This window comes from Nonomuraea sp. NPDC004702 (assembly GCF_053601695.1).
Genome location: NZ_JBSGCE010000065.1, coordinates 1 through 44,663, shown reverse-complemented (window position 1 = coordinate 44,663; position 44,663 = coordinate 1). Strand labels below are relative to the sequence as shown.

Annotated in this window: 39 protein-coding genes and 5 tRNA genes; 21 read left to right on the top strand and 23 right to left on the bottom strand. The window is 69.4% G+C overall.

Features of this window, described 5'->3' with window-relative positions; translation table 11 throughout:
* Positions 1-122 precede the first annotated feature (122 nt).
* Positions 123-2,201 (bottom strand): serine/threonine-protein kinase, encoded by a 2,079-nt coding sequence (locus ACWEJ6_RS44435; protein ID WP_452431474.1) that lies wholly within the window; start codon positions 2,199-2,201, stop codon positions 123-125.
* Between the two features lie 508 nt (positions 2,202-2,709).
* The gene (locus ACWEJ6_RS44430) at positions 2,710-3,693 is read right to left on the bottom strand and encodes a DUF5937 family protein (RefSeq protein ID WP_452431473.1); all 984 of its coding nucleotides are present in this window, start codon (positions 3,691-3,693) and stop codon (positions 2,710-2,712) included.
* Between the two features lie 135 nt (positions 3,694-3,828).
* Here ACWEJ6_RS44430 and ACWEJ6_RS44425 point away from each other — a divergent pair, with 135 nt between their 5' ends.
* The 3 genes from ACWEJ6_RS44425 (at position 3,829) to ACWEJ6_RS44415 (ending at position 6,671) form a co-directional block, all read left to right on the top strand.
* Complete coding sequence (locus tag ACWEJ6_RS44425) at positions 3,829-4,683, top strand: isocitrate lyase/PEP mutase family protein (protein ID WP_452431472.1); 855 nt, start codon at positions 3,829-3,831, stop codon at positions 4,681-4,683.
* Between the two features lie 219 nt (positions 4,684-4,902).
* On the top strand, positions 4,903-5,955 hold the full coding sequence (locus tag ACWEJ6_RS44420; protein ID WP_452431471.1) for a hypothetical protein: 1,053 nt from the start codon (positions 4,903-4,905) through the stop codon (positions 5,953-5,955).
* Between the two features lie 341 nt (positions 5,956-6,296).
* Entirely contained in the window at positions 6,297-6,671 is a 375-nt protein-coding gene (locus ACWEJ6_RS44415; protein ID WP_452431470.1) for a hypothetical protein, read from the top strand.
* 273 nt (positions 6,672-6,944) lie between these two features.
* Here ACWEJ6_RS44415 and ACWEJ6_RS44410 read toward each other — a convergent pair whose 3' ends face one another.
* Together ACWEJ6_RS44410 and ACWEJ6_RS44405 are read right to left on the bottom strand one after the other, a co-directional pair.
* Positions 6,945-7,268 carry a hypothetical protein gene (locus ACWEJ6_RS44410; RefSeq protein ID WP_452431469.1) on the bottom strand — a complete coding sequence of 108 codons (324 nt, stop codon included), beginning with the start codon at positions 7,266-7,268 and terminating at the stop codon, positions 6,945-6,947.
* Between the two features lie 166 nt (positions 7,269-7,434).
* Positions 7,435-7,508, bottom strand: a tRNA-Phe gene (locus ACWEJ6_RS44405).
* A 124-nt stretch (positions 7,509-7,632) separates the two neighbouring features.
* Between ACWEJ6_RS44405 and ACWEJ6_RS44400 the strand changes: the two genes are divergently transcribed.
* Complete coding sequence (locus tag ACWEJ6_RS44400) at positions 7,633-7,968, top strand: hypothetical protein (RefSeq protein ID WP_452431468.1); 336 nt, start codon at positions 7,633-7,635, stop codon at positions 7,966-7,968.
* A 488-nt stretch (positions 7,969-8,456) separates the two neighbouring features.
* On the opposite strand, the gene ACWEJ6_RS44395 is transcribed toward ACWEJ6_RS44400, so the two are convergent.
* Both ACWEJ6_RS44395 and ACWEJ6_RS44390 read right to left on the bottom strand, forming a co-directional pair.
* A complete protein-coding gene (locus ACWEJ6_RS44395; RefSeq protein WP_452431467.1) occupies positions 8,457-9,938 on the bottom strand; it encodes an AAA family ATPase in 1,482 nt (493 codons plus the stop codon).
* 309 nt (positions 9,939-10,247) lie between these two features.
* Positions 10,248-10,682 (bottom strand): hypothetical protein, encoded by a 435-nt coding sequence (locus ACWEJ6_RS44390; protein ID WP_452431466.1) that lies wholly within the window; start codon positions 10,680-10,682, stop codon positions 10,248-10,250.
* Positions 10,683-11,235: 553 nt separating this feature from the next.
* On the opposite strand from ACWEJ6_RS44390, the gene ACWEJ6_RS44385 reads away from it, so the two are divergent.
* Positions 11,236-11,565, top strand: coding sequence for a tyrosine-type recombinase/integrase (locus ACWEJ6_RS44385; protein WP_452431465.1), 330 nt, complete (start codon positions 11,236-11,238; stop codon positions 11,563-11,565).
* Between the two features lie 1,035 nt (positions 11,566-12,600).
* On the opposite strand, the gene ACWEJ6_RS44380 is transcribed toward ACWEJ6_RS44385, so the two are convergent.
* The 4 genes from ACWEJ6_RS44380 to ACWEJ6_RS44365 form a co-directional block, all read right to left on the bottom strand.
* A tRNA-Phe gene (locus tag ACWEJ6_RS44380) sits at positions 12,601-12,677 on the bottom strand.
* 5 nt (positions 12,678-12,682) lie between these two features.
* Positions 12,683-12,757, bottom strand: a tRNA-Asp gene (locus ACWEJ6_RS44375).
* A 100-nt stretch (positions 12,758-12,857) separates the two neighbouring features.
* Positions 12,858-12,930 (bottom strand) — tRNA-Glu (locus tag ACWEJ6_RS44370).
* A complete protein-coding gene (locus tag ACWEJ6_RS44365) occupies positions 12,931-14,436 on the bottom strand; it encodes a metallophosphoesterase family protein (RefSeq protein WP_387681576.1) in 1,506 nt (501 codons plus the stop codon). It lies immediately after the preceding tRNA gene.
* 87 nt (positions 14,437-14,523) lie between these two features.
* Here ACWEJ6_RS44365 and ACWEJ6_RS44360 point away from each other — a divergent pair, with 87 nt between their 5' ends.
* Positions 14,524-14,874, top strand: coding sequence for a metallopeptidase family protein (locus ACWEJ6_RS44360; protein WP_387681579.1), 351 nt, complete (start codon positions 14,524-14,526; stop codon positions 14,872-14,874).
* Between the two features lie 109 nt (positions 14,875-14,983).
* Positions 14,984-16,270 (top strand): MFS transporter, encoded by a 1,287-nt coding sequence (locus ACWEJ6_RS44355; RefSeq protein WP_358296775.1) that lies wholly within the window; start codon positions 14,984-14,986, stop codon positions 16,268-16,270.
* Here ACWEJ6_RS44355 and ACWEJ6_RS44350 read toward each other — a convergent pair whose 3' ends face one another.
* The gene (locus ACWEJ6_RS44350) at positions 16,271-16,567 is read right to left on the bottom strand and encodes a PspC domain-containing protein (RefSeq protein ID WP_352360963.1); all 297 of its coding nucleotides are present in this window, start codon (positions 16,565-16,567) and stop codon (positions 16,271-16,273) included.
* A 91-nt stretch (positions 16,568-16,658) separates the two neighbouring features.
* Here ACWEJ6_RS44350 and ACWEJ6_RS44345 point away from each other — a divergent pair, with 91 nt between their 5' ends.
* Both ACWEJ6_RS44345 and ACWEJ6_RS44340 read left to right on the top strand, forming a co-directional pair.
* Entirely contained in the window at positions 16,659-17,813 is a 1,155-nt protein-coding gene (locus tag ACWEJ6_RS44345) for an acyl-CoA dehydrogenase family protein (RefSeq protein WP_352360961.1), read from the top strand.
* Positions 17,814-17,862: 49 nt separating this feature from the next.
* Positions 17,863-17,938: transfer RNA gene (locus ACWEJ6_RS44340), tRNA-Lys, on the top strand.
* 74 nt (positions 17,939-18,012) lie between these two features.
* On the opposite strand, the gene ACWEJ6_RS44335 is transcribed toward ACWEJ6_RS44340, so the two are convergent.
* Entirely contained in the window at positions 18,013-18,876 is an 864-nt protein-coding gene (locus ACWEJ6_RS44335; protein ID WP_452431464.1) for a hypothetical protein, read from the bottom strand.
* Between the two features lie 267 nt (positions 18,877-19,143).
* Entirely contained in the window at positions 19,144-19,296 is a 153-nt protein-coding gene (locus tag ACWEJ6_RS44330; protein ID WP_352360905.1) for a hypothetical protein, read from the bottom strand.
* 437 nt (positions 19,297-19,733) lie between these two features.
* Between ACWEJ6_RS44330 and ACWEJ6_RS44325 the strand changes: the two genes are divergently transcribed.
* The 4 genes from ACWEJ6_RS44325 to ACWEJ6_RS44310 all read left to right on the top strand — a co-directional run bounded on the left by ACWEJ6_RS44325 (position 19,734) and on the right by ACWEJ6_RS44310 (position 26,737).
* Complete coding sequence (locus ACWEJ6_RS44325; RefSeq protein WP_452431463.1) at positions 19,734-20,117, top strand: YbaB/EbfC family nucleoid-associated protein; 384 nt, start codon at positions 19,734-19,736, stop codon at positions 20,115-20,117.
* Entirely contained in the window at positions 20,114-20,416 is a 303-nt protein-coding gene (locus tag ACWEJ6_RS44320; RefSeq protein ID WP_452431462.1) for a hypothetical protein, read from the top strand. Before ACWEJ6_RS44325 ends, ACWEJ6_RS44320 begins: the two co-directional genes overlap by 4 nt.
* Positions 20,417-20,422: 6 nt before the next feature.
* Positions 20,423-26,149, top strand: coding sequence for a WXG100-like domain-containing protein (locus ACWEJ6_RS44315; protein ID WP_452431461.1), 5,727 nt, complete (start codon positions 20,423-20,425; stop codon positions 26,147-26,149).
* 108 nt (positions 26,150-26,257) lie between these two features.
* Positions 26,258-26,737: a hypothetical protein gene (locus ACWEJ6_RS44310; protein WP_387681596.1), complete on the top strand. Its 480-nt coding sequence runs from the start codon at positions 26,258-26,260 to the stop codon at positions 26,735-26,737.
* An 8-nt stretch (positions 26,738-26,745) separates the two neighbouring features.
* Here the strand turns inward: ACWEJ6_RS44310 and ACWEJ6_RS44305 are convergent, their stop codons facing one another.
* A complete protein-coding gene (locus tag ACWEJ6_RS44305; RefSeq protein ID WP_352360897.1) occupies positions 26,746-27,657 on the bottom strand; it encodes a LysR family transcriptional regulator in 912 nt (303 codons plus the stop codon).
* Positions 27,658-27,903: 246 nt separating this feature from the next.
* On the opposite strand from ACWEJ6_RS44305, the gene ACWEJ6_RS44300 reads away from it, so the two are divergent.
* Together ACWEJ6_RS44300 and ACWEJ6_RS44295 are read left to right on the top strand one after the other, a co-directional pair.
* On the top strand, positions 27,904-29,664 hold the full coding sequence (locus ACWEJ6_RS44300) for an adenine deaminase C-terminal domain-containing protein (RefSeq protein ID WP_452431460.1): 1,761 nt from the start codon (positions 27,904-27,906) through the stop codon (positions 29,662-29,664).
* Positions 29,665-29,739: 75 nt separating this feature from the next.
* Positions 29,740-30,408, top strand: a complete 669-nt coding sequence (locus tag ACWEJ6_RS44295) for a YczE/YyaS/YitT family protein (RefSeq protein ID WP_387681603.1) — start codon at positions 29,740-29,742, stop codon at positions 30,406-30,408.
* Between the two features lie 12 nt (positions 30,409-30,420).
* Here ACWEJ6_RS44295 and ACWEJ6_RS44290 read toward each other — a convergent pair whose 3' ends face one another.
* Complete coding sequence (locus ACWEJ6_RS44290; RefSeq protein WP_452431459.1) at positions 30,421-30,996, bottom strand: hypothetical protein; 576 nt, start codon at positions 30,994-30,996, stop codon at positions 30,421-30,423.
* A gap of 130 nt (positions 30,997-31,126) precedes the next feature.
* Between ACWEJ6_RS44290 and ACWEJ6_RS44285 the strand changes: the two genes are divergently transcribed.
* Together ACWEJ6_RS44285 and ACWEJ6_RS44280 are read left to right on the top strand one after the other, a co-directional pair.
* Positions 31,127-31,687 carry an RNA polymerase sigma factor gene (locus ACWEJ6_RS44285; protein WP_387681609.1) on the top strand — a complete coding sequence of 187 codons (561 nt, stop codon included), beginning with the start codon at positions 31,127-31,129 and terminating at the stop codon, positions 31,685-31,687.
* On the top strand, positions 31,684-32,364 hold the full coding sequence (locus ACWEJ6_RS44280; protein WP_452431458.1) for a hypothetical protein: 681 nt from the start codon (positions 31,684-31,686) through the stop codon (positions 32,362-32,364). The genes ACWEJ6_RS44285 and ACWEJ6_RS44280 overlap by 4 nt, the downstream gene beginning before the upstream one ends.
* Positions 32,365-32,418: 54 nt before the next feature.
* Here the strand turns inward: ACWEJ6_RS44280 and ACWEJ6_RS44275 are convergent, their stop codons facing one another.
* From ACWEJ6_RS44275 to ACWEJ6_RS44265, 3 genes are all read right to left on the bottom strand, one after another.
* The gene (locus tag ACWEJ6_RS44275; RefSeq protein ID WP_452431457.1) at positions 32,419-33,621 is read right to left on the bottom strand and encodes a sensor histidine kinase; all 1,203 of its coding nucleotides are present in this window, start codon (positions 33,619-33,621) and stop codon (positions 32,419-32,421) included.
* An 83-nt stretch (positions 33,622-33,704) separates the two neighbouring features.
* Positions 33,705-35,216: a glycerol kinase GlpK gene (gene glpK, locus ACWEJ6_RS44270; RefSeq protein WP_452431456.1), complete on the bottom strand. Its 1,512-nt coding sequence runs from the start codon at positions 35,214-35,216 to the stop codon at positions 33,705-33,707.
* Between the two features lie 21 nt (positions 35,217-35,237).
* Positions 35,238-36,044, bottom strand: coding sequence for an MIP/aquaporin family protein (locus ACWEJ6_RS44265; protein WP_452431455.1), 807 nt, complete (start codon positions 36,042-36,044; stop codon positions 35,238-35,240).
* A 104-nt stretch (positions 36,045-36,148) separates the two neighbouring features.
* On the opposite strand from ACWEJ6_RS44265, the gene glpD reads away from it, so the two are divergent.
* Positions 36,149-37,837 carry a glycerol-3-phosphate dehydrogenase gene (gene glpD, locus ACWEJ6_RS44260; RefSeq protein WP_452431454.1) on the top strand — a complete coding sequence of 563 codons (1,689 nt, stop codon included), beginning with the start codon at positions 36,149-36,151 and terminating at the stop codon, positions 37,835-37,837.
* A gap of 43 nt (positions 37,838-37,880) precedes the next feature.
* Here the strand turns inward: glpD and ACWEJ6_RS44255 are convergent, their stop codons facing one another.
* From ACWEJ6_RS44255 to ACWEJ6_RS44245, 3 genes are all read right to left on the bottom strand, one after another.
* Positions 37,881-38,867: a S66 family peptidase gene (locus ACWEJ6_RS44255; RefSeq protein ID WP_452431453.1), complete on the bottom strand. Its 987-nt coding sequence runs from the start codon at positions 38,865-38,867 to the stop codon at positions 37,881-37,883.
* Positions 38,868-40,034 carry a HesA/MoeB/ThiF family protein gene (locus ACWEJ6_RS44250; protein WP_452431452.1) on the bottom strand — a complete coding sequence of 389 codons (1,167 nt, stop codon included), beginning with the start codon at positions 40,032-40,034 and terminating at the stop codon, positions 38,868-38,870.
* 147 nt (positions 40,035-40,181) lie between these two features.
* Positions 40,182-41,390 carry an MFS transporter gene (locus ACWEJ6_RS44245; RefSeq protein WP_452431451.1) on the bottom strand — a complete coding sequence of 403 codons (1,209 nt, stop codon included), beginning with the start codon at positions 41,388-41,390 and terminating at the stop codon, positions 40,182-40,184.
* A gap of 176 nt (positions 41,391-41,566) precedes the next feature.
* Between ACWEJ6_RS44245 and ACWEJ6_RS44240 the strand changes: the two genes are divergently transcribed.
* The 3 genes from ACWEJ6_RS44240 to ACWEJ6_RS44230 all read left to right on the top strand — a co-directional run bounded on the left by ACWEJ6_RS44240 (position 41,567) and on the right by ACWEJ6_RS44230 (position 43,527).
* Positions 41,567-42,013, top strand: a complete 447-nt coding sequence (locus ACWEJ6_RS44240) for a hypothetical protein (RefSeq protein ID WP_452431450.1) — start codon at positions 41,567-41,569, stop codon at positions 42,011-42,013.
* A gap of 67 nt (positions 42,014-42,080) precedes the next feature.
* A complete protein-coding gene (locus ACWEJ6_RS44235; RefSeq protein WP_452431449.1) occupies positions 42,081-42,593 on the top strand; it encodes a hypothetical protein in 513 nt (170 codons plus the stop codon).
* Between the two features lie 25 nt (positions 42,594-42,618).
* Entirely contained in the window at positions 42,619-43,527 is a 909-nt protein-coding gene (locus tag ACWEJ6_RS44230; RefSeq protein WP_452431448.1) for a cation diffusion facilitator family transporter, read from the top strand.
* Between the two features lie 47 nt (positions 43,528-43,574).
* Here the strand turns inward: ACWEJ6_RS44230 and ACWEJ6_RS44225 are convergent, their stop codons facing one another.
* Both ACWEJ6_RS44225 and ACWEJ6_RS44220 read right to left on the bottom strand, forming a co-directional pair.
* Positions 43,575-44,498 carry an ABC transporter ATP-binding protein gene (locus ACWEJ6_RS44225; protein ID WP_352360871.1) on the bottom strand — a complete coding sequence of 308 codons (924 nt, stop codon included), beginning with the start codon at positions 44,496-44,498 and terminating at the stop codon, positions 43,575-43,577.
* Positions 44,498-44,653, bottom strand: a complete 156-nt coding sequence (locus ACWEJ6_RS44220) for an oligopeptide/dipeptide ABC transporter ATP-binding protein (protein ID WP_452431478.1) — start codon at positions 44,651-44,653, stop codon at positions 44,498-44,500. The genes ACWEJ6_RS44225 and ACWEJ6_RS44220 overlap by 1 nt, the downstream gene beginning before the upstream one ends.
* Positions 44,654-44,663: the final 10 nt, after the last annotated feature.

Genomic DNA, 44,663 nt, shown 5'->3' with positions numbered 1-44,663 from the left:
ATCCAGGAGCTCTCCGCGCCCTCCGGCCTGCTTGTCACCACAACATCCAGGAGCTCTCCGCGCCCTCCGGCCTGCTTGTCACCACAACATCCAGGAGCTCTCCGCGCCCTCCGGCCTGCTTGTCACCACAACATCCAGGGGCTCTCCGCGCCGCCGCCGAACGCCGCCGTCCCCGTCCGACGCCAGCGCTGCCGCACGTCGTGCTTGGCCTGGATGGCCGGCGCGGTGGTGGTGAACGGCCCGCAGGTGGCGACCTCGCCGTCGTTCCGCGGGGACACCCCGGAGCAGGTGAAGGGCTGGGAGACGTTACGGTCCGCGTCGGTGTTGTAGAGCTGGACGTGCACGTCCGAGCGGACCGAGCTCGCCCCTCGGATGCGTCCCATCAGGTAGAAGACGTCACCAACCATGGCCATGCAGGGCGACATCTCCACGCCCGAACGGTCGCCCGCGGTGATCCACGAGCGGCATTTCCAGTCCGGCTGGGAGTCGCGCGGCGGGGCCCCGTCACCGTCGCTCCCGGGGTCCACGGTGTGCGGGGCCTCCGTCTTCCGGCCGGCCGACGTCCGGCGGGGGTCGGCGGTACCCGTGGGGTCCGTCGTCGCGCCCGGCGTCCGTTTCGGGACGGCCGTGCCCGGCGTGCGGACCGGCTCCTTCGGCGTCTTCTTCGCCGACGACTTGAGCGGTTCGTCCGCGATGCCGGACGTCTCCTCGTCCGCCTCCGACGGGACGGGGCTCTCCTTCGCCGTCCCGGACTCGACGGGCGTCGGTGGGCCGGCCACGTCGGCCGACCTGGACGCCGAGAGCCCGGACGCGTCGTTCACGGCCCCCGCACCCGGCGTCCGCCATGGGGCCATGACGGCCACGGCCGCCGCGGTCAGCGCCACCGCCGTCGTGGTGCTCGCGATGACGACCAGCCGCCGGCGGGACCGTCCGGGCGGCCGCGCAGCCGCCGTGCCCGCCTGGGCGGCGGCGGCCCGCCCGGCGGAAGCAACCATGCTGGACTGGGCGGCACCCCGCCCGGCGGAAGGAACCGTGCCGTCCCCACCGCCGACACCCGAGGCCACCCCGCCCCCTGCGACATCCCCAGAGGCCGCCCGCGGACCAGGACCCCGCACGGGCTCACCGGACGGCCCAGCGGCGGCGGCCGACGAGGAACCGGGCGGCGACCCCGGCACCGACCCCGAAAGCAACCCCGGCGGCGGCCCCGGGAGCGGCCCCGGCACCGACCCCGAAGGCGGCCCCGGCGGCGACCCAGGCACCGACCCCGGGAGCGGCGCAGGCACCGACCCCGGGAGCGGCCCAGACGGCGGTCCCGGAATCGGCTCTGACGTCGCGGACGGGGCGTCGGCCCTGCCCACCCGCGGCAAGGCGGCCAGCCCCGCCACCACCGGCGCCGCCTCCCGCAGCGCCACCGCCACCTGCCCGGCCGCCGGACGCGTCGCCGGATCCTTCGCCGTGCAGGCCGCGATCACCGACCACAGGACGTCGGGCATCCCGGGCAACCGCCGCGGCATGGCCATCGCATGCTGCCGGAGCAGGGCCATCGGATGCTCGCCCACGAACGGCGGACGCCCGGCCAGCAGCTCGTAGAGGATCAGCCCGGCCGCGTAGACGTCCACCGCCGGCGTGGGGGTGCCGCCGTCGGCCACCTCGGGCGACAGGTACGTGGGCGTGCCGATGATCGAGGTGGTCTGCGTCAGCCCCGGCCCGAGAACGATCCGGGCGACCCCGAAGTCCGTCAGCCGCGCCTGCCCCGTGGGCCCGTCGATCAGGACGTTCCCCGGCTTGACGTCCCGGTGGACGACGCCCGTCGCGTGCGCCGCCGCCAGCGCCTCGGCGACCTGGGCCATGAGCTCGGCGGCCATGGCCGGCGGCAGCGTGCCGTGCTGCTGGAGCAGGCCGCGCAGATCCCCGCCCTCGACGAGGTCCATCACCAGCGCGAGCCGTTCCCCCTCGATGACGAAGTCGCGCATCGTGACGATGTGGGGATGGCGAAGGGTCCGCAGCACATTGCGTTCCTGCACGAACCGCAGCACCAGGTCCTGGTCGCCGGCGAGGTTGCTGCGCAACAGCTTGACCGCAACGATCTCGCCGGTCTCCCGGTGCCGCGCCCGCCAGACGGTCCCCATCGCCCCGGCGCCGATCTCGTCGAGCAGCACGTACCGGCTGCCCAGGAACGCCTCGGCCCCACCCTCGTCCATCGCCCGCCTTCCCCCCGAACAGTGGGGATCACAATAGTCAGGATGATCGAGACAAAAAAGATCAGCGCCGCCGCGGCCGCACCGCACACCCCCGGCTGACCAGGCCCGGCCCGGCCCGCACCCAGCCCCGCCCGGCCCCGCCCGGTCCGGCCCCGCAGCACCGCACCCGCCAGCGCACCCAGCACCGCAGCACCGCACCCGGCCACGCACCCAGCACCGCAGCGCCGCACCCGGCCGCGCACCCAGCACCGCAGCGCCGCACCCAGCACCGCACCCAGCCGCGCGAACGCGTTCGACCAGCCGCAGCCGCACAGGGCCAGAACGCCCCCACAGCCCAGCAGCGAGCATACGACCCGAACACGCCCCCGTCCGGCCTGTCACCCAAACCACCCGCCGATCAGCCGCAACCCCGCCAATGCAGCGAACAGCCGCCAAGGCAGGGAACAGCCGCCGATGCGGCGACCAGCCGCCCCAACCCCACCAGAGCCCCCCTCATAAGGCCCGCGATTCACACCTGAGCCGTGAGCAGGGCGTCCGCGAGGCCCGTGCGGGCGTAGAACACCGTGCGGCCCGCCCGATGCGTGCTGGTCAGCCCGGCGGCCCGCAGCGCGGTGAGATGCTGCGACACCCCCGCCGCGGACATCCCCGACCGCTCGGCGAGCTCGGTGGTCGAGGCCGGCGAGTCGAGCTCGGCCAGGATCAACGCCCGGGAACGGCCGATCACGGCGGCGAGCGCGTCCATGGGCGCATGCCTGCGCGACTCCCACAACGCGCCGATGCCACGCGCCGGGTAGGCGAGCTGAGGCGGCTCGGACGCGACGGACCGCGTCAGCACCCGCGGCCACGCGAAGACCGACGGCACGAGAAGCAGCCCCGCACCGGTCTCGATCCTGGTGATCGCACAGTGCCGCTGCGCCAGCTGGAGGCCGCCGCTGTCCCAGCGCACGGTGTGGTGGAGCTGGTCGAGCGTGCGCGCCGTGCCGTGCTCGGCCACCTGGCGACCCCGGTGGAAGACGTCCGCGTCCAGCACCGACCGGATGCGCGCCCAGTAGGGCGCGATCGCGAGCTCCCAGTAGGTCTCGATCTCCGCGACGACCTTGGGCAGGCACGCCCGGGGGTTGCGGTGCAGGTTCCGCAACCGGGGCGGCAGCCGGCCGTCCCGCTCGGCGGACAAGAGGTCGAGGTCGCGCCGTACCTGCTCGGGGTCGGTGGCCTCGATGGCCGCCAGCTCGTCGGGCAACTCGTGGGACGCGGTCGTCGGATTGAGGAAGTCGGGGAAATGGCCGACGGACGCCACCATGTCGGCCAGCCAGCCACGATCGAGCCCCGCCGCCGCGAGCCGGGGACGCACCTGCCCGGCCCACCCACGATGAGGATCGGGCACCGTGGCCCCGGCCAGCGCCCGGCAACTCGTGACGACCTCCCACATGGCCGAGACGGCGAACCGGGTCTCGGCCAGATCGTTCACCGAAAAGGCCAGCCGCGCCTTCATGCCGCCTCCCACGGGTCCACGATTCGGTCAGAGCTTAATCAATGGACGCCTACCTCGCGGCCCGGCAACATCCCGGACCAGGCGCCCACCGAGCCATGGTGCCGGATTCCGAACACCCCGAAGGCGGTCACCCACATGTCTGTGGACAACTTCCCCTCCACCGATGCGGCGACGACGAAAAAGGCTGATCTGTTCAGAAAGCTCCACGCCGACTCCGTACTGATCCTCCCCAACGCCTGGGACGCCGCCAGCGCCGCCGTGATCGCCGCAGCCGGCGCCACAGCCATCGCCACGACCAGCGGCGGCGTCTCCTGGTCCCTCGGCCGCGGCGACGGCCAGCACCTCACCCGCGACGAGACGCTGCACGCCGCCCGGCGCATCGTGCACACCGTGGACCTCCCCGTGACGGTCGACATCGAGGGCGGCTATGGCCCCGCCCCCGAGGACGTCGCGCACACCGTCCGAGCCGTGGCCGGAGCGGGCGCGGTGGGCGTCAACCTGGAGGACTCCCAGGCCGTCGGCGGCCCGCTGTTCGACCTCGCCGACCAGACCGCCAGACTGCACGCCGCCCGGGAGGCGGCGGCCGCAGCGGGTCTCCCCGAACTCTTCGTCAACGCCCGCACCGACGTCTTCCTCTTCGCCATCGGCCCCTCCGCCGGCCGCCTGGACGAAGTGCTCAAGCGCACGGCGGCGTACGCCGAGGCCGGCGCCGACGGCATCTTCGTCCCCGGCCTCCTCGACCTCGACGCGCTGGCCAGCCTCTGCGCCGAGTCCCCGCTCCCGGTCAACGCGATGGCCGTCGCCGGCGGCCCCACAGTCGCCGAACTCACCCAGGCCGGCGTACGCCGAATCAGCCTCGGCACCGCCCTCGCCCAGACCGCCTACACCGCCGCCCGCAAAGCCGCCGCCGAACTCCTCACCACCGGCACCTTCGAAGCCCTGACCGGCTCCCTGGACTTCACCGAACTCAACACCCTCTTCCAGCCCTGATCCCCCGGCGAAGCCCCTCCACGAACACCCACCACCACGCATCTGCCAGACGGTCGCCGAAGCCACCTCGCCGCAGCACGCCAGGAAGCCGGACAAGCACCTGACGACCATCGCGACAGCGCGATCGACAAATGCCGGATGGCACCATGCTCGCGCGCGACCTGATCATCTGCTTCTGATCAAGCGGTGCCGTGAGTCGTCCATATAGCGTGATCGTTCGTGAGATTCGCGACGGTCCTCGTCCTCCTGCTCGCGGTCTGCGGCGCGGAAGTGCAGGCGACGCGGGTCGCCACGTGGCGGCTCACGTACGCCGTGCGGGGATGGACCGGCACGATAGGCGCCACCGGACAGGGACAGGCCTGGGCCCTCCTCCAGCACGGCCGGCAGCAGATCAGCTCGACGATGCTCCGCTGGGACGGCGCCTCCTGGCGGACCACCGTGCCGCCGAAGGGCGTCAGCGCCTACAACGCGCGGTTCGCCGCCTCCCCCTCGGGGGACGACCTGTGGATGTTCTCCGGGGACCGCCCGTTCCAGCTGACCGGCGGCCAGTGGGTGCCCCGCCCGTGGACCAGCAAGTACGAGCGTGGATCCGTCGCCGTCGGAGCCAGGGACGACGTCTGGATCTCCGAACACGGCGGCCCGGACGACTACTCCGGATCCGGACTCAGCCATTGGGACGGCCACTCGTGGAAACCGGTCCCCAAGCCGAGCCCGTACGGCGACCTGGACCAGATCTCGCTCGTCGCCGCCCCCGACGGGGACGAGACATGGGCACTGATCCATCCCCCGGGAGCGACGACGGCGATCCGGCGGAACGGCTCCGGATGGGTCACCGCTCCCCTGCCTCCCGCGCCCGGCTGCCCCCCTTCCCCCGCCGGCGGCTTCTACGGCATGGCGGCCCGCGCCCACGACGACGTGTGGCTGGTGACGCAGGGCGCCTTCGAGCGGTCCGGGTCCTGCGAAGTGCCCGACCGCGGCATGATCGTGCGTTGGGACGGCACCGCGTGGAGGTGGCTGAACCTGCCGTTGGCCAATACCTGGCTGCCTGCCGTCCGCGCGGACCGGGTCGGCGGCGTGTGGGTCGCCGCCAACCCCGCCGACGCGCAGTCGTACGTGCTCAACTTCCGCGGCGGCCGCCTGACCAAATCGACGCTGCCCGCGGGAGGGGGATGGGCGGGAATCGTGGACATCGTCCCAGAACCGAACAGCACCCGACTATGGACTCTGGCCCGGCGCCTGGACGGCACCCTCCTCATCTACGAACTGACCTGACCACCCAGCCCCACAGCCCTGCTCGCGCCACTGACAATCCATCTCGGCGCACACCTGAGCGAGGAGGACGGGACAGCTGGACCAGTATTCGATCTCCCCACGGGAGCCCGATGCCGTCTTCGGCCAACCACTACTCGGCCTCCGCTTCTCCGATGGTCAGAGGCAGGATCGAACTGCCACGACCTTCCGCTCGGAACTGGTGTCAGTGTCTTTCACAGTGAGCATGCCGCTTCGTAAGGCGCTGCCGAAGCGCGCCATCTTAGGTGTGGCAGGCACTTGTCGACTTGGCGTGAATCACCGCATTCCAGGACTTGTCGTCGTCGACCACTACGCTGCCCCGCATGAACCAAACGGCCACGATCGAGACCTGGCGTCGTCTGCTGGACCCTGCCAAGTCTTGGGTACTGTTCGCCCACGGAACCTGCGTGATCTTGATGGATCCAGCGGAGGATCTCGCGCAGCAGGCGACCTCCCTCTTGAGGGAGTACGGTCCCGTTCGCGCTGGCACACCGGCCGGAGACTTCAACACCATTGACCTGGACGACGCACCCGGCTGGGCCGTAACCGGCCAGCACCCTGACATCCTCACCTACGTCGATCCCAGTGAATTGAAGGACCACGACGACCTCACGGTCGGCCTCTTCGGCCGCAGCAAGCGCGACCAAGACGGGCAGGATCCAACCGTCATCCATGTCGAAGACAAGCGCGCCTTGTGATGTCTGCCCTTGTTTACAAGAAGCTTCGAGGTCGTCCACGACTATCCGCGATCGTCCCGGACAGCCGTTAGCACTGGTGTCAGCAAGATTCTGCTGCAAGCCCTCCGGCGTTAGCCTGGGCGAACGCCTTTCCGAGTGATGACGTAGTCGCCCGAGTCTTGGAGCAGACCTGTGCTGCCCTGTTCGCCTTCGACGACGCGTTGTGCGATCTCTTTCACAGCATGCACGGCGCAGCGATCTCCCGCGAGATCCACGAACGAGCCATCCGGGCGTTCACTGCTGTGCGAGCCGGTCCCTCACGTGTTGCGGTAGAAGCGGCCGGTAGTCGTAGCCGAAATCGTCCAGTTCCGTCTGCACCCACAGAGCGGAGCGATCATCAGGTTCGAGCTCCCGCAGATGCCATTTCAAGCTCTCCATCGCTCGCTGCTCCCGCTCTCGCTCGCCGCCTGGCCTGGAGTCGGCAGGAAGGTTGTGGCAGATGTCAGCGATCATGCGGATGCGGTCAATCCGAGCGTGCGCACTCTCAAGATGCTCGCTCTGCAGCTCTCGTTTGAGGATGTGCGTAGTGGCACGTATCTCGACGAATGCTCGGGTCATGAGATAGCGGACTGCTGTCCGTGCCGACATTCTCGGCTGTCGGCGTCGTAACCACCCCAACGCTCCACCACCTCTTGATCAGGCGAACTGTCGTCGGCGATGTCGTCAGAACAACAAAAATGCCCCGGAGCGATAATCGCTTCGGGGCTTTCTTGATGTTCAAAGCTGGTGGTCAGGGGCAGGGTCGAACTGCCGACCTTCCGCTTTTCAGGCGGACCGATCACGCTGCTCGGCTGATCGAGGCCGTGCTCAGGAACGTGTGGATGGTAGTCGCAGTGAGCCCGTGTGCGGGGACGTTGCTGTCAGCACTGCTGTCAACCAATAGAGCTTCCAAGGTCGCGCAGGTGCGCGGGACCATGTTCTCATGTCACTGGCTGAGTTCGCCGGCGTGACCGAGGACAAGGATCGTGGCGTCACCTCCAAGGGAGGGCTGTATGAGTTCCGGATGGAGGACACCGGCCACATCTACCTGCACGACACACACCTCAGACGCCTGACCTACCAGCCCGGCAGGCCACCGATGCTGGAGTTGGAGTTTGTCTACGATCCGCCGTGGACTCCACCCGAGCTGTCGAAGACGCCTGTTGTGGTCTTCCGGTTCAAGGATGTCCGCCTCGTCGAGTTGCGCCAGGAGCAGGAGGGCCATGACTCGATGACCGCTAAACCCCGATTCTCCGCCTGCGCAGGTCGACCTCTTTGACTGGGACGGCGCCGACCGTTTCACCCTGTACACCTTCACGCTATGCCTGGCCTCCCACGCATCGCGAGTAGAGGTGGCTGTACGCGCGGAGTAAAGCATGGAACCGCGAGCCACCTAGTCGAGCACAGCCACTTTATTACGAGTGAAGCGGAGAATCGTGGCCTAGGGGCGGCGCTGTGCGGCTCCATCGTGTGACGCCTTACGTGACGATCAGGCCGCATGGGGCGGCGTTGCTGCGCTTCCCTGCTGTACAGCAGATCACAGCAACCTGCGTATCCGGTGGCAAGCCGACCCGGAGCGCAAGGGCCGCCAGGCCGAGCACCGGAAGCGGTGCGGCAGCCCAAGGAGACACCCGCATCAGGAGACGAGGGAGCATCACAGAAGGATCATGTCATTGGACATCTAGGGTTCAGCCCCGCGCGGGCAGGAATGGCTCACGCTGGGTATGACGCCGTGGATTCATGGAAATCTGGATCTGGACGGTCCCACTACTGCGCACCAAGTTGCCCGGTTGCGCGAAGGAAGGCGTAAAATTTAAGTGCGTACTCACGGCGTCCCGCGTCCACCATTAATAGCAAGTGGATGGGGTGAATCAGCCGGATGGCTGCCCTGGATTCAAGAGGGATTTTACTGTCTTCCGCAGAACGGGCGAGGTCGCTCGTGGAATTCAATTCATTGAAAATCGATCTAAGCCATTCTATCGCGCGTGCCGAGGAATTGAGATCAGGGAAAGTGAATGCGTCACTGGATGGCCGAGTCTCGCATTCAAGAATAATGTCAATCGCCCTCTCAGTGGCGGCGCAAAGGTAATGAACTAAGCGCCGCTGGCCCTGTCGCATCTCTTCCTCGCCGTCCTCCAGATTGGCTTGCCTTTCAGCGTGACCCCGGAATAGATCGTGGAATGTGCTGCGATCGCGGGAGCTTTGAACGAGCATACCCCTACTCTGCAGTCTATCCATTTCTAGCATTGCCACAGATGGGGGAGAAGCCGTCAATGCGGCGACCGAGAAGGCGTCCATATCGGGACCTGGATGCCAGGCACACGCACGCATAAATTTCTGCGTGCTGATGTTCAAATGCAAATAGGAGACCTCAAAGGCTGCACGTACGGCACTATCGATCTCCGGTAGATGGCGGAAGCGATCCTTTCGGTCCGATAGCAAGTTGGCCACATCTCCAGCGTCTAGCTCGGTCAAGAGCGAGCCGATAGAGCGCAGGACCAGCGGCAGACGGCCACACAATCTAGCAACTTCCATCAATTTTACATCGCTATCAAACTTACGGCGGGATCGCAGGGAGAGCAATTGTGTCGCGTCAATTTCTTGCAGCACATCTAAATTCAAACGGATAGCTGAATCCACATCTTTTAGTTCGCTCCGGCTGGTAATTAATGTGACACATTGCGCTCTTGTCGGGGGAAGCAGGGGCATTATTTGTTCTTCATTTAGTGCATTATCTAGTACCAGGAGAACGCGTCGCTCGGCCAGCCAGGCCCGCCATAGTTCGGCTCTACCTGCTAAGCTATTTGGCATGTCTGGGGTGCCGATTCCCGCCAATCTCAGCAATTCGCCTAATAGTTCGTTGGGGGCACGTGGATCCTGCCCTGGCGTGAATCCATACAAGTCAACCTCTAGGCAGGCGTCAGGATAATCGCGCACGAGCTGTTTGGCTGCTGCCCTCGCGAGTGCAGTTTTTCCCACCCCCGGCATCCCCGATAGCACTGAGACTGGAGCCGAATTGCCCTGTTGCCGTGAGGCGTCCATATTCGACAGAAGCGCGCCTATCTCCGCGCTACGCCCGACCATCTCCGGTGGATCCATCAACGTCATCGGTGCTACGGATGGACGCGGCCCACTTACCATAATATTCATGGTGCCTGCACCGAGGTTAAACTGCTGGGCATTGCCGTACGCTTGGGCTACGAATTTGCTTGGCAGGCTATTTGGCCGCTGCGGCTCTGAACGAGACATTTATAATCCCTTGTCCGAGATTTGCCTGTCGTGCGCTGTCGTGAGCATGGACAACGATTTGCCTCGCCCCATTGCTGACTCGTGCTAGCTTGCTCCAGCATGCGACCGCTGGACCGTACTCCCCTCGCCTGCGCGCGACGTCGCCCAGACCCCACTGCGGCAGCCTGGCCGAGCCGGTCCCCTGCGCGCAATCTGCGGCTACTCTCGCCAGATGCAGATGCGTACCCTGGTAGACCTTCATCTCGCCCTGACCGAAATTGGCCTGCTGGGGCTTATCCGCTGGCCTTCGCCTCGACTCTGCCAGTCAGGTCACCTGTCACGCTGAACGCCGAACGACACGTTCATTGTGCCTTGGCCGAGGTTCGCCTGCTGGGCGTGACCAGAAGCGTGAGCAATCACCTGTCCCTGCCCCATCGCAAGCTGGGCCCGAGCCTGCTCGACCATCTGGGCCACCTCAGCGGCCAAACGTGGATCAGCGTCCAGAGCTTTACGGATCCGCACCCGCAACGCGGCCTGTAGATCGGCGCTATCGGGATCTTCGGCCAGCTCCACGACCACCTCCGGGGTCTGTCCTTCTGTTGACTCAACCCCGAAAATCCGCTGAAGGATCTTCCGTCCCCACACCACTGTGGCGTCCGCCGCATCCTCTTGCGCCCGCGCCAGCACCGCCCCTCCATAAGCACTGACCGCCGCCGTCACAAACGGCGACACATCCGCCACCAGCGTTGCCAGATCCCCGCTCATTCACATGTCCTTCACCGACACCCGGCCCTGCGTGATGTGGCCCACACATCCCGCCTTTCCCTGAATCTAACGGACGATCAACGTCGACAGTTCGTCATTCGCAAGCCGAAGTTGGAACCTCTCCCACCGTCCCGGCCTGTGTGGTCATCTCCTCGTTGGGCAGGCTTCGCCATGTCGAGCCGGACGCCCGAGGTCAGGTCGTCGTTCGCGTGTACCTGCTCCCGATGACTTTCCTCGCTCTGAGGAAGGCCGGGGTTCGGGGCGGAGTCTCAGGTTTCTACCTCTCTGCCTCTGACTCCGTTGTCGGCGTCCCCTAGCGCTCGGGCTGGTGTGACGGCTGTTCCCCGCCTCCTATCCGCCCTGGTGGACTGTCCGCGTGGGCGGTGCTGGCCGCGACCGGCCGGAGAGCCGCAGCGCGGCCAGCAGACCGCCCGAACGCGCGGCAGACCGCCGCAGGCGGGCTGCCCTTGAAACCGTAGGGAAAGTTCTCATCCGGCCGTGAAGCACTTGTGTGTCCTGTCCCGGGACATGCTTGACACGTCGATCCCAAGACATGGGTGACAGGTGCTGTCTTCGGCCAGTCTGTCGTGCGTCGTTGCGGCGTCGCGTGTCAGGAGGCCGGGAATGGCCCTGGTGGATATGTCCGTTGTCGAGCAGCGGTATCGGGCTGTGCTGGCGGTGTTGGGCCGGCCTAGGCGAGATGCGCTTTCACGACCTTCGCCACACCTGCGTGACGCTCCTGCTCAACCTCGGTGTCCCGCCTCAGATCGTCCGCGGCATCGTCGGGCACAGCGACATCGAGGTGACCATGACCATATACGCTCACGCCTCCCTCGATGACAAGCGCGCCGCCTTGCGCAAACTGGGCGACGCCCTCGAATAGCCAACCGACCTGGTCAGCACGCTCGGTGACGCCGTTACCGGGCATGCTTCCATTTGATCCGATCTCGGAGCACACGAGCGTAGTCGAATCCCTGAGCTTCCAACCGCCCCACGACCCACTGAGCAGCACGATCGTCAGGATCAAGCTCCCGCAAGTGGAATCTGAGGCTCTCGATTGCCCTCCGCTCACGAATCCTGGACCTCTTGGGAGAGAGATCCTGCGGAAGGTTGTGACACAGGCTCGCAATCATGCGCATCTGCTTCAGATGCCTCAGGGCCGTATCCGGTTCTCCAGCAGCCAACGCGCGCTCGGCAAGGTGGCTGAAGGCTCGGATCTCAATGAACCCGTTGGCCATCAAGAGCCTTATGGCCTCCTGTGCCGACCCACGTTCCAATCCGACGGGACGGTCACGCGCTGTCCGCATGTCATCCAGAAATGTGAAGCAAGAGCAGTGGCCCGCACGTTTTTCGACGCAGTGCGGATGCTTGCAGCTGTGGTCATGCCGATGATCACGGGACCACACACCGAAGTCCCGCCTGATGCCTCTCGCACGTCGCGCTGTCCGATACTCCTCCCACCGTGCCAGCGTCTTGGGCAACTGCTGGAAACGTCGTACGGAGACAGGCATGTGGAGCCCGCTCTTGATGAGCGCACCGTCGTTCATCCTCAGCACCATGGCCGCAGAGACGCAGCCCTCAGCGGGCACCTCCCACGACCTACGTGGCCAAGGAATCACATAGTGGGTTCCTCCCGGAGCAAGGTGAGCAGCCAGAAGCTCGAAGGCCTGCGGCTTGGTAGAGCCTGAGGTCTCACGCAACAACCCGATCATGGTGGCGGTGTCGACGGCGCGAACGGCCCGAAGCGCCTTGGGTAACACCGTTCCGTGATCCGGATCTTTTGCCACAGGCCAAGGAAATAACCACACGAGGATCAGCCTGCCATGGACTGGATCAGCAGAGGCGGCGACGTTGCTGTCACAGGAACAAAAATGCCCCGGAGCGATAATCGCTTCGGGGCTTTCTTGATGTTCAAAGCTGGTGGTCAGGGGCAGGGTCGAACTGCCGACCTTCCGCTTTTCAGGCGGACGCTCGTACCAACTGAGCTACCTGACCCAGAGCGGTCCTGACGGGACTTGAACCCGCGACCTCCACCTTGACAGGGTGGCGAGCACTCCAAACTGCTCTACAGGACCTTGCTTTTGTTGCGCTTCTTTCTGTTTGCGCTCGCTTAGCTTACCAGCTTTCCGGTGGCCTTTCGACCAGCCGGTTCGCGGTGCGCCAGGCGCTCGCAAGTGCCCCCAACGGGATTCGAACCCGTGCCGCCGCCTTGAAAGGGCGGTGTCCTAGGCCGCTAGACGATGGGGGCTCAGGATTCCCTGTCGCCTTCCGTCGGAGACCTCTGAAGCATAGGGGACGATTGCCCTTGATGCCAAAGCGGCTGACCGGCGGTCGGTGACGCGGTGCCAGTGACCGTTCCCGTTGGAGACGGGGCGTTCGTTGGCTCCGGAGAAATCATACGTTGTGGGTCGGCCTCCACGTGACGCTGGATGTACACCGACTGCTCCCCCAGGCCGCCCAGCGTGATGTCGTCCCAGGCACGCAGGCGGCGTGTCTCCCGGTCGAAGTACAGGACCGAGGCCTGTACGGGCGTGGGCTGGGCGTGTTCGAGCGCCCGCAGGCCGGCGCCGCCGGTCGAGCCCTGGACGAGCATGCGGGTGCCGGACGGCAGCATGGACGTCGACCGGTCATGCGTGTGACCGGCCAGGATCATGGGCGCGGCCCCGCTGAAGCCGCGGCCGACGACGGGGTCGTGGACGGCCACGAGGTCCGCCTTGTCCACCTTGGGCAGGTGCGAGCGGGCGAACTGTTTGAGCGCGTCCGGGTCGGAGTCGACGGCCACCGACTTGTCGGGGGTGAACCGTGGGTCGCCCAGGCCGTAGATGCGCAGGCCGGCGACCTTCTCCACCCTGTCGTCCAGGACCACGGCGTTCTTCTGCCTCTCGACCGCCCGCTGCGTGATCATCGAGTCGTGGTTGCCCCGTACGTACACGTACGGCACGCCGAGGCGGCTGATCTCGTCGACGAACTTGTTCTCCGGTTTGGTCCCGTGGTCGGAGATGTCACCGGTGTCGATGATCATGTCGACGGCGAACTGGTCCTTGAGCGAGCGGATGACGTTCCAGGCGATGGGGTTGATGTGGATGTCCGAGACGTGCAGGACCCGGATGGAATTGGGGTCGGCGTCGTACAGCGGCAGGGTCGAGACGGTGTCGTACAGCTTCGAGACGTTCGTGACGAGCTTGGTGAGCTGCGACCGGTACGACTCGAACTTCGTCACGATCGACTCCGCGCTGCCCACCAGCGACGGCGCCGCGGCGACCAGACCGGAGTAGCGCGGCTCCACGAGCGAGCTGGGACGGAACGTGAGGGCGGCCAGCGCCCCGGTGGCCGCAAGCCCCACAGAGGCCGCCAGAAGCCCCACCAGAGCCGTCCTGGGCCGCCTGTAGACCATCAGGACGGCGATCAGCGCCCCCGCCCCGGCACAGAGCATGCTGCGGATCGCCAGGGCGCGCACACCGTCCAGGAGGTCGCTCTCGATGAGGCCCGGCAGGCGGTCGGCCAGTTTGGGGTCCTCGATGAGCGCCTTGGCGCGCTCCTGGTCGATGTTCTCCAGGGTGATGCGGAGCCTGAGCGGGGCGTCGTGGGTTCGGAAGGTCAGCGTGCCGAGGGGGCTGGCGTCGACGACCGTCTCGCCGTTCCAGGCGGGTCTGAGCGACATGCCCGTCTCGACGGGGCCGACCTGGGCGTGCACGGTGCCGCTCAGGAAGATGCCCAGCCAGGCGCCGGCGGCGGCCACCAGGAGCACCGCCACGGCCCTCGTTGCGCGTGACCGAATGACTGCTTTCGACCTGTCAACGAACTTCATACAGTTTCTTGCATACCTGACCGACAGGGCAGAATGGCATGCGTGATCGAGGTTTCGCGGGAGAAGTTCGAGGAACTCGTGGCCGAGGCTTTGGACACGATCCCCGCCGAGCTCACCCGCGTCATGAGCAACGTCGTCGTCACGGTCGTCGATGATCCGCCAGAGCCCCACCTGCTCGGCCTGTACACCGGTGTCCCCCTCACGGAGCGCGGCGACTGGTACTCAGGTGTCCTGCCCGACCGGATCGAGATCTACCGCAATCCCATATGTCAGATATGCAAGACAGAAGAGGAAGTCGTTAACGAGGTGCGCATCACCGTTGTCCATGAGGTGGGACACCATTTCGGGATCAGTGATGACAGACTTCACGAACTGGGCTGGTGACCCTTTGCAGCTCGTTGACTTCTTTGGGTTGCGCCTTGCCTCATGATCGGGCACCTTAGGTCACATAGCGAACACGGTGAGTCAGGCGCAGCGGAGTCCAATGGGGGCCATGCAGGCAGGTAGGCCGCCGGGACGGCATCGCCGTGCCGAGACAGACCAGGCCACCTACGGCGAGGTCATCGCCATCCGGGAGTTCCGGGCACTCTGGTACGGCCAGGGCCTCTCTCTCCTCGGTGACCAGCTCGCCCAGGTGGCGCTCGCCGTCCTCGTCTACTCCCGCACCGGGTCGCCCCTGGCCACCGCGGCCGTCTACGCGCTGACGTACCTTCCGTCGATCGTCGGGGGGCCGCTGCTGGCGGGGCTGGCCGACCGGTTCGCGCGCCGGGGCGTCATGATGACCTGCGACGTCGTCCGGGCGGTGCTGGTCGGCGTGATGGCGCTGCCGGTGATGCCGTTCTGGGCGTTGTGCGTGCTGGTGTTCTTCGTGGTGCTGCTCAGCGCCCCGTTCTCGGCGGCGCGCGCGGCGCTGCTGCCCGAGGTGCTCGAAGGCGACCGGTACGTCGTCGGCTCGGCGTTGCAGAACATGACGAACCAGGCCGTACAGATGCTGGGTTTCGCCGCGGGCGGAGCGATGATCGCCACCCTGGGCCCCTACCGGGCGCTCGCGCTCGACGCGGCCACGTTCCTCGCCTCGGCCCTGATCCTGGTCTCCGGGGTACGTCCGCGGCCGGCCGCCCGCCAGGACGGCGCGAAGCCGTCCATGTGGGCGATGACCAGGGCGGGAGCCCAGCTCGTCTTCGGCTCGCGCAGGCTGCGAACGCTTGTCCTGTTCGCGTGGTTGTGCGGCTTCTACATCCTTCCTGAGGGCATCGCCGTGCCCTATGCCGCCGAACTCGCCACGGGGTCGTTGCCGGTGCCCGTGATCACCGGTCTGCTGATGGCCGCGATGCCGACGGGCACGGTGGTGGGCGCGTTCCTGTTCAGCAGGTTCGTGACCCCGGCGCGGCGGCTGCGGCTGATGGGGTGGATGGCCATGCTGAGCTGCGCGCCCCTGGCCGTGACGGCGCTCCGGCCGCCGCTCGCGGTGGTGCTGGCGGCGTGGGTTCTGTCGGGGATCGGTGGGGCGTACCAGCTCGCGGCGAACGCGGCCTTCGTCCAGAACGTGCCGCCGGAGCGGCGCGGCCAGGCGTTCGGGCTGGTGCAGTCGGGGTTGATGGCCGTGCAGGGGATCGGGATCCTGGTCGGCGGGTTCGCGGCGGAGAGACTCGGTCCTGAGCTGGTGGTCGCGCTCTCCGGCATCACCGGAGTGATCGCGGCGGCCGTGCTCGCCCTGATGTGGACCGAGTCCCGGGACGACCGTGATGCCCAGGAGCTGCCCGCCCAGGCGCCGGCCTGATCACTGCTGCGGCTTGTGCTCGCCGGTCCAGTCGGTGGCGTTCCGCTGCTGCTGCTGCTTGCTGATCAGGTCCTGGACGATCGAGGTGTCCCGCTCCTCGTCCGGCAGCAGGAGCCAGCCGATCGCGTACAGGCCGACGCCGGCCCCGCCGAACAGGGTGGCGATGGCGAGGCCGACCCTGATCAGGTTCGCGTCGATGCCGACGTACTCACCGATGCCCGAGCAGACGCCCGCGATCATCCGGCCCTTGTTGGTGCGACGGAGCTTCTTGACGTTGTGCTCGCTGTATTCGTTCATGTCTCAAGACTGCCCCTGGGGCCGGTGTTAGCACATCAGGATTGTCCCTGGTAGAACCCTGGTAACCCCTTACGCGAGGAGAGGACCCGCCATGGACGATCTGCTGCGCCTCGACGACCGCCTCAACGGTGACCAGCGGCTGATCCGCGACACGGTCAGGTCCTTCGTCTCCGACCGCGTCCTTCCGCACGTGGGCGACTGGTTCGAGGAGGCCGTCTTCCCGGCGCGCGAGCTCGCGCCGGAGCTCGGCTCGCTCGGCCTGCTGGGCATGCACCTGGAGGGCTACGGGTGCGCCGGCACCGACGCGACCTCCTACGGCGTGGCCTGCCGCGAGCTGGAGGCGGGCGACTCGGGCCTGCGCTCGTTCGTGTCGGTGCAGGGCTCGCTGGCGATGTTCCCCATCTGGCGGTACGGCTCCGACGAGCAGAAGGAGGAATGGCTCCCGCGCATGGCGGCCGGCACGGCGATCGGCTGCTTCGGCCTGACCGAGCCGGACCACGGGTCCGACCCCGCCAACATGCGCACGTACGCCAAGCGGGACGGCTCCGACTGGGTGCTCAACGGCTCCAAGATGTGGATCACCAACGGCTCGATCGCCGACGTCGCCGTGGTGTGGGCGCAGACGGACGAGGGCGTCCGCGGCTTCGTCGTCCCCACCTCCACGCCGGGCTTCTCCGCCCCTGAGATCCACAAGAAGCTGTCCCTGAGGGCCTCGGTCACCTCGTCCCTGTACTTCGACGACGTCCGCCTGCCCGCCTCCGCCGTGCTGCCCGGCGTCACCGGGCTCAAGGGGCCGCTGTCGTGCCTGTCCGAGGCCCGCTTCGGCATCCTCTGGGGGGTCGTCGGGGCCGCCCGCGCCTGCCTGGAGTCGGCGGTCGACTACGCGAAGACCCGCGTCCAGTTCGACAAGCCGATCGGCGCGTTCCAGCTCACCCAGGAGAAACTGGCCTGGATGTACGTCGGCGCCGCCCAGGCCCAGCTCACGGCCCTGCACCTGGGCGCCCTGAAGGACGAGGGACGCCTGGAGCCCCGGCAGATCAGCTTCGGCAAGCTGGCCAACGTACGGGCCGCCCTGGACATCGCCCGGCAGGCCCGTTCCGTCCTGGGGGGAAACGGGATCACCCTGGAGTACCCTGTGATCAGGCACATGAACAATCTGGAGTCTGTGCTGACGTACGAGGGGACCCAGGAGATTCACACACTGGTGCTGGGGGAGGCTCTGACGGGGCTGCCCGCTTACCGGTGATGGATGCGTCGCGGGCGGGGCGGTAATCTCTGTACCCTTGCTCGTGCGAGGGGCGTTAGCTCAATTGGCAGAGCTGCGGACTTTTAATCCGTAGGTTCCGGGTTCGAGCCCCGGGCGCCCTACCACTCCACATTCTGTCTGGCCCGTACTTCTCGACCCTCTTCTGTGCGGCGCGGACGACCGAGTTTCTGCCCGTCCTTCAGTGGGCCGTGCCGGGTGCAGGGTCGATGGTGTCGAACGTGAGCTCGCCCGCGGTCGTGGGGCGGAAGCCTAGTTCGTGGAGTTCGGGAAGGTCGAGCGCGGTGACCACGTGGAGAGCGCCGTCCTCGGTCACCATGCGGACCGCGAGACGCGCCAGCGCGCCGCGTACCTCCGTCGGGACGCCGGGCTGGATGTAAACCAGGTCGAGACGTGCGATGGTGTGCCGCGTGTCCTCCCAGGAGGCCACCGCATGGCCGACGTCAGGGTGCCCGCTGTCGTTGTTCACGTACGCCTGCAGCCAGCAGGCGAGCCTGTCCTCGGCGATCAGCCGGTGGGGAACGCGCACGTCCATGCCCGCCTCGGCCAGCCAGGTCCCGGTCTCGGACGCGGGCAGGGGGACCAGTTCCTCTGAAGATCCCCAGGTGACGTACGTCCCGCGCCGGCGCAGCCGGCGTGGGAGGGACGGCGCGCCGACGAGGGGGACCGGGCTGAGGTGGAAGCCGGGGGGAGAGACGTCCGGGGCGTTGCGGGCGTCCAGTACGACGTAGCCGTCGCGGACCTTCCGGCGGCTGCGGCTCACCAAGCCGGTCGCGAGTTCCTCCGCGAGGCTGGACAGGGCCTCCGCGGCCCACTCGTCCGCCGAGGTCACCGGTAGGCCGGTCCACGGACTTATGGGTGCGGTCGGAAACCGGACCTCGACGGCGTAGACGTTCGGATCACGCCGCCAGTGGAAGGTCACCAACAGGTTGTCCGGCTCCGCGACGACCTCGGCGGCGGAGAATCCGTCTGTTATCGCGCCGGACCGGAGCAGGTAGGTCCTGACCGCTTCGACGATTTCCTCTCGCGACCATACAATCGCCATCTTTTCAGGCTGCCACACGTTCAAGGCCACGCGGGTACGGGCCGTCAGCCGAAGACGGCGGTCCGCGTGATGTGATCACGGCGCCGGCCCATGTGGAACAGGCCATTGGCATCCATTTCTCGTCTGCGGCAGAGGCGGGATTTGTCGCTGTCTCGAAATGGCGGGCCACAGTGATTCGGGCTGCTTCTGCGGGCGTTGGCTCGTCCGTAGAAGCAGCCCCGTGGCGGCGGAGCCTTCTTGATCAGACGCCGGTGGTCGATCTTCCTGTCACTTGGTTCCCCAGCCGGGCGAGTGGCACGCCGGGCCGTTCGGGCCGGTGTTGCACGACTGGCCTTCGGTGGCCTGGGCCGGCAGGGACATTGCCCCCATGAAGGCCGCGGCCAGCAATGCGGCGGTGAGTGCGGGACGAAGACGGGTCACATGGACTCCTGCGGTGAGGTCGCGGCGTACGCGAGGTGCGGGTCCTGCATCTGCGGCGGCCACCGGATGCCCCGATGATCTCCGGTGCCGTACTGCCGATTGTGGGACGGGGCGAGCGATCCGCACTCCTCCCGGAGAGTGATCCTCCGCGGCCACCGGGAGGACCCGTCTCCGGCCGGAGGGAGGAGGGCGGCCGCCGCACCGCAGGCCCAGGCCCGGCGCCGGGCCATTGTCCGGGCGTCGGGCCATTGTCCGGACGCCGGTAAAGAAGGCGGGCTTCAGGGACGAAGGCCCGGCTTTGTACGGCACGGCGGACGTTACTCAGACACCCCGTGACACTTTTGTTAACAGAAGGTAAACGATCCGGACACCCCTAATCGTGTAAAAAAGGGTGTCGTATGATGCCTTGCGGTATTAGGCGGGTGAAAGGTGCTTCTGTGGCGGACGCGTTCGAGGCGGAGGTCAGTGCGCTCGCGGGCGAGATCAACCAGCAGGTGGCCCGCGTACGCGAAGCGTTCGGCGAGCTCTCCGCCCTGGAGCGCACAGCACGGTCGGCGGACGGGATGGTGACCGTGACCGTCGGCCGCCACGGTCAGTTGCGCGGCATCGAGCTGAACCCCCGGGCCTTTCGCAACCTGTCCCCCAGCCAACTGGCCGACGCCATCATGCAGCAGGCCAACGCGGCCACCGCCGCGGTCTCCGAGCAGAGCAGGCAACTGCTGGACCCCCTCATGCCGGACGGCCTGCCCTTCGAGGACGTCTTCGGGGAGCGGGCCACGCTCGACGCGTTCTTCCCCGGCCCCGTGGAGCCGGCCCCGTGAGCGGCTACTACGTGCAGCGGGAGGCGCTGCACCGGGAGGCCAGGACGTACGAGCTGTTCGCGGGGAACGTCGAGCAGGTGCGCGCCGACCTCCGCGCGGCCTTCAACCGGGACCGGAACACGCTCGGCGACGACGAGTACGGCGCGGAGCTGGCCAAGAAGCTGCCCGAGATGGAACGCGGCATCTTCGACGCCCTGACGGCGTACATCGACGAGCTGGAGAACGTCGCCCTGGGGCTGAACGCGAACGCCCGCAACTACAAGACGGCGGAACCCCCTCCCGCCGTCACGTGGACCTGATCGTCCATGGGGTTCGACGGGTTCCTGGTGCCCGACTTCGCCAAGCCGTACGTCGGCTGGGTGGTCGGCATGGACTGGCCGGAGGGTGACGAGACCGGCTGCTTCCGGCTGGCCGACGCGTGCGTGATCGCCGCGCACCGGATCGTCGAGGGCACCCGCGCCGACCTGCCGGGCAGCGCGCGCAGGATCGGCAAGGACTGGGACGGGGAGGCCCATCTCGCCTTCGCCGCCCACGTCGACAAGGTGGCGGGCGGTCAGGTCGCCCTCGCGGTCAAGCGGCTGGTGGACGCCGCGGTGGCGCTCAACGGCGTGGGCGTGCAGATCCAGTACGCCAAGTACATGATCGAGGTCACCGTCTGGCTGCTGATCATGCAGCTGGGGTATCTGCTGGCCGCGGCCCTGGCCACCGGCGGGGCGAGTCTGGCGCTCGTTCCACCGCGGTTGCAGCTCGCCCGGCTGACGGTCGCGCAGATCGCCCGGCAGTGCCGGCGCAACATCCTGCTGTTCGCCGGGATCGTGGCCGGCATGGACCTGGGCATCCAGGGCACCCAGATGCTGCAGGGCCGCAGGGACGACATCGATGTCCGGCAGCTCGTGATCTCGGCGGTGAGCGGCGGCGTCATGGGCGGGCTCATGGGGGTGGCCTCGGGCGGGCTGAGCCGTCTGGCCACGCCCACGCTGCGGGCCGGGCTGACCAGGGCCGAGATGTCCACGGCCGAGAAGCTGCTGGCGGCGGCGCACTCGTCGTTGTACGGCCAGGCCGCGCAGTTCGCCGTGACCGGCGGCATCACGACGGCCGGCTCCATGCTGGCCCAGGGCAACTTCAGCTGGGACCTGCTGGCCAAGGGCATCACGTCCAGCGCGCTCGGCGCGGACGGCCAGCACCTGGCCTCGCCCCTGCCGCACGGCGCCGACGGCCCGTCCGCGCCCCACTCGTCCTCTTCGTCCGGACATCCGCTGTCCGGCCCGGACGGCGGGAACGGGCACGGGCCCAAGAGCGGCGCCGACACGCTCCTGGCGGCGGTGAACCACAACCAGCGGACCATCGAGTCCCCCGCCTGGCACAGCCCCGACCTGCCGTCGGAGGTGCTCCAGGGCCTGACGTCCCAGCTGGCGTCCGCCGACCCGGGGCTGCCGAAGCCGGAGATCCATCCGCCTCGCGTCGTCGAGATGGGAGCCCTGGGCGAGACGGCCGTGCACGACGTCAGGGTGCCGGTGGACCCGAGGGCGGCGGCGCACGCCATGACCGCCGGGATCACGGGGATCGTCCCGCGGGAACGAGCCGTGATCCGCCTCTGGCTGGCGGAGGCGCTCGCCAGCAGCGACCGCGAGGTCTGGACCAACCACCTCCAAAGGGGCGTGGCGCTCGGCGTCGGCGACAAGGTGATCTACCTCAAGCTCCGGCCGAACGAGTTCACGCACGTGGAACAGCCGAGTCTGCCCCCGGAGAAGCCGGTCGCCTTCGGCGGGGACGGCGTGGAGGGCAAGTCCTCGCGGGGCTCCTCGCTGGATCGGACCGCGGGGCTGATGAAGGGGCTCTACCACTCGCCGGACGAGGCCGAGGCGAACGCCCTGCCCCGTTCGGGCGTCACCAGCACGGCCCGGACGACCCACACGAACGGCGTGGAGGTCATCAGCGGGCACAAGGCCATCTCCCCCGCCCATGACTACTTCGCCGCGGACATCGTCCTCGACGTCTACCGCGACGGCGAGCGGGTCACGCAGACCGCGGCGGTGCCGGACCTCTCGCTGACCATCCCCTTCCCCAAGCAGTTCACCCGGGAAGGGCCGCTGCTGAGCACCGACCACCCGTCGCCGCTCCCCCGCCACGAGGTGCCGGAGGGGGCGGGGCACAAGTTCCGTGACCACGGGATCGCCATCACCGGGCTGGACGTCACGCCTCTCGTGCTGGAGGTGCAGCGCCGGGGGCTGGCGGCGGGGCTGCCCGCGGGCGAGGTGGTCAAGATCACTGACCATCTCACCTCCACGCTGCTCAGCGAGCAGGGGATGAAGAACCGCAGCCAGTCGATGTTGTCGAGCGGGGTCTCCTCCGAGGCGATCCGGTACAAGACGTCGCTGCTGCGGTCGGAGGAGGACTCCGTCCGGATCAGCGGCGAGATCACGCGGGTCGAGCCGATCGACGGAGGCGGGCGCGCGCCGGTCGAGACGATGTTCCGGGACGACCTGGGGCGGCGCGAGAGCGAGGGCACCTCGCACCGGCAGGGCGCGAGCGTCGGCGTCCACGCGGGCGGCAAGATCGGGTTGCCGCTGGGCGAGCACGCGGAGGTCGTCGCGCGGGCCGTCGGCGGGGTCGGCTACGGGACGGACCACGTCACCTCCACCAACCGGGCGCACGGCAACCACACCGTCCTGACCAGGCTCGGTGACGTCACCATGTACGACGCCCGGATGCGGCTGCAGGTCGAGACCGAGACGCTCGGCGCCTTCGAGGTGGAGGTGAACGCCGAGCTGATCGTCCCGACGCGCGACGCGTCCCGGATGGAGCAGGACGTCTTCGGGCACGATCTGCGTCCGCTGGGCGAGTTCAACGACATCCAGCGCAAGCTCGCCGACCTCCACCGGGAGATCGACGACGTGGGGACGGAGTTCGCGCTGACCGAACCGGTCGGCGAGTACCCGGCCAGGGGCGAGCACCCCAACCGCGGCTACGACCCGCACGTCCTGGAGCCGGAGACGCTCGCCGCCGGTCGGGGCACGGGGCTCGGCAGCGGCGTCCGGGTCCACGGGGAGACGCTGCTCAGCGCGGAGCTCCGCCAGGCCGTCGACCAGGCGCTGCCCGACCTCCCACCGGAGATCAGACGGCAGGTCGTGCGGGACCTGGAGAGCCGCTTCGGCGCCGTGGCGCTGGAAGCCGACCTGACGCACGCCCTCCACGGCATCAGGTACGACAGGACGATCGGCGGCTACACCATCGAGATCCTGGCCGAGGGCACGCTGGGCCGGCGGCACGAGGTCGGCGCGTCCGACCTGACGGTCAACGAACGCCGGATCACCTCGCGCACCGACACCAGCCAGCGGGAGAGCTCCCGCACGGGCCGTGCGGAGGTGCGCGGGGTCGCGCGCCTCGACGTGACGGAACGGCTCAAGATCGACCCGGTCAACCTGTCGCTCAGCGGGAGCGGCACGAAGTCGGACAGCACCGGCTTCTCCTCGGGCCACACGAGGTACGACCGCACGGAGACCAGCGGCGGCTTCACGATCACGCGGGATCTGTCCTTCGACGTCAGGATGAGGATCTCGCGGGACGGCACGGAGACGCTGAACACCACGTGGGAGGTGCGCGGCAGCATGGCGGAGATCCTGGTGCCGGACGTCCACCTGCCGCAGCGGCCGGTGCTCGCGCAGGACGTCGCGCATCTGGGACGGGTCGAGTCGACCACCGAGCGGCCCGCCGACCTGTGGCGGCCCAGTGCCGACGAGTTGTCGGCCATCGTCCGGATGGGGGCCATGCCCGACCTTCCCTCGACGCTGGCCGAGGCCTACAACCGGTGGGCGGGACTGCCGGCGGCCGCGGAGCGGCTGGACGTGCCGCCGGTGTTCGAGACCGTCACCGACGTGATCAACCTGGAGACCATGATCACGTCTCATCCTGACGGCCTGCACTACACCGTGTCGGACCGGGCGGGAACGCGGCACGACCTGCACGTCAAGGCCCACGTGGCCGAGGTGCGGCACGTCAAGTCGGAGAGCGGGGTGGAGCACGAGAGCTACTCCAGCAGCAACTCCAGGGCGCTGGACGGCGAACGCGGCAGGCGTGCGGTCGGCGGCCACGCCAGGACCGGCCTGCGCGTCACCCTGAGCGACGGCGAGGCCGCGGGGGCCGCGCACGGAGCCGGGGAAGCCGGCGGGACCGAGCGCAAGGTCGTGGCGCGAGCGGGGGTGCACGGCGCCGCCAAGCGCAGTGCCGTGGAGAGCTCCTACCTGGGCAGCAGCGACGTCTCGCGGGTCACCTACTCCGACGGCAGCACCTCCCACTGGTACCGCGCGGACCTGGTCCTGGAGGTCACCCCCAGCAGGACCAGCGGAGGAACGGTCGAGCAGGGCCCGACCACGTACGTCCGGGTGGAGGACATCGTGGACCTCGTGCTGCCCGACGAGGTGGCCCGCCGGCACGGGCTCGACGGCCCGCAGGCCGTGGAGCCCGTCAGGCCGGCCGGGGACACGACGCGGGCCTACGCGGCGCCCGAGGCGGCGTTGAACACCGCCTACGTCCAGCACCTCGACGCGGAGGGCGTGCTGCCGCAGATCGTGGAGCTGCTGCGCCGCGACGGCCTCCTCCTCCCCGGCCAGGAGCTCACGAACCACCCGGTGGCCGAGCACCTGCGCGGCAACTACGGCCAGGACGCGCTCGGCACCAAACTGGGCGAGCTGCGCGGGAACGGCGTCTCCTCCTGGTTGTTCGTCACGGACGAGAACGGCCGGGTCACCGAACGCGTGGGCATCCGGGTCACGGCCGAGGTCGGCGACGGCGTACACGTCGGTGAGCGTCCTGACACCGGCCTCATGCTGCGCAACGAGCGCCTGAGCGGCGACCTGAGCGTGCGCGAGGCGGGGACGGACCGTGGCGCCGAGGCGATCGCGCGTTACATGGAGTCCTCGGACGGCGAGCTCAGGGGAGGCGAGGCGGGGTTCGCGAACTCCCGCGACTCCCACACCGTGGACGGGGAGGGGACGATCGCGAAGGCGATCAACCGCTACCAGACGCGCGAGGCCCCGCAGGAGTTCAGGCATCCGGTCCGGTACGAGATCACGCTCGAACACGTCCCGGTCCGCCCGCTCCTGGAGCCCGTGCAGAACGTGGCCCGCAACGTGCTGCTCAAGGTGGGCGAGATGACCGGGCACGACGGCGCCGGAAGGCTGTTCGACCGGCACGCCGGGGTCACCGAGACGTCCCGAGCGGTCGTGGACGGCGAGGTCGGCGTCCTGGTGCCGGGCCACCTCACCACGGAGGTGCCGCAGGGCACGCCGGTCGCGGGGCGTACGCCGGTCGCCGCGGCGGATCCGCGCTGGGCGGACGCGACGGGGCCGAACCGCATGTCCGCCACCCTGGGCGAGGGCGTGCCGAGGGGGGACGTCAGCCAGGTCGCGTTCCCGGCCGCGTCGCTGGTCGAGGAATGGGCGCCGCTGAGCGCGGTGCCGCCGAGGCTGCGGGGCGAGGTCCCGTCCCTGGCCGACCGGCCCGACGGGTTCGAGCTCTCCCGCCCGGCCGGCATGTCACTCGCCGAGGCCACCAAGGAACGGACCATGCGCGCCCACCTGGACCAGTTGCTCGCGCACGAGTACGAGATCCCCGGGATCGGCAGGGTGGGCATCGACGTCACCGGAGCCCGCGAGATCACCACCGCGCTGGTCAAGCAGCGTGTCTACGCCCAGACCATGAGCACGGTCGGGCACGGCCAGGAGCAGGGCCGGGGCGTGGCGGCCCGCGCGGGCGGCTCCGCCGGGGCGCAGGACGGGGGCCTCGGCTTCGGCGGCGTCGGCGGCAGCGTGAAGACGGCGGACGAGGCCGCGTCGCGGAACGCCAACATCGTCGAACGCAACTTCCTGGAGGAGCAGCACGACAACACCTACCTTGAGCTGGATGTCTCCCTGGTGTTCTACGGCAAGGACAAGCCCCTGACGGTGGACGTCGCCGGCGGCCTTCATCTCCGGCTCACCGCCGACGGACTCGCCGCCTTCGAGGCCGCACACCCCGGCGTGATCGTCCGCTGATTCCCTTCCTCCACGCGGCGACAAACGTGGAACCGCCGGAGAATGCAATTCGTTGAATTGACCGGCTAATGGGTGGAAAAAGGGTGGTCGCGGGCCGAGGGGAGAGTCATGCGATTGTCGGACTGGTTGCAGATAGCGTCCTTCTCAGGGGTGGTGGTCGCCCTGGTGCTCACGACTCTCCAGCTCCGACTGGTGTCCCGCCAGTCACAGGCTCTCACGCGCTCGATGCAATACGGCGACTACCGCAGTCTCGTCGGCCGGCTGAACGAATTCAGGACCGCGCACCTTCGCCAGGACCCGAAGCTGCTGGCCTGGGTGCTCAGTACGCGAGGCTTCTCCGGCACGAAGTCGCCCGACCTGAACAACCGGCGCATGTACATGATCGGGAAGGTCGACCTCTTCGAGGGCTGCTATTTGAGCCGCAAGAACGGGCTCATGCCGGACGACGTATGGCTCACCTGGCAGCGCATCATGCGGGCGGACGTGAAGATAAAGGAGTTCCAGGAGGTCTGGCCCATCGCGCGGGTGTATTACGACCTCGAATTCGGCCGCTTCATGGACGAGATCATGCGCGCCGAATGCCCCTGACGAGTTCGTCAGAGTGGTGGGTGGGCCACGGATTCCAGGGTTTGGATGATTTCTTCGGCGAACAGCAGGGCGGCGGGGCCTGGGCCGTGTTTCTCGCGGCGGACGAGCGACAGGATGTTGTTGCTGAAGGCGCGGTCGCGCACCGGGCGGAAGGCGAGGGTTCCGTTGTGGTGGTCCTCGGCCATGTCGAACCTGCTGAGAAAGGCGATGGCCTCCCCCGCGGCGGCCAGGCGTTTCATCGTCTCGATCGAATTGGTGTGGAAGGCGGGCTCGACCTTCAGGCCGGCCTCGGCGAAGGTGTCGGCGATGATGCCGTGGATCACCATCGAGCGGTCGGCGAAGATGAGCGGGTAGGCCGCGCACTGGGCCAAGGGGATGGATTCCAGGCGGGCCAGCGGGTGGGCGGGGGCGATGACCGCGCCGAGCCGGGTGTCCATCTGCCAGCACAGTTGGAGCTGCGGCGAGGACGGGACGTTGAATCCGAGGCCCAGGTCGGCCTCGCTGTCGGCCACCGCGCGGAGGATCTCGTGGGTGGACAGTGCGCGGATGGAGATGCGCACCTCGGGGTGGCGGGCGTGGAAGTTCACGGTGGCGGTGGAGACGATGCTGCTGGCCAGGCCGGTCATCGTGGCGATCACCACCTCGCCGCTCGGCAGTGACTGCAGGTCGCGGATCTCCGTCACGGCCTCGCGGTACTCCTGGAGCGTCCTGCGCACGTGGGCGAGGAGGACCTCGCCCGCCGGGGTGGGCCGCATGCCGCGCGGCAGGCGTTCGAACAGGGGCTCGCCGAGCTCTTCCTCAAGGAGCAGGATCTGCCGGTTGATGGCCGACGGGGCGACGTGGAGCCTCGCGCCGGCGGCCCGGATGGAGCCGTACCGCGCCACCTCGTCGATGTAGTGCAGCACGCGTGAGTGGAGCATGGGGGCCTCCCTGGGCTGGACCGTGCGCAAAACCGGACCGTGCGCAAAAAGAGTACAGTCCGTGCGAAAACGGCTGCTTGTCAGCAACGGTGCCGTGCCATTTCATAGCCACAGCGCGTACGAGCGACACGGCCACGGCGGCCCTGTGCTGAAACTCCGCGACCGGCTGCCGGCATCCCGGAGCCGCGTCCTCGGGTCTCGTTCCGCGAGCGGAATCCAACAGCCCAGCAATGAAGCGAGGAAATCATGCTCCAGCAGGAGAAGACGAGCCAGGCCGGTGGGGCGGACCGGGTCTCGGTCCACTACGACCACGTGCGGGCGGTCTTCGACATCCTGAGCGGGGAGAGGGAGGCGGACCTGCTGCTGCGCAACCTCAGCGTGCTGGATGTGCACAGCGAGAGCGTCTTCCAGGGTTCGATCCTCGTCTACAACGAGCGGATCATCGCGTTGAACCCGGACGAGTCGATCGTGCGGGTCCGCGAGGTGTTCGACGGCCAGGGCCTGTACGCGATCCCGGGGCTGATCGACGCGCACCTGCACTTCGACGCCCAGCTGGCCCACCCGGCGGCGTTCGGGGAGGCGATCGTCCCGAGCGGCACGACCACCATCTTCGCCGAGACCCTGGACTTCGCCAGCGCGGCCGGCGACGAGGCGGTCGAGGCCGCCGCGGCGTTGTTCAAGGACTACGAGAAGCTGCCCTACCGGATCTACGCCTTCGCGCCGGGCAAGAAGACGTCGGTCGAGGTCACCGACGCCATGCTGAAGATGGACCCGGTGATCGGGCTGGGCGAGCTCGCCCACCTGTCCTACATGACGGGCAACGAGGACGACTTCCGCAAGTCCGCCCTGGGCCGCGCCAACGGCGGCTTCGTGAACAGCCACTGGGGCGTGACGGCGCTGCCCGACATGTTGCTGAACTACATGCCCGCGATCGGCGCGCACAACAACCACGATGTCTGGAACGAGGACGACATCGAGAAGAGCATCCGGTACGGCTTCCAGACCCAGATCAAGTTCGGCGTCGGCAGCCCCGAGGTGATCAGGACCATGCTGCGCGCCATCGTCAAGCGCCGCTGGCCGGCCGAGAACTTCCAGATGTGCGCCGACAACATCTCGGTCGACCGGGTGCTGACCAAGGGGCACATCGACTGGGTGATCTCCCTGGCCGTCGAGATGGGCCTGCCCCCGATCCAGGCGATCAAGATGGGCACGCTGTACTCCGCGCGCTCCTTCGGCATGGACCACGACTTCGGCTCCCTCGCCCCGGGCCGCTTCGCCGACATCGTGCTGACCGACAGCCTGTCGAAGATCAACCCGCTGTACGTGTTCAAGGGCGGCGAGCTGGTCGCCAAGGACCGCAAGCTCCTCAAGCCGGTCGATCTGGACTATTCGGTCATGGTGCAGGAGCCCCGGCCCGGCCTCGCCGGCCTGGCTCCCGAACAGCTCGACCTCACGCCCATCGAGATCTCCGCCGACGGGAGCCGGGCGAAGGTCCTGCTCTTCGACGTCTACGGACGCGGCCACCTGAAGTTCTCCCAGGAGGTCTGGGTGCCGTTCGCGGACGGCGCCGTCGTGCCCGAGGTGGACGGTGTCAGGCTGAACCGCATCTCCGTCGTCCAGCGGTACGCGGACGGCGCCCGGCACGTGGTCAACGGGCTGTTCAAGGGGGTCTCGATCGACCGGGGCGCCGTGTCGACGTTCTGGCCCGCGCCCTTCGCCTACTTCGTGGTGGTCGGCAGCGACAGCGCCGAGATGTGCGACAACCTCCGGCAGCTCGACGCCTTCGTCGGCGGCTGCCTCGTGACCGAGGACGGGCAGGTGCGGGCCGCGCTGCCGCTCGACATCTACGGCGTGATGGCGGACATGAGCCTGGCCGAGCTGGTGGACGCGACCCGGTCGATCGACGCCGCCCTGGAGAAGCTGGGCAACCACAACGAGGGCGAGCCGGTCGTCAACAAGCTCCTGACCCTGTTCATCTCACTCGACCGCTTCGGGTTCATGGTCTGAGCCGTGCTCTGAGAAGCGGACACCGCGTCGTCCGGCAGGCTCCGGCCGGAACAGCCAACAGTCAAGGAGGCAACTGTGCTACAGCATGAAAAAGAGGCCGGAGTCGTCGACACCGGAAGTCTGGTGCGGCGTTGGATCACCTACGGCGCCGGCATCTACCTGCTGACCCTGGGGGTCAGCCTGGCCATCAGGGCGGGGATCGGCATCTCGCCGCAGAGCAGCCTCACCCGGACGATGACCCTGGTCTTCCCCTCGATCAGCCAGGGGACCTTCAACTTCGCCCTTGAGCTGCTGATGTTGCTGCTGACCTATCTCGTCCTGCCGAAGGACTTCAAGCTCAGGAACTTCCTGGCGTTGATCCCGGCCCTGGTGCTGGCCACGTTCCTCGATCTGAACCTGATGCTGACGAGCTGGATCGCGCTGGACGCCTACGCCGCCAAGTTCGTCCTCCTGGTGGTCGCGGACGCGACGCTGGCGTTCGGCCTGTTCCTGATGATCCGGGCCAACCTGGTGCTCATGCCGGTCGACATGTTCGTCAACACGGTCTTCAAGCGGACCGGCTTCAAGTGGGGCAACCTCAAGACCGGCTTCGACTGCACGCTGCTGGTGGTCTCCGCGGCGATCGGGCTGATCTTCCTGGGCGGCCCGCAGTTCATCCGCGAGGGGACCATCATCAACGGCATCCTCGTCGGGCAGTACATCAAGCTCTATTTCTTCCTGTTCAAGAAGTTCTCGCGGTCCTGAGCCCGGCGTCGGTCACCGGAGAGCTTCCAGGATCGGGCGCCGGCGGGCGGCCGGGACGCCGGCGGCCTCCATCGCGCGGCGCAGCAGGCCGGGGTCGAAGCCGTGGGCGCGCAGGTGGCCGACGAGCGGGCCGTACCGGTCGGCGCGGTCGCGCAGGAGCTCGGTGGCCAGCCGGATCTCCAGCCGGACCGCCGGCACCTGGTGCGGACCGCACGCGACCAGGACGTGATGCCGCCACGGCCCTTCGCCGACGCATTCCAGGGCGTCCGAACCGGCCTGCCGCTCGACGGTGCTGAGCTCGACCTCCACCCCGTTCACCGCGAATCTGGCGAAGTACTGGTCGCTTTCCGGGATCCAGGCGGGGGCGTGGAGGCAGGGGAACGGCGCCAGGGCCGCGGCGAACGCGTGCAGCTCCGGCCGGCCGGGCATCAGGAGGTCGATGTCCCCGGCCGGCAGCGGGACGCCTTGGAGAAGCGCCGCGCCCGTGCCGCACAGGCGGTAGCGGACGGCGGCGCCCGCGGCGTCCAGGGTCATGGCCAACGCCGTGGTGACGTCCGCCCGGCTCAGTGATCTGTTTCCGTGGCCCATGCCGGGCAACGTAGCAAGACCGCGCCCCGCGTCGTCAGAGACGGCGCGGGGCGTCTGTTCTGTCGGCTCTCATAACGTTTTCTCGGCTACTGACCAAGAAGGGGTGTAATCGACGAAGGGAGCACGGCCGGTGCGTCGCAAACAGCCGGATATCGCCACAGATCCGGACGCTTTCGAAGCCTTCTACCGGCGCCACGTCGATGCGGTCACCTCGTTCCTCGCCCGCCGGGTCGATGATCCCCACACGGCCGCCGACCTGGTGGCGGAGGTGTTCATGGCGGTGCTCGACTCCGCCCACACCTACCGGCCCGGACGCGGCAGCGAGATCGCCTGGTTGTACGGCGTCGCACGCAACACGCTCTCCGCCGAGCGGCGGCGGGCGTACAAGGAGTCGCGGCTGGTCGATCGCGTCGGCGGCCGACGGCATCTCGACTCCGACGACGTGGCCGAGCTCGTGGCGCGGATAGACGCCGAGAACCTGGCCAGGCGGGCCTTCCAGGCCATGGCCGGACTGCCCGACGGTGACCGCGCGATGCTCGAACTGGTCGTCATCGACCAGCTCTCGATCAGCGAGGCCGCCACCGCCCTGGGCATCCGGCAGGGAGCCGCCCGGGCCAGGTTGCACCGCGCCCGCCACGCGCTCATGGACGTGCCGGAACTGGCTCCCTTCGTCATGGAAGGAATCCGATGAACTTCAAGGAGCACGTACTGATGGAACTGAAGGCCGAGATCGAGGCCCGCAACGGGGCCCGGCGCCGGCGCACCAGGCGGCGCCTGCTCACCGGCGCGGCGGTGGCCGCCGTCGCGGCCGCCGCGGCGGTCGTGACGCCGTTCCTCAACGGTTCGGACGCCCCCGCCTACGCGCTCACCAAGAACACCGACGGCACGATCACGCTGCGGATCAACGAGTTCCGCGACCCCGGCCAGGTGGAGAAGGACCTGGCGGCGCTCGGCGTGCCCTCCGACGTCTCCTACCTCAAGCCCGGCACCCGCTGCGCCCCCGACCGCGCCCCCGCCGACGCCGGCCCGTCCTTCACCAAGGAAGAGCTCCAGAGCAAGGACCCCGCGGTCCGGAAGAGGATCAGGGAGGCGATCGAGAACAGCCCCAACGCGAAGACGTTCCGGATGGGCGGCGGCCAGGTACGGATCGACCCCAAGCGCATCAAGACGGGGCAGACCGCGGTTCTGGAGTTCACCGAGAACGGCGACCAGACCTCCGGCCCCGAGAAGCCCAGGGTGCTGTGGCAGTTCAGCGGCTTCCTGGTCGACGGGCCGGCCAAGCCCTGCAAGGTGATCGACGACCCGTCCTGGGACCAGCTGCCCGACCCGAAGGAGCACCCGGAGGCGTACCCGCCGTCCGGCATGTGATCGACCCGCCCCGCAGGCGGCCCGCGCCCGGATCGGGGGCCGGGCCGGGGCGCCTCAGCGGCCGGGAAGGCTGATCGTCACGGTCAGGCCGCCGCCCTCGCGCGGGGTCGCGGTCACCTCGCCGCCGTGGGCCTGGACGACCGCGCGGACGATCGACAGTCCGAGCCCCGAGCCGTTCGCCGAGTCCACCCGGTCGGCGTTGAGCCGACGGAACGGCTCGAACAGGCTGCCCACCTCGTACGCCGGCACGGGTTGCCCGGTGTTGGCCACCCTGACGACGACCTCGCCGCTCAGCGTCTCCTCCGTGCTGATCCAGACCTGCCCGTCCTGCGGGAGGTTGTACTTGATGGCGTTGTCCACCAGGTTCCCCACGGCGTGTTCCAGGAGGACGGGGTCGCCCGCCATGGTCGTGCCGCCGAGGCGGGAGACGACGGTCACGCCGCGCTGGTCAGCGACGGGCGTCAGCTGCTCCACCGCCGTCAGCGCCACGTCGTCGATGTCCACCGGCTTGCGGCGCGCGAGCTCCCGTTCGCTCCTGGCCAGGAGCAGCAGCCCTTCGATGAGCTTCTCGTTGCGCGCGTTGACCTCCAGCAGGGTGCGGGCGAGGGCCTTGAGGTCGGGTGAGGCCGCCGGGTCGGAGAGCGCGATCTCCAGGACCGTGCGGTTGATGGTCAGGGGCGTGCGGAGCTGGTGGGAGGCGTTGGCGACGAAGCGGCGCTGGGAGTTGAAGGCGCTGTTGAGCCGGGTCAGCATCGAGTCGAAGGTGTCGGCCAGTTCCTTCAGCTCGTCGTCCGGGCCCTGGAGGTCGATGCGCTGGTGGGCCAGCGTGCTCTCGGACAGCTTGCGGGCCGTCGCGGTCATCTTGGCGACCGGCCGCAACGCCCGGTCGGCGACCAGGTAGCCGAAGACGAGCGCGAACAGGCCGACGCCCAGCAGGATCAGCACGGACCGCTGGATCATGCGGCTCAGGATCTGCTCGTCCAGCTTGACGGCCTGGATCTCGATCTGGTGCCGCCAGACCGTCACCAGCTCGTCGGGGATGCCCGGCGGCACGTCCAGCGAGAACTCCACGCCGTCGAGCACCGCGCGCAGCAGCAGGTAGGCGACGGTGAGCAGGAGCGTGCCGCCGACGAACAGCATGGATCCGTACGTGAGCGTCAGCCGGGCGCGGATGCCCAGCTTTCCGAACAGCGCCGCGGCCCTGCCGGGCGGAGCGTGGCCACCAGGGGTCCGGCCGGCATGGGACGGTAATCGCACGCTGTCTCCTTCCGCTGGAGACCTCATTCTGGGCGCCGCCCCGGTAAGCGCACGGTAAGGGCGTCGCGCGCCTTCGGCGGCGGTCAGGTCTCCCAGTCGAGGGTGCGGCTCACCGCGCGTTTCCAGCCCTCGTACCCCTTCTCGCGCTGCTCGTCGGTCCACTCCGGGTTCCAGCGCCGGTCCTCGGCCCAGTTGGCGCGCAGCTCGTCGGTGTCCTTCCAGTAGCCGACGGCCAGCCCGGCGGCGTACGCGGCGCCCAGTGCGGTCGTCTCGGCCACCACGGGACGGCTGACCGGCACGCCCAGGATGTCGGACTGGAGTTGCATGCACAGGTTGTTGGCGGTGACGCCGCCGTCGACCTTGAGCACGTCCAGCACCACGCCGGAGTCCTGCTGCATGGCCTCCACGACGTCCCGGCTCTGGTAGCAGATGGCCTCCAGCGTGGCGCGCGCCAGGTGGGCGTCCCTGTTGTAGCGGGACAGGCCGACGATCGCGCCGCGCGCGTCGGGCCGCCAGTACGGCGCGAACAACCCCGAGAACGCCGGGACGAAGTAGATCCCGCCGTTGTCGGTCACCTGCCGGGCCAGGTCCTCGCTCTGCGCGGAGGACCGGATGATGTGCAACTGGTCGCGCAGCCACTGCACGGCCGACCCGGTCACGGCGATCGAGCCCTCCAGCGCGAACACGGCCGGCTGGCCGGCGAACTTGTAGGCGACGGTGGTGAGCAGGCCGCGCTCGGAGCGCACGAGGTCGGTGCCGGTGTTGAGGAGCATGAAGTTGCCGGTGCCGTAGGTGTTCTTGGCCTCGCCCGGCGAGAAGCACACCTGGCCGACGGTGGCCGCCTGCTGGTCGCCGAGGATGCCGGTGATCGGCACCTCGCCGCCGAACGCGCCGTACCTGCTGGTCGTGCCGTAGGAGGCGGGCTCGGAGGACGGGCGGATCTCCGGCAGCATCTCGCGCGGGATGTCGAAGAAGGAGAGCAGCTCGTCGTCCCACTCCAGCGTCTCCAGGTCCATCAGCATGGTGCGGCTGGCGTTGGTCACGTCGGTGACGTGCACGCCGCCGCGGGCGCCGCCGGTGAGGTTCCACAGGGTCCAGGTGTCGGTGTTGCCGAAGACCGCCTCGCCCCGCCCGGCCGCCTGGCGCACGCCCTCGACGTTCTCCAGGATCCACTGGATCTTGCCGCCGGAGAAGTAGGCGTCCGGCCGCAGGCCCGTCTTCCTGCGGATGACCTCGCCGCGGCCGTCCCGTTCGAGCTGCGCGGCGATCCTGGCGCTGCGGGTGTCCTGCCACACGATGGCGTTGCAGTACGGGCGGCCGGTGCGCGGGTTCCACACGACCGTGGTCTCGCGCTGGTTGGTGATGCCCACGGCGGCCAGGTCGGTGTCGTGCAGCCCGGTGCGCTGGAGCGCGGTCTCGATCACCGCGGAGGTCCTGGTCGAGATCTCGATCGGGTTGTGCTCCACCCAGCCCGCCCTGGGCAGGATCTGGTCGTGTTCGAGCTGGAACTTGCACACCTCCAGGCCGCTGTGATTGAAGATCATGAACCTGGTGCTGGTGGTGCCCTGGTCGACGGCCCCCACGAAATCGGGCATGGTCGTTCTCCTCCGTTCGGGTCAGACGCGGCCCGCGTCCTCGATGTCGGGCTCGGGCTCGGGGAGGAACCGGGCGATCATGAGCTGGTAGAGCCCGGCGCCGGCCAGGCCGCCGAGCAGGGGGCCGACGATGGGCACCCAGAAGTACAGGTCGCCGTACTGGTCGCGCCAGGCGCCGGAGTAGCCGGTGAGGTAGCTGGCCAGGCGCGGCCCGAAGTCGCGCGCCGGGTTGATCGCGTAGCCGGCGTCGGCGCCCCACGCCATGCCGATGCCGACGATGAGCAGGCCGATGACCACCGGGCCGAGGTTGGCGCCGGGCGCGAGGTTGTGCGAGTCGGACAGGGCGTACAGGACGAACATCAGGATGGCGGTGCCGATGATCTGGTCGCGGAACCCGCCCCAGGCGCTGACCGGGAGCGTGCCGTTGCCGGGCAGGGTGGAGAAGACGGTCTGGGTCTTCAGCGTGTGCCCGGGGTCCACCTTGTTCAGCACCTCGGTGTAGTTCCAGCGCACCAGCAGCGCCCCGACGAACGCCCCCACGGTCTGCGCCAGCGAGTACGGCAGCACCTTGGCCCACGGGAACCCGCGGAAGGTCGCGAACGCCAGCGTGACGGCCGGGTTGAGATGGGCGCCGGTGATGCGGCCCGCGACGTAGACGCCGAGCGCGACGCCGATCCCCCATGCCCAGGCGATGCTGTCGTGATCGCCGAGGCCGGCCGCGACCACTTGGGCGACGACGCCCACCCCGAACAGGATGAGCACCATCGTGCCGGCGAACTCGGCGATGAGCTCACCGGCCAGTTCCAGGCGTTTGACACGTTCGACCACCGCTGTCCCCGCTTTCGTGGTGTCGGCGTTGTGTGCCATTCCCTGATCGGGGAAACGTATACGGATCGTGAGCGTTTGAGCACAAAGTGTTGTTCGGGGGATCCATGAACATGACCGGGGCGATGGACGCCAGGAACCGTCAGGCAGCCATCGACCGGCTGGCGGAGCAGTCCTTCGACGTGCTGGTGATCGGTGGCGGCGTGACCGGCGCGGGCGCCGCGCTGGACGCCGCCTCCCGCGGGCTGCGGGTCGCGCTGGTGGAGAGCCGCGACCTGGCCGCCGGCACGTCGAGCAGGTCGAGCAAGCTCATCCACGGCGGGCTGCGCTACCTGGAGCAGTTCGACTTCAAGCTGGTCCGCGAGGCGCTGAAGGAGCGGGACCTGCTGGTCTCGCGGCTGGCCCCGCACCTGGTCAAGCCGGTCACGTTCCTGTATCCGCTGCAGCACGGGCTCATCGAGCGGCCGTACGTGGGGGCCGGACTGACCCTGTACGACACGCTGGAGGGCATGCGCCGGCCGATGCCCCGGCACCGGTACCTGTCGGTCAAGGAGTCGCGGCGGATGGCGCCCGGCCTGCGCGCGGACGCGGTGTCGGGCAGCATGATCTACTTCGACGCCCAGGTGGACGACGCGCGTTTCACCCTCACCCTGGCCAGGACGGCCGCCGCGCACGGCGCCGTGGTCGCCACCCGGACGCGGGTCGTCGAGATGCTGCGCGACCAGGGCAGCGAGCGCGTCGTCGGCGCCCGTGTGCACGACGAGGAGACCGGCCGCGACCTCGACGTCAGGGCGGACGCCGTGGTGGTGTGCGCGGGCGTGTGGACCGACCCGATCAACGGGCTGCCCGGCTCGGCGCCGGCCGGTTTCAAGGTCAGGATGTCGAAGGGCGTGCACGTCATGGTGCCGGGCGAGGCCATCGACTCGGCCACCGGCATGATCATCCCGACCGAGAAGAGCGTGCTGTTCATCATCCCGTGGACGCGGCGGCGGTGGATCGTCGGCACCACCGACACCGAGTACGACGGCGACCGCGAGGAGCCGGCCGCCACCGGCGAGGACATCGACTACATCCTCGACCGTGCCAACGCCGTGCTGGCCCGGCCGCTGACCCGTGACGACGTGGTGGGCGTCTACGTCGGCCTGCGCCCGCTGGTGGCGGCCGACGAGAGCTCGGCGACCACGAAGCTGTCCCGCGAGCACGTCGTGGACGTGCCGGCGCCGGGCCTGGCCACGATCGCCGGGGGCAAGTTCACCACGTACCGGGTCATGGCCAAGGACGTGGTCGACGCGGCGCTGGAGGGCTTCGACGTGCCGGAGTCGGTGACCGACCGGCTGCCGCTGATCGGCGCGGACGGGCTGCCGGCGGTGCGCGCGTCCGTGCGGCGGCTGGCCGAGGACCACGACGTGGACGCCGACGTGGTGGAGCATCTCGTCCAGCGCTACGGCACGCTCGCGATGGAGGTGCTCGCCCTGGTCGACGACGACCGCTCGCTCGGCGAGCCACTGGTGGAGGGGTGCCCGTGGATCAGGGCCGAGGTCGTGTACGCCGTCACGCACGAGGGCGCGCTGCACGCCGAGGACGTCCTGTCGCGCCGGACCCGGATGCTCATCGAGGCGATCCCGGCCGCGCTCGACGCGGCCCCGGTGGTGGCGCGGCTGATGGCGGGGCTGCTCGGCTGGGACGAGGCCCGGGTGGAGGCCGAGGCGGCGCGCTGCCGCACCCTGGTCGAGGCCGAGCGCAGGGCCCTGGCCGAGGCCACGGCCCCGCGCCGCGAGCCCGCCGCCGCGTCCTAGCGGCGGGTCACGGGCCGATCGAGGGGCACCGGTCGATCGAAGGTCAGTGGCGGACGAGGGTCAGCGACGGTTCCGGGCCGACCGTCAGGCGGGCCCGGCCGCCGACCGGGAAGGTGGCCAGCGGGTTGGTGTGGCCGACGTCGACGTTGGCCAGGACGGGGACGTCCCGCAACCCCGGCTGCGTCTCGACGATCTGCTCAAGCAGGTCCCGGGTCATCCGGCTGGCCTGTTGGAACCGCCCGATCACCAGGCCGCGGACGGTCTCGGCGCCCGGGAGCTGGAGCAGCGAGGTGAGGTTGCGGGCGAAGATCGCCGGGTGGGACTCCAGGTCGTCCTCCACGATCAGCAGCGCGTCGTCGAGTGACGGCATGTACGGCGTGCCCTGCAGCAGGTTCAGGGTGCAGAGGTTGCCGCCGACGACGCGCCCCTCGGCGGCGCCGGGCCGCAGCGGCCACCAGCCCTCGTTGGGCATCGGCTCGCGCCCGTCCTGGTCGAGGAACCACAGGTCGTCGGTCCAGTACTTCGACGCCCCCAGCTCGACCGGCGCGTCGCCGAACAGGACGGCGGCGAACCACTCCAGGGTCTGCTCGAAGTGGTCGCGCATCCCGAACGTCGACCAGTGGGGCCCCGAGTACGTGACCAGCCCGGCGCGGGCGAGGATGGCGTTCTGCAGGGCGGTGATGTCGGAGTAGCCGCACAGGATCTTGGGGTTGGCCCGGATCAGCTCCCAGTCGAGGTGCGGCAGGAGCTCGTTGCAGTTGTAGCCGCCGATGACCGTCAGGATCGCCGCCACCGACGGGTCGGCGAAGGCGTCGTGCAGGTCGGCGACGCGGGAGGCGACGCTGCTGGAGTGGAAGGCGTCCCGCTCGTCTACGTGGCGGCCGTAGGTGAGCGTCAGGCCGAGCTCGGCGAAGCGGGCGTCGATGTGCGCGGTGTGGTCGTGCTCCATGACCATCGCGCGCGAGCAGGCCGGCGCGACGACGCGGACGACGTCGCCCGCTTTGAGTTTGGGGGGATGGATGACGTCCATCTAGCGAAGCATAGGCGAGCCGCTCTCCGCCTCCGCCCACACGGCGAACGAGGCCGCGTCGGCGCCGTCGCCGCAGACCGGGCAGCCGTCCGGGTCGCGCGGCCACTGGGACATGACCTCCAGCTCGCCGGTCTCGAAGTGCACGTCGAGCTGGCGGCCCAGGGCGATCGGCTCGGCGTGGCCGGTGACCAGCCGGATCGCCTCGCCGGTGATCAGCGAGGCGATCAGTGCGATGTGCGGGGCGAAGGCGAGGGTGACCCGGCCGTGCTCGGCCCGCAGCGCCCCGGCGAGCTGGGCGAGGTAGCTGGGGTCGGCGCGCGAGTAGTACAGGTGCAGGCAGTCCATGCAGCCCGTCTCGTGCGGACGCACCGAGAACAGCCGGCCCCGGGTGACGAACGAGCCGCCGCACACGTACGGCACCCCCTCCTGCACGCAGCCCGCGTTCACCCGGCGCTGGGCGACGAACGGCGGCTCGTCGATCGCGCAGATCGCGACGTCGGCGCCCCGGACGAGCCGGGCGACGTCGGCGGCCGACTCGATCCTGCGCTGCACGGCGGCGAACTCGACGCCAGGGTTCACCTCCCTGGCCGTCCGCGCGGCCACCGCGGTCTTGTACGCGCCGAGGTCGCTCTCCCGGTAGAGGAACTGCCGGTTCAGGTTGCTCAGCTCGACCCGGTCGTAGTCGACGGCCGTGATCCGGCCGAACCCGGCCGCCAGCAGCATGGGCAGGATGTACGAGCCGCCGCCGCCCAGGCCGAGCAGCACGCAGTGGGCGCCGCGCAGCCGGTCCTGCGGCTGCTCGCGGGCGGCGGACAGGCCTGCGTAGTGGCTGAAGTAGTTGACGTTGCCCTGGTAGCGGCGCGCGTCGCCGCCGTCGTACGGGCTGGGGCGGGCATCCTCCAGGAAGCCGCGGCCGTCCAGGTCGCGTACGGCGCCGAGCACGTCCTCGACGCCGATTCCCGGGTGCGCCCGGCCCACGGCCGCGGCGACCTCGCCGAGCGTCCGGGTGCCGTCGAGCGCCTCGACGAGGGTCCAGAGTTGTCCGTACGGGTCGGTGAAGTCGACGGTGACGCCTGCCTGGGCGCCGATCCGGAACCGGGTGCCGTCCAGCCGGTACACCGGGTAGATGGGTTTGACGCGGATGAGTCTGTCGAGCGAAACGGGCATTTTCCTTCGTCCTTGCCGTCGGGTCGGAACTGGCCGGACGGGCATCCGGGGGCGGCCGTACCCCCCCGGATGCCCTCTTGCTGTCTGCCGCTTTCCGCGGCCTGTCGCCGGGATCAGAAAATGATCCAGCTCACCTCGACCGGCGCCTCAGTGCCCAGGTCGTTCATCTCGTACGTCATGCGATTCACCCCCTCTCGCGAATGTCCGGACCGGCCCGGAGACGAGACCGGCCACGCCTGCCGCGGCCACGAGGGCGGCGCCGAAGAGGAACACCGTCCTCGGTCCGGCCGCGGAAGCCAGGAGTCCCGCGAGCAGCGCGCCCACGGGGAAGAGCCCGAACGAGGCCACCAGCAGCGCCCCGGACACGCGCCCGCGCACCGCCGCGGGCAGCGTGGTGTGCACGACGGTGATCAGCAGCACGTTGCCCGCCGCGTTCGCCGCGCCCGCGCCGAGGAAGAGCGCCGCGGGCCAGACCCGGCCCTCGGCCAGGCCGACCGTGCCGAGCAGCGCGGCCTGCGGGAGCATCAGCAGCACCGCCGCCCGTACCGGGTTGCGCGGGGCGGGCAGCAGGCCCGCCGCGACGCTGCCCGCCAGCGCGCCGAGCCCGAAGGCCCCCAGCACGATCCCGTACGCGGTGGAGAACGTGGCCGGCGCGCTCTCGTGCAGCAGCGCGGGCAACCCGACCTCCAGGATCCCGGCGAACCCGAGATTGCCGACGGCGGCCAGCGTCAGGATGGCCCTGAACAGCGGGAACCCGCGCACGACGGCCCACATGCCGGGCCCGCCGCGCCCCCGCTCCGGACGCACCCGGCCGGGGCGCGGCCGGACGAACCACAGGGTCGCCACCGACACCGCGAACGAGGCCGCGTCCACGGCGAGCGCCGGCCCAGGGCCCAGACGGCCGACGAACACGCCCGCGACCACCGGCCCGGTCAGCGCGACGGCCTGCGCGGTCGCGTAATTGCGGCTGTTGGCGCTCTGGACCCGCGACTCCTCGACGATGTCGGGAATGACGGAGAAGTTCGCCGGCAGGAAGGCGCCCCCGGCCAGGCCGAGCACCGCCGTGCCCGCCGCCATCGCCCAGAGCCGGTCCGCGCCGTCCCACGCCAGGGCGCACAGCAGCCCGGCGGCCGGGGCCCGCACGAGGTCGGCCGCCAGCATGACCGGCCTGGGCGCCCAGCGGTCCGCGAGCGGGCCGCCGAGCACGAGCCCGATCAACCGGAAGACGCCGTAGACGGTCAGCACCGTGCCGAGGGTCGCGGTGCCGTGCCGCAGCAGCACGATCCCCGGAAGGGCGACGACGAAGAACTGGTCGCCGAACCCGGAGAACCCCTGACCGGCGATGAGCAACGCCAACGACGACACCGGAGAACGGCGCCGCCCGCTGACGTGGCCGGTGTGGCCGGCGGGTATCAAGGACTCCGACGAATGACTCACGTAATACAGGGCGTTCCATCCCGTTCCGGACCCGTTCCATTCGCGACCGGCCCGCGCGTGCGTCGGCCGGCCCGCCAGACAAAGGGGATCTCGGCATGACGATCCGGAAGACGGCGTCTCTCGTCGGCTCCTGCTGCCTGCTGTGGCCGGCGACGGCCTGCACGGCCACGCCTCCGGCCGGTCCGGCGGCTGTACGGCGGGAGGCCACCCCGTCCAGCACGTCCTCACCCGGTCATGAGGCCCTGCGCCTGCCCGGCGTGGAAGCCGGGACCACCACCGTGCTCAAGGCGGGGCCGCGGAAGGGCAGCATGGTCGTGGGCGACGTGCCGCCCGGCAAGGACGAGCTGTGGGTGCTGTTCCGGTGCCGGGGCGACGGCAAGGCGGAGATCATCCTGGAGCCGGACGTCAACATGAGCTTCACCTGCCTCGACGACCTGATCAGCCCCGTCATGAACCGCCTCGACCTGGGCCGCGGGAAGACCCTGACGGTACGGGTCCAGGCTCCGGACTCGGTCGAGTGGGCCCTGCGCGTCACTCGTTGAGCACGTGCGGCGGCGCGCCGGGCGAGGCTCCGGGGCCGGGTCCGTCCCGGCGCCTAGGGTGTTTGCCATGGTCAAGTGGCTTGTACTTCTGCTGGCTTGCTCGCTGACCGGATGCGCCGGTCCCGTCGGGACGGCCGGGCGCACGTCGCCGTCCGCGCCCGCGCCGCCCGGATCCGCCGCGTCCGAATCCGCGCCGGACGGGTCCGCGCCGGACGGGTCGTCTTCCGGTGCCGCCGCGGGCGAGGGCGGGCGGGAGGTCGGCGGGTGCGCGGACGCCCGGTGCGAGGTCACCCTCCGGGCGGGCGACGTCCTGAAGTTCGGGCAGCGTCACGGGGTCTCCCGGTTCGCCGTCGCGAGCGTCCAGGGCGACAAGGTCACGTGGGAGGCGGACTTCACCGGTGGCGGGGACATGAGCTCCCAGGGCGAGCAGGGCGGCGCGTCCACCTGCAAGTTCGACGAGGGCGGGGGCTGCTCGGGCTACATCCGGGGCGTCACCACGCTCACCCTGAACGACGTCGTCCTGCGCTTCCTCTCCTTCGACCGCGGCCGCGCCGTCGTACGGGTGACACCGAAGCGATGACCGCCGGCCGGGAGGTCGTGCCGTCATGAGCGCGCAGCCCAGCAGCCGGACCAGCGTGATCGTCACGATGGTGGTCGTGGGGGCGCAGGCCGTCGTCCTCGGGGTCCTGGCGGCGGTCACCGGCTCGGCCATCCTGTACGCCGAGGCCATGTTCAGCGTGGCCGACTTCGGGGTGGAGGTGTTCCTGCTCATCGGGCTGTCGCGGGTGGCGCGCCCGCCCGACGAGCGGCACCCGCTCGGCTACGGGCAGGAGATCTTCTTCTGGTCGCTGTTCGCCGCCGTGGGACTGTTCGTGGGCGGGGGCGTCGCCTCGATCGTGGAGGGTCTGGGCGAGCCGTCGGCCTCGGGCGGTTCGTACGCGCTGGGCTACCTGGTGATCGTGCTGATCACGGTCAGCGACGGGTGGGCCCTGGTCGTCTCGGTACGGGCGCTCGGCGCGCGGGCCACGGTCACCGGCCGGTCGTTGTGGGCGGAGCTGCTGGCCGGCAGCGACCCGGCGGCCAAGACCGTGACCCTCGCCAACGCGGCGGCCGTGGTCAGCGGCCCGATCGCGGTGGCCGGCCTCGCGCTGCACCAGGCGACCGGGAACGAGGTCTTCGACTCGCTGGGCAGCGTGCTGATCGGGGTCCTGCTGGTCGCCGTCTCGGGCCTGCTGCTGCGGCTCAACCAGAACCTCATCGCCGCGCCCAGCGTGGACGCCGCCGACCTGGCCCGCATCCGCCGCGCGATCGTCGAGGTGCCGGACGTCACGGGGGTGCGCGGGGTGATCGCGGTCATTGTCGGGCCCCACCAGGTCATGGTGGCCGCCCGGGTGACCCTCGCCTCGGCCACCGACCTTCCCCGGGCCGAGCGGGCCATGGCCGCGGTCGAGGACCGGCTGCGGCGGCGTCCGGAGATCCGCGAGGTCTACGTCACGCCGGTCGCCCCCGAATGAGCCCGGGCCGGCCGCCGCCGCCTTCCGGGATCTCTACGCGAGCCCGTTCACTCCTCCGGGAAGTGGCAGCTCACCTGCCGTCCCCTGACCGTCGTGAGCGCGGGCGGCTCGGTCCGGCACAACGGCTGCGCCTTCGGGCAGCGGGGATGGAAGGTGCAGCCGGGCGGCGGCGCGAGCGGGCTGGGCGGGTCGCCGTGCAGGACGATGCGCTCCCGCGTGGCCTCCACCTCCGGATCGGGCACCGGCACGGCCGACAGGAGCGTGCGCGTGTAGGGGTGGGCGGGATCGGAGTAGACGGTGTCCGACGAGCCGGTCTCCACGATCCGGCCCAGGTACATGACGGCGACCGTCTCGCACATGTGCCGCACCACCGACAGGTCGTGGGCGATGAACAGGTAGCCGAGCCCGAGGTCGGCCCGCAGGTCGGCGAGCAGGTTGACGATCTGGGCCTGGATGGACACGTCCAGCGCCGAGACCGGCTCGTCGCAGACCACCAGACGGGGCCTGGAGGCGAGCGCGCGGGCGATGCCGATCCGCTGCGCCTGGCCGCCGGAGAACTCGTGGGGGTAGCGGTCGGCGTGCTCGGCGTCCAGGCCGACGAGCCGGAGCAGCTCGACCACGCCGTCCCGGTCGACCGTCCGGCGCGGCCCGGCGACGATCTGCCGGACGGTGTGGCGCGGGTTGAGCGACGCGTACGGGTCCTGGAAGATCATCTGGAGCCGGCCGCGCATCGGCAGCAGGGCCCGGGGGCCCAGATGGGTGATGTCGTGGCCGTCGAAGGTGACGGTCCCGCCGGTGGGCTCCAGCAGCCGCACGATCATGCGCCCGGTGGTGGACTTGCCGCAGCCCGACTCCCCGACCAGCCCGAGCGCCTGGCCTTCCGGCACGTCGAAGCTCACGCCGTCCACCGCCCGGACCCGTTGCCCGCGGCGTCCGGAGAAGGTCATCCGCAGGTCGCGCACGGAGAGCATCAGTGGTCGGCTCCTTCCAGGTGGCACGCGACCCGGTGGGGGTCGCCGGTGAGCGGCGGGCGCGTGGTCGCGCAGACGTCCAGGGCGGCCGGGCAGCGCGGGTGGAACCGGCAGCCCGGCGGCGGCGCGAGCAGCGAGGGCGGCGCCCCCGCGATCGCCCGCAGC

What these genes read in the sequence shown, in the direction of transcription:
- ACWEJ6_RS44235 (WP_452431449.1), top strand. Translation starts at nt 42,081, where the DNA reads ATGGTCAAGTGGCTTGTACTTCTGCTGGCTTGCTCGCTGACCGGATGC.
- ACWEJ6_RS44225 (WP_352360871.1), bottom strand. Translation starts at nt 44,498, where the DNA reads ATGCTCTCCGTGCGCGACCTGCGGATGACCTTCTCCGGACGCCGCGGG.
- ACWEJ6_RS44335 (WP_452431464.1), bottom strand. Translation starts at nt 18,876, where the DNA reads ATGGCGATTGTATGGTCGCGAGAGGAAATCGTCGAAGCGGTCAGGACC.
- ACWEJ6_RS44360 (WP_387681579.1), top strand. Translation starts at nt 14,524, where the DNA reads ATGGCATGCGTGATCGAGGTTTCGCGGGAGAAGTTCGAGGAACTCGTG.
- ACWEJ6_RS44430 (WP_452431473.1), bottom strand. Translation starts at nt 3,693, where the DNA reads ATGAAGGCGCGGCTGGCCTTTTCGGTGAACGATCTGGCCGAGACCCGG.
- ACWEJ6_RS44400 (WP_452431468.1), top strand. Translation starts at nt 7,633, where the DNA reads ATGTCACTGGCTGAGTTCGCCGGCGTGACCGAGGACAAGGATCGTGGC.
- ACWEJ6_RS44305 (WP_352360897.1), bottom strand. Translation starts at nt 27,657, where the DNA reads ATGCTCCACTCACGCGTGCTGCACTACATCGACGAGGTGGCGCGGTAC.
- ACWEJ6_RS44300 (WP_452431460.1), top strand. Translation starts at nt 27,904, where the DNA reads ATGCTCCAGCAGGAGAAGACGAGCCAGGCCGGTGGGGCGGACCGGGTC.
- ACWEJ6_RS44410 (WP_452431469.1), bottom strand. Translation starts at nt 7,268, where the DNA reads ATGACCCGAGCATTCGTCGAGATACGTGCCACTACGCACATCCTCAAA.
- ACWEJ6_RS44350 (WP_352360963.1), bottom strand. Translation starts at nt 16,567, where the DNA reads ATGAACGAATACAGCGAGCACAACGTCAAGAAGCTCCGTCGCACCAAC.
- ACWEJ6_RS44385 (WP_452431465.1), top strand. Translation starts at nt 11,236, where the DNA reads ATGGGTGACAGGTGCTGTCTTCGGCCAGTCTGTCGTGCGTCGTTGCGG.
- ACWEJ6_RS44240 (WP_452431450.1), top strand. Translation starts at nt 41,567, where the DNA reads ATGACGATCCGGAAGACGGCGTCTCTCGTCGGCTCCTGCTGCCTGCTG.
- ACWEJ6_RS44255 (WP_452431453.1), bottom strand. Translation starts at nt 38,867, where the DNA reads ATGGACGTCATCCATCCCCCCAAACTCAAAGCGGGCGACGTCGTCCGC.
- glpK (WP_452431456.1), bottom strand. Translation starts at nt 35,216, where the DNA reads ATGCCCGATTTCGTGGGGGCCGTCGACCAGGGCACCACCAGCACCAGG.
- ACWEJ6_RS44290 (WP_452431459.1), bottom strand. Translation starts at nt 30,996, where the DNA reads ATGGGCCACGGAAACAGATCACTGAGCCGGGCGGACGTCACCACGGCG.
- ACWEJ6_RS44425 (WP_452431472.1), top strand. Translation starts at nt 3,829, where the DNA reads ATGTCTGTGGACAACTTCCCCTCCACCGATGCGGCGACGACGAAAAAG.
- ACWEJ6_RS44390 (WP_452431466.1), bottom strand. Translation starts at nt 10,682, where the DNA reads ATGAGCGGGGATCTGGCAACGCTGGTGGCGGATGTGTCGCCGTTTGTG.
- ACWEJ6_RS44315 (WP_452431461.1), top strand. Translation starts at nt 20,423, where the DNA reads ATGGGGTTCGACGGGTTCCTGGTGCCCGACTTCGCCAAGCCGTACGTC.
- ACWEJ6_RS44345 (WP_352360961.1), top strand. Translation starts at nt 16,659, where the DNA reads ATGGACGATCTGCTGCGCCTCGACGACCGCCTCAACGGTGACCAGCGG.
- glpD (WP_452431454.1), top strand. Translation starts at nt 36,149, where the DNA reads ATGAACATGACCGGGGCGATGGACGCCAGGAACCGTCAGGCAGCCATC.
- ACWEJ6_RS44310 (WP_387681596.1), top strand. Translation starts at nt 26,258, where the DNA reads ATGCGATTGTCGGACTGGTTGCAGATAGCGTCCTTCTCAGGGGTGGTG.
- ACWEJ6_RS44415 (WP_452431470.1), top strand. Translation starts at nt 6,297, where the DNA reads ATGAACCAAACGGCCACGATCGAGACCTGGCGTCGTCTGCTGGACCCT.
- ACWEJ6_RS44355 (WP_358296775.1), top strand. Translation starts at nt 14,984, where the DNA reads ATGCAGGCAGGTAGGCCGCCGGGACGGCATCGCCGTGCCGAGACAGAC.
- ACWEJ6_RS44250 (WP_452431452.1), bottom strand. Translation starts at nt 40,034, where the DNA reads ATGCCCGTTTCGCTCGACAGACTCATCCGCGTCAAACCCATCTACCCG.
- ACWEJ6_RS44435 (WP_452431474.1), bottom strand. Translation starts at nt 2,201, where the DNA reads ATGGACGAGGGTGGGGCCGAGGCGTTCCTGGGCAGCCGGTACGTGCTG.
- ACWEJ6_RS44230 (WP_452431448.1), top strand. Translation starts at nt 42,619, where the DNA reads ATGAGCGCGCAGCCCAGCAGCCGGACCAGCGTGATCGTCACGATGGTG.
- ACWEJ6_RS44395 (WP_452431467.1), bottom strand. Translation starts at nt 9,938, where the DNA reads ATGTCTCGTTCAGAGCCGCAGCGGCCAAATAGCCTGCCAAGCAAATTC.
- ACWEJ6_RS44280 (WP_452431458.1), top strand. Translation starts at nt 31,684, where the DNA reads ATGAACTTCAAGGAGCACGTACTGATGGAACTGAAGGCCGAGATCGAG.